44 protein-coding genes and 1 pseudogene (1 of these 45 cut by a window edge) are annotated in these 57,671 nt (G+C 42.0%); 28 read left to right on the forward strand and 17 right to left on the reverse strand.

Annotated elements, in window-relative coordinates:
* Together CXF95_RS02550 and CXF95_RS02555 are read right to left on the reverse strand one after the other, a co-directional pair.
* Positions 1-270, reverse strand: the 5' portion of a protein-coding gene (locus CXF95_RS02550; RefSeq protein WP_232787607.1) for an ATP-binding protein. 3,159 nt of this gene lie to the left of the window's left edge; 270 of the gene's 3,429 nt are visible here — the first part of the coding sequence; it begins with the start codon at positions 268-270; the stop codon falls past the left edge of the window.
* 215 nt (positions 271-485) lie between these two features.
* Positions 486-1,424 carry a diguanylate cyclase gene (locus CXF95_RS02555; RefSeq protein WP_101197250.1) on the reverse strand — a complete coding sequence of 313 codons (939 nt, stop codon included), beginning with the start codon at positions 1,422-1,424 and terminating at the stop codon, positions 486-488.
* A 1,296-nt stretch (positions 1,425-2,720) separates the two neighbouring features.
* Between CXF95_RS02555 and CXF95_RS02560 the strand changes: the two are divergent.
* Positions 2,721-3,117, forward strand: a pseudogene (locus CXF95_RS02560) (DUF3718 domain-containing protein).
* An 80-nt stretch (positions 3,118-3,197) separates the two neighbouring features.
* On the opposite strand, the gene CXF95_RS02565 reads toward CXF95_RS02560, so the two are convergent.
* The 5 genes from CXF95_RS02565 to CXF95_RS02585 form a co-directional block, all read right to left on the reverse strand.
* Complete coding sequence (locus CXF95_RS02565; protein ID WP_101197251.1) at positions 3,198-4,619, reverse strand: IS66 family transposase; 1,422 nt, start codon at positions 4,617-4,619, stop codon at positions 3,198-3,200.
* Between the two features lie 281 nt (positions 4,620-4,900).
* Entirely contained in the window at positions 4,901-5,827 is a 927-nt protein-coding gene (locus CXF95_RS02570; protein ID WP_101197252.1) for an alpha/beta fold hydrolase, read from the reverse strand.
* 112 nt (positions 5,828-5,939) lie between these two features.
* Positions 5,940-7,739 carry an acyl-CoA dehydrogenase C-terminal domain-containing protein gene (locus CXF95_RS02575; protein WP_101197253.1) on the reverse strand — a complete coding sequence of 600 codons (1,800 nt, stop codon included), beginning with the start codon at positions 7,737-7,739 and terminating at the stop codon, positions 5,940-5,942.
* Positions 7,740-7,805: 66 nt separating this feature from the next.
* The gene (locus CXF95_RS02580) at positions 7,806-8,987 is read right to left on the reverse strand and encodes an acetyl-CoA C-acyltransferase (protein ID WP_101197254.1); all 1,182 of its coding nucleotides are present in this window, start codon (positions 8,985-8,987) and stop codon (positions 7,806-7,808) included.
* Positions 8,988-9,041: 54 nt separating this feature from the next.
* On the reverse strand, positions 9,042-11,186 hold the full coding sequence (locus tag CXF95_RS02585; RefSeq protein WP_101197255.1) for a 3-hydroxyacyl-CoA dehydrogenase NAD-binding domain-containing protein: 2,145 nt from the start codon (positions 11,184-11,186) through the stop codon (positions 9,042-9,044).
* A gap of 238 nt (positions 11,187-11,424) precedes the next feature.
* Between CXF95_RS02585 and CXF95_RS02590 the strand changes: the two genes are divergently transcribed.
* From CXF95_RS02590 to CXF95_RS02715, 27 genes are all read left to right on the forward strand, one after another.
* On the forward strand, positions 11,425-12,336 hold the full coding sequence (locus tag CXF95_RS02590; protein WP_101197445.1) for a haloalkane dehalogenase: 912 nt from the start codon (positions 11,425-11,427) through the stop codon (positions 12,334-12,336).
* A 32-nt stretch (positions 12,337-12,368) separates the two neighbouring features.
* Positions 12,369-13,127, forward strand: coding sequence for an SDR family NAD(P)-dependent oxidoreductase (locus tag CXF95_RS02595; protein WP_101197256.1), 759 nt, complete (start codon positions 12,369-12,371; stop codon positions 13,125-13,127).
* A 182-nt stretch (positions 13,128-13,309) separates the two neighbouring features.
* Positions 13,310-14,959, forward strand: coding sequence for a long-chain-fatty-acid--CoA ligase (locus CXF95_RS02600; RefSeq protein ID WP_101197257.1), 1,650 nt, complete (start codon positions 13,310-13,312; stop codon positions 14,957-14,959).
* Positions 14,960-15,138: 179 nt separating this feature from the next.
* Positions 15,139-17,715, forward strand: a complete 2,577-nt coding sequence (locus CXF95_RS02605) for a M1 family metallopeptidase (RefSeq protein ID WP_101197258.1) — start codon at positions 15,139-15,141, stop codon at positions 17,713-17,715.
* A 210-nt stretch (positions 17,716-17,925) separates the two neighbouring features.
* A complete protein-coding gene (locus tag CXF95_RS02610) occupies positions 17,926-20,142 on the forward strand; it encodes a TonB-dependent receptor domain-containing protein (protein WP_101197259.1) in 2,217 nt (738 codons plus the stop codon).
* A gap of 46 nt (positions 20,143-20,188) precedes the next feature.
* Positions 20,189-20,407 (forward strand): hypothetical protein, encoded by a 219-nt coding sequence (locus CXF95_RS02615; protein WP_157828049.1) that lies wholly within the window; start codon positions 20,189-20,191, stop codon positions 20,405-20,407.
* Between the two features lie 128 nt (positions 20,408-20,535).
* Positions 20,536-20,703, forward strand: coding sequence for a hypothetical protein (locus CXF95_RS31325; RefSeq protein WP_369809270.1), 168 nt, complete (start codon positions 20,536-20,538; stop codon positions 20,701-20,703).
* 288 nt (positions 20,704-20,991) lie between these two features.
* Positions 20,992-21,999 (forward strand): sigma-54-dependent Fis family transcriptional regulator, encoded by a 1,008-nt coding sequence (locus tag CXF95_RS02620; RefSeq protein ID WP_101197261.1) that lies wholly within the window; start codon positions 20,992-20,994, stop codon positions 21,997-21,999.
* Positions 22,000-22,429: 430 nt separating this feature from the next.
* Positions 22,430-23,422, forward strand: a complete 993-nt coding sequence (locus CXF95_RS02625; RefSeq protein WP_101197262.1) for a hypothetical protein — start codon at positions 22,430-22,432, stop codon at positions 23,420-23,422.
* A gap of 46 nt (positions 23,423-23,468) precedes the next feature.
* Entirely contained in the window at positions 23,469-25,127 is a 1,659-nt protein-coding gene (locus tag CXF95_RS02630) for a phage tail sheath C-terminal domain-containing protein (RefSeq protein ID WP_101197263.1), read from the forward strand.
* Positions 25,128-25,182: 55 nt separating this feature from the next.
* Positions 25,183-25,725 carry a hypothetical protein gene (locus CXF95_RS02635; RefSeq protein ID WP_101197264.1) on the forward strand — a complete coding sequence of 181 codons (543 nt, stop codon included), beginning with the start codon at positions 25,183-25,185 and terminating at the stop codon, positions 25,723-25,725.
* 9 nt (positions 25,726-25,734) lie between these two features.
* Entirely contained in the window at positions 25,735-26,196 is a 462-nt protein-coding gene (locus CXF95_RS02640) for a hypothetical protein (RefSeq protein ID WP_101197265.1), read from the forward strand.
* A gap of 86 nt (positions 26,197-26,282) precedes the next feature.
* The gene (locus tag CXF95_RS02645; RefSeq protein WP_157828050.1) at positions 26,283-27,437 is read left to right on the forward strand and encodes a hypothetical protein; all 1,155 of its coding nucleotides are present in this window, start codon (positions 26,283-26,285) and stop codon (positions 27,435-27,437) included.
* A gap of 48 nt (positions 27,438-27,485) precedes the next feature.
* On the forward strand, positions 27,486-28,040 hold the full coding sequence (locus tag CXF95_RS02650; protein WP_101197267.1) for a hypothetical protein: 555 nt from the start codon (positions 27,486-27,488) through the stop codon (positions 28,038-28,040).
* Between the two features lie 18 nt (positions 28,041-28,058).
* Entirely contained in the window at positions 28,059-28,478 is a 420-nt protein-coding gene (locus tag CXF95_RS02655; RefSeq protein WP_101197268.1) for a hypothetical protein, read from the forward strand.
* A 16-nt stretch (positions 28,479-28,494) separates the two neighbouring features.
* Positions 28,495-32,163: a peptidoglycan-binding protein gene (locus CXF95_RS02660; protein WP_101197269.1), complete on the forward strand. Its 3,669-nt coding sequence runs from the start codon at positions 28,495-28,497 to the stop codon at positions 32,161-32,163.
* Between the two features lie 4 nt (positions 32,164-32,167).
* Positions 32,168-32,647 carry a HEAT repeat domain-containing protein gene (locus CXF95_RS02665; protein WP_157828051.1) on the forward strand — a complete coding sequence of 160 codons (480 nt, stop codon included), beginning with the start codon at positions 32,168-32,170 and terminating at the stop codon, positions 32,645-32,647.
* Positions 32,644-33,684: a hypothetical protein gene (locus CXF95_RS02670; RefSeq protein ID WP_101197271.1), complete on the forward strand. Its 1,041-nt coding sequence runs from the start codon at positions 32,644-32,646 to the stop codon at positions 33,682-33,684. The genes CXF95_RS02665 and CXF95_RS02670 overlap by 4 nt, the downstream gene beginning before the upstream one ends.
* Position 33,685: 1 nt before the next feature.
* A complete protein-coding gene (locus tag CXF95_RS02675; protein ID WP_101197272.1) occupies positions 33,686-34,492 on the forward strand; it encodes a phage baseplate assembly protein V in 807 nt (268 codons plus the stop codon).
* 61 nt (positions 34,493-34,553) lie between these two features.
* Positions 34,554-34,886, forward strand: a complete 333-nt coding sequence (locus CXF95_RS02680) for a hypothetical protein (protein WP_198556477.1) — start codon at positions 34,554-34,556, stop codon at positions 34,884-34,886.
* A 55-nt stretch (positions 34,887-34,941) separates the two neighbouring features.
* Positions 34,942-35,412, forward strand: coding sequence for a GPW/gp25 family protein (locus CXF95_RS02685; protein ID WP_198556478.1), 471 nt, complete (start codon positions 34,942-34,944; stop codon positions 35,410-35,412).
* Positions 35,409-37,022, forward strand: coding sequence for a hypothetical protein (locus CXF95_RS02690; RefSeq protein ID WP_101197274.1), 1,614 nt, complete (start codon positions 35,409-35,411; stop codon positions 37,020-37,022). The genes CXF95_RS02685 and CXF95_RS02690 overlap by 4 nt, the downstream gene beginning before the upstream one ends.
* Positions 37,023-37,024: 2 nt before the next feature.
* Positions 37,025-41,950, forward strand: a complete 4,926-nt coding sequence (locus tag CXF95_RS02695; protein ID WP_101197275.1) for a hypothetical protein — start codon at positions 37,025-37,027, stop codon at positions 41,948-41,950.
* A 32-nt stretch (positions 41,951-41,982) separates the two neighbouring features.
* Positions 41,983-42,894 (forward strand): hypothetical protein, encoded by a 912-nt coding sequence (locus tag CXF95_RS02700; protein ID WP_101197276.1) that lies wholly within the window; start codon positions 41,983-41,985, stop codon positions 42,892-42,894.
* A 54-nt stretch (positions 42,895-42,948) separates the two neighbouring features.
* A complete protein-coding gene (locus tag CXF95_RS02705) occupies positions 42,949-46,059 on the forward strand; it encodes a hypothetical protein (protein ID WP_101197277.1) in 3,111 nt (1,036 codons plus the stop codon).
* A gap of 157 nt (positions 46,060-46,216) precedes the next feature.
* Positions 46,217-46,909: an aspartate/glutamate racemase family protein gene (locus tag CXF95_RS02710; RefSeq protein WP_101197278.1), complete on the forward strand. Its 693-nt coding sequence runs from the start codon at positions 46,217-46,219 to the stop codon at positions 46,907-46,909.
* 264 nt (positions 46,910-47,173) lie between these two features.
* Entirely contained in the window at positions 47,174-47,635 is a 462-nt protein-coding gene (locus CXF95_RS02715; RefSeq protein WP_101197279.1) for an Hsp20 family protein, read from the forward strand.
* Positions 47,636-47,729: 94 nt separating this feature from the next.
* Here CXF95_RS02715 and CXF95_RS02720 read toward each other — a convergent pair whose 3' ends face one another.
* From CXF95_RS02720 to CXF95_RS02760, 10 genes are all read right to left on the reverse strand, one after another.
* Complete coding sequence (locus tag CXF95_RS02720) at positions 47,730-48,119, reverse strand: MAPEG family protein (RefSeq protein WP_101197280.1); 390 nt, start codon at positions 48,117-48,119, stop codon at positions 47,730-47,732.
* A gap of 81 nt (positions 48,120-48,200) precedes the next feature.
* A complete protein-coding gene (adk, locus tag CXF95_RS02725; protein WP_101197281.1) occupies positions 48,201-48,845 on the reverse strand; it encodes an adenylate kinase in 645 nt (214 codons plus the stop codon).
* Positions 48,846-49,034: 189 nt separating this feature from the next.
* Positions 49,035-50,957, reverse strand: a complete 1,923-nt coding sequence (gene htpG, locus CXF95_RS02730) for a molecular chaperone HtpG (protein WP_101197282.1) — start codon at positions 50,955-50,957, stop codon at positions 49,035-49,037.
* A gap of 528 nt (positions 50,958-51,485) precedes the next feature.
* A complete protein-coding gene (gene recR / locus CXF95_RS02735; RefSeq protein ID WP_101197283.1) occupies positions 51,486-52,085 on the reverse strand; it encodes a recombination mediator RecR in 600 nt (199 codons plus the stop codon).
* A gap of 52 nt (positions 52,086-52,137) precedes the next feature.
* The gene (locus CXF95_RS02740; RefSeq protein ID WP_101197284.1) at positions 52,138-52,464 is read right to left on the reverse strand and encodes a YbaB/EbfC family nucleoid-associated protein; all 327 of its coding nucleotides are present in this window, start codon (positions 52,462-52,464) and stop codon (positions 52,138-52,140) included.
* Between the two features lie 44 nt (positions 52,465-52,508).
* Positions 52,509-55,028 carry a DNA polymerase III subunit gamma/tau gene (gene dnaX, locus CXF95_RS02745; RefSeq protein WP_101197285.1) on the reverse strand — a complete coding sequence of 840 codons (2,520 nt, stop codon included), beginning with the start codon at positions 55,026-55,028 and terminating at the stop codon, positions 52,509-52,511.
* 9 nt (positions 55,029-55,037) lie between these two features.
* The gene (gene apt / locus CXF95_RS02750) at positions 55,038-55,574 is read right to left on the reverse strand and encodes an adenine phosphoribosyltransferase (RefSeq protein WP_101197286.1); all 537 of its coding nucleotides are present in this window, start codon (positions 55,572-55,574) and stop codon (positions 55,038-55,040) included.
* A 48-nt stretch (positions 55,575-55,622) separates the two neighbouring features.
* Positions 55,623-55,745, reverse strand: a complete 123-nt coding sequence (locus tag CXF95_RS31070) for a hypothetical protein (protein WP_255418878.1) — start codon at positions 55,743-55,745, stop codon at positions 55,623-55,625.
* A gap of 254 nt (positions 55,746-55,999) precedes the next feature.
* The gene (locus CXF95_RS02755) at positions 56,000-56,746 is read right to left on the reverse strand and encodes a DUF2063 domain-containing protein (RefSeq protein WP_101197287.1); all 747 of its coding nucleotides are present in this window, start codon (positions 56,744-56,746) and stop codon (positions 56,000-56,002) included.
* Positions 56,746-57,594, reverse strand: coding sequence for a DUF692 domain-containing protein (locus tag CXF95_RS02760; RefSeq protein ID WP_101197288.1), 849 nt, complete (start codon positions 57,592-57,594; stop codon positions 56,746-56,748). The genes CXF95_RS02755 and CXF95_RS02760 overlap by 1 nt, the downstream gene beginning before the upstream one ends.
* Between the last annotated feature and the right edge of the window lie 77 nt (positions 57,595-57,671).

Consider the following 57,671-nt stretch of genomic DNA (forward strand, 5'->3'; position numbering starts at 1 on the left):
TTCTGTTGTCTCAATGATACGTAATTGCTGATACTCAATATTGTTCTGCAAAAAAGCCACAAAAATGATTTCTAAGCGTTTCTTCCATTGGGAATAAGAAGTCTGGTCCATGGGATCAATACCTCCATGATTCAACGAACGAGGAAGGCCTGACACGGGTGGAGTGGCATGTAAAAAACGTAAATCATTGCGATATTTAGTTAACCTTTCCTGAATTTGGCTTTCAATTTGTTCTCCCGAATCCTCTAAAGTCGTTTTTACATCAGTCATAATAGACTCAGATAGGCGAGACTCAAACACGAGAATCGAAACTGTCAACAGGGCAAAAACCAATAGCAGAGTCAAGGGTAACAAGTGGCGATGTGCTTTAATTTTGTATCGAAGAAAAATTAAATCTAATTCAGACATCTAGAGGTGATCCTATTAGAAAATAAACAACACATCTGCACTTAACCGCACATAACGACAAAAAATATCTACGTAATCTATACCTTGGGAACATAAGTTGAAAATCGATTCCTACCTAGTTGTTTAGCTGCATATAGCGCTTCATCTGCCTTGGCTAAAATATCATCAAAAGAGGTGTTTTTGGTACTAGATATTGTGTGGATACCAATACTGATCGTTACCATTTTAAATTCTGATAGCTTGTGTTTAATGGCCAAATTTTGCACCGATTTAAGCATAATATTTGCAATGTATTCAACACCTTGCTGGTCCGTGTCGGGTAATAAACATAAAAACTCTTCACCGCCATAACGTATCGCCAGATCTATAGGCCGTTGTAAACTTTCCTTTATCACACCTGCAAGACTTTTAAGACATTCATCACCTGCTATATGGCCATAGGTGTCGTTATAACCTTTGAACCAGTCTACATCTAGCATCATTATACTCAGGGTCTGTTTAGACCGATTGACATCAGAGATAAGCTTAGCCATTACATCTTCGAGTAGATGTCGATTATACAATCCAGTCAAGCCGTCAACAAATGACATTCTGCGTAACAAGTCAGTTTGTAACTTAAGAGTTAAGTGAGCTTTAATTCGATTACGAAGCGTTACACCGTTGACTGGTTTAGCCACAAAATCGACACACCCAGCTTCCCAACAGCGATTTTGGTCATCCTGATCATGCATGGAGGTGATAAAAATAATGGGTATATGTTGTGTTTGGCTGTTATTTTTTAAGGTTTTACAGGTTTCCAAACCAGAAATCCCATCCATCATAACATCAAGCAAAATAAGGTCGGGCGGCTGGGCATCACATGAAATCAAGGCGTCTTCACCAGAGTGCACGATTTTAGTTTGATATAAACCGGACAACAGATCCTCAATCACTACCGCATTAATAGGATCATCTTCAACAATCAATATGACTGATTCAGTTAATGATATTTTTTGCTCGGTAATGTATTGGTTCAAAGTGTTCTCCCGTTATTCTGACAGTTAAACTGGCTACATTGTAAATATACTCTTTTATCACCACACGTAGGATAAAACTTACAATAACTCTAAACGCTGCACGGTAAGGAAATTTAATAAGACACATATGTTAGTCATATCAATCTATTTTGTTACGACCCATATCAATAAACATTGCCAATACAACAATAATGCATGGCCACAATGAGGTATTAATAAAATCATGTAAGCTGTTGGACCAACGAAAATATCCTAGCGAATTATAGTCATCATATAAATCCATTATCTTCATCCCCAGTGCTGCAATGAAAACCGGAAGCAGGCACTTAACAGTCATTTTTCCTTTTCCCGAAACTAAGACTGCGAAAATAAATATACTCATACCAATATGTATATGTATCGCATCTTTTGATAAACCGACAAGATCTACAATTTGAAGTTTTAAATTTTGAAAGGCTGATGTTTCAATTCCTAAACCTATACACTAAACATATGGGGATGTTTAGTGCCTTTTTGAATCGAGGACAGCGAGTTTACGTCAGGATCCGCAGTGGCTTAAATTATTAGGCGCAAACATCAATATCTAATGTACACATTTTGCAGACAGTATCGAAATTTTCGATTTATGAGCCCAAATACCCCCAGCAACACCCAGTAATATTAAAGTAGTGTTTAATCTATGGGATTTAGCATAACTCACTGTCAACCCAATCATTGAGTCATTACCCAAAAATCTAAACTTTCTACTTCCATTCTTAATTTTCAAGCTATTTCCACACTATTTACGTCCATTATGCTCTCCTTTGCACTTAAAGTGTATAAGCCTAAAGTAGAATTAAAGACAAACAGCCGCTTCATACTTACCTCGTGATCCCGGTAAGTTTTTTATTAACTTAGTCTTTTATAAAAGTAATGATATTTGAAATTTCATGATCAAACCAAGCCATGTATTTATCCAAACGTTTAAATTTGGATAAATTAATGGAATGCTAATGATGTTTTGGTGGGCGAAACCGATGATCTTGAGCTACTCTCGAATCATGTCTCGCCAAGTGAATGCCCCGCAAGATGGCGGTATACTTCAGTGCTTGCTTGTATTTAAAACCTGATCTATTGAGGGTTCTAAATCACTTACAAAATAAAGTTATAACTTCCCATACCTAAGTATCACCTCACAGATTTTTTAATCCATTTAAATGTTCTTTAATAAACCCACAAAACGCAGCAACGTTTCACCCAACACTTAAACTTAAACACTGAGTTTATCAACCGAGTTTATCAACCGAGGACTTAACCATGTTGAAAATAGTTAAAACGTCTATCGCTATCGCTACTATCTCTTTATTAACAGCGGGGGAATGCCCAAGCTGACGTCAGCGAAGCACTCCAAAATATTTATAATATCGTTAAAGCAGATGACAAAGGCGAACTACGTAAAAAAATGAAACGTGTTCAGTCCGATTTTAGACTTAAGCTTAAAGATTACTACACAGGTGTTTCTTGTGGTGGTAACAGCCTTATTCGCACGGCTATGCTCAACAACGCTGTTGAAACAAGTACCTTAATGGTTAAGAAAATGCCTAAAGGTGACTTAAGCTCACCTTAGTCAGACGGAAAAACAGTATTAGTTTGTGCTTCTGAAAATGGTTTAGATACTTCACCTATCGTTGCTGCAATTAACGACAGAATATAAATTTTATAGCTACGAGCTACGAGCTACGCAAGAATTGTTCTTGAACGAACTGAAAGTTCAACATGGAAGGTAAGTGGTAACTACTCAGCGGGTATAAAGATATTAGGCAGCATGCCATTTAATAATAACGTTAATGCCGTGGACCCACTGATCCCTTGTTTTTTGCAGCTCGACAGATAGCTACGTAATCCAAAAAACATTTTGGCTCCGTTAGCACTTCTAAAACATCCCGATATCTTTTGTTGAACCTTTGCCATCCTCAAATCATTTTCGCCCTGATTATTAGTGAATGGCACTGCCTCATCCGTCATGAATCTAAGTACATCGCTTTCATAGTTTTGTAATCGCTCAAGTAGGTTACGTGATTGAGTTCTTTTAGGCCGTCCTCGCTTACCTTTCACTGGTATCGGCGCAGGACTTTCTTTTTCTCCTGCCTTTAAAATCGCTTGATAGTGACGTCGCAAGGTGTCTTGTCTTTCAACACTGAGTAACCCGCCAGCCTTATCTACCTCTTGATTGAGCTTAACTAAAAACACCCGTATTTCCTCAGCCCAAGCTTGATTATCTTGCTCATACGCTCGAGTTAATTCTCGCAGGTGATGCGCATTGCATAATGAATGTAGGCACTCATAACGATAATAAGGTTTCCAATGGTCATGGCACATCACACCGTTGAACTGGGGTAATATGTCAATCTCATCCATGGCATCATGGCCTCGTTTTTCATGGGCTGATAAATACGTCCAATCCAGAGACGAAGCGTTATGTAGCCATTGTCTTTTTCCGTTGATATTGATGCCAGTTTCATCGGTATGTAATGTCTTTTCTTTTCTCAAGTTCGCTTTGATAATATCTAATGCTTGCGTCTCTTCCAGTTTGGTAAAAGCGGTATTGATAAAGTTGAAAAGACTGCCGCTGCTCAAAGGTATATTAAGCTGGTCAGTGAAATACTCACGAATGCGCTCATAAGGCAGTAATTGATATTGGGACAGGTAAACCGCATGAGCTTTTAACCCAATACCATATTGAATACGGCTATTAACGTCTTGGGGAAATGGGGCAACGAAGCGTTGACCTAACTCATTCTCAAGTATTTGTGCGCGATATTCAGTGACGACACGCTTAAACTCAATATCGACCACTTGCCGCACCTCTTCACCCATATCAGTATAGTTACCGGGCGGTAAAAGTGTGCTATCAACGATTAATTTATGTGTGATGTCAGGGTTGTCATCAAGTGGTAGCGTTGTGCCTTTATGCCCCTTTTGTCCACCTGATTTTTTAGTACTGTTGCCTTTTGAATTTTTCTTTCTATTTTGATCGGACGAGGGCGGTATACTGCTGTTATTACTGTTAAGCCCAAGCCGTTGACAGAGTAACGTGACAATAAGAAGCAATAAATCCATAGCAGTACGCATTGAAGGTGACAATGTATTGTCCGCTTCAATTTGTGCTTTAATGTTATTGATATTCGACTCAATATCAATGCCGCTTACTTTCATTTAGCCACGTAATTATCGAAATAAAACAGTATAATAACGCTTAGAAATGATCAAGCAAGTCGATCATTTTTTAATTTTTGATCGTTAAAAATAAACTAGATTATGTGCTGAGTAGTTACGGTAAGTGTAAGTAGCTTATCCTGCTTACCATTTTAAAATGGCCTCTTTTGAGGCCGTTTTTTTATGCGTGAAGCTAAAAGAAAATTAACTACAGAGAAAAAAGACTTACTTCTTAACAATCTATTCCTCTTTGCAGCGCAGCGCTCTGTACCTTCTGTGGTTTAAACGCTTTTAGTCGTTTTAAGGAATTCATCTATTTCCTGATTCACTTCATTTGGCAACTCATGTTGCAACCAATGGCTAGCATCAGGAAAACGTTTAATCCGTACGTCAGGCACATATTTCTCTACCCCATCAATATTCTCTTTAACAAAAGCTTGGTCTTGTTCGCCCCATAATATTAATGTGGGGCAAGTGATGCGGATGTTAGGGATTTTCATTTGTGTGGCTGCAACTATAGGTCCATTGCCAGCAGCTACTACTTTCTCAGAGGGCGCTAATTGAGGCATAGCTCGATAATATTGCAGCATGCCATTGACCGCACACGGCTGAGCCCAAGCGTCCTCATAAGCCTTGCGTTGTGTCTCATTCAATGTGCCTTCGCGCATTCCAATGAATATTTTGTCTTTTAGGTATTGATAATTGTTATCTGATAATTTTTCAACACCATTAGGAGCGATTAACTCATGGATATATTTACTTTTTTGCCGTTGCTGTGCATTGTGGATCATTTCCCGAGTAAATGTGCTGGGGTGAGCAGCATTGAGTATGACCAATCTATCGATAAGTTGCGGGAAAAACGCAGCAATCGGCCATGCGATAACACCGCCCCAGTCATGGGCCACTAAGATTATCTTTTCTTGTGGTGCCACATCTTGGATAAACTTAGCGATAAACTGAATAAGCTTGGGTACTTCATAAAAAGATTGTTCCTCAGGCTTGTCACTTAAATTATAACCGGGTAAGTCAGGAGCAATCACCCGATAGTCTTTAGCAAAATAATCAAGTTGTGCGTGCCATGTGCCCCAGTATTCTGGAAAACCATGTAAAAAAACAATGGTCTGGCGTGGTGAATTTGTATCACTAAATTCCCCAGCTTCAACATAATGTATATTTACGTTTTCAATGTCGATTGTGTGATGTTTCATGACTCGATTCACCTATCAAATTCAATTCGTTTAATTCAAAAAAAAGCGGACATTTTTATATGTCCGCCTTTTGTATTTCCCAGCCTAGCTTCTTATTATTTTTAACTAAAGCTTAAACTATGTTGAACTGCTCTTCTTCCATATTCATTAAGTTGTCAGCACCAGATTCCATTGCAGAAACTAAAGAACGGGTGCGAGTTAATAAACGGTCAAAATAAAACTTAGCAGTGTGTAACTTCGCTTGATAAAATTCTGGATCACTGGTGCCTTCATCAAGTTTTTGCTGGGCTACCACAGCCATTTGCAGCCAAAAATAGCCAACAACTACATATCCTGAATACATCAAATAATCAACAGACGCAGCGCCTAATTCAGCAGGATTCTTGGCCGCTCGATGCATAATATCTTCAGTAATTTGATGCCATTCATCGACATGTGTATCGATACTGTTCGACCAAGCATTAAACTGACTCTTATCACGAATGCTTTTACAGTATTCTTTCACTTCGTTAGTGAATACTGTAAGCAACTTTCCGTTTGAACCAACCACTTTTCTGGCTAATAAATCAATCGCCTGAATACCTGTTGTGCCTTCGTACATAGTACAAATACGGGTATCTCGGGCGAGTTGTTCCATGCCCCACTCTTTTATAAATCCGTGTCCACCAAAGACCTGCATACCATAACTAGTCGTTTCTTGGGCTGTTTCTGTTAAGAATGCCTTAACAATAGGCGTTAATAAGGCAAGCTTCGATTCTGCGAGTTGTTTAACACCCTCATCTTGGTTGGCCTGTGAAATATCCACTAATTTCATAGCATACACGGCTAATGCCCTATTACCTTCTGCGAAAGCTTTTTGAGTCAACAACATACGGCGTACATCAGGATGGTTAATAATCGGATCAGCTGGACCGTCAGGGTTTTTAACGCCTGTCATGGCTCTGAACTGCAAACGGTCTTTAGCATAGGCTAAAGCACCTTGGAACGCGGCTTCAGATGCGGACAAACCTTCTAAACCTGTACCGATTCGTGCAGTATTCATAAAAGTGAACATGCAATTAAGACCACGGTTTTCAGTACCTACTAGATAGCCCTTAGCATCATCAAAATTGATCACACAAGTGGCCGAGCCTTTGATCCCCATTTTGTGTTCAATAGAGCCACAAGTCACACCGTTTCTGTCTAACTTTTCGCCTTCAGGGCCAGCATCAAATTTAGGTACAACAAACAATGAAATACCTTTAGTGCCACTTGGTGCATCTGGCAAACGAGCAATCACGATATGTACGATATTGTCTGACATATCATGCTCACCTGCCGAGATGAAAATTTTGGTACCGGTTAAGCTGTAGCTACCATCATCATTCTTCACAGCTTTACATTTGAGCATCCCTAAATCAGAGCCACAATGAGATTCAGTCAAACACATGGTGCCGGTCCAATGACCATCAATAAGGTTATTCAAAAACATTTTTTGTTGTTCAGCAGTACCATGTTCTTTTAAGGTTTCAATACAGCCTTGGCTGAGCCCAGGGTACATGGCCCAAGAATGATTCGCCGAAGAAAACCATTCCGACATCACACTGCCTAAAGAATAAGGTAAGTTCTGCCCACCCAGCTCTTCTGGGTGAGTCATACCTGTCCAGCCGCCATCAACATATTGTTTGTAAGCTTCTTTAAAACCTGCAGGAGTAGTGACTTCACCGTCTTCCCATTTACAGCCTTCTTCATCACCGTTGGCGTTAATTGGCGCTAACACATTTTCGGCGAATTTTGCGGCTTCTGAAAAAATGGCTTCAACCATATCAGGCGTAGCATCTGTAAATCCCAAATCAGCATAATGTTTTTCAAAGCCTAATAATTCGTTCATCACGAATAAGGCTTCTTTTTGTGGGGCTTTAAAATATTGCATAACTTACCTCTTAAACTTTTACGTATCTTTTGTCTTTAGCTTCTTTGCGTACGAAGCCAATCTACATTAATAAACTTCAAATAAACCTGCAGCACCCATACCGCCACCAATACACATAGTACACACAACATATTTAGCACCACGACGTTTACCTTCAATCAAGGCGTGACCAACCATACGTGCGCCACTCATTCCGTAAGGGTGACCTACAGAAATAGCCCCACCATTGACGTTTAGAATGTTGTCATCAATGCCTAACTTGTCGCGGCAATATAATACTTGCACAGCGAAGGCTTCGTTCAATTCCCACAAACCAATATCGTTCATGGTTAGACCATGGCGTTTAAGCAATTTTGGAATAGCGAAAACGGGGCCAATACCCATTTCATCTGGTTCACAGCCTGCAACAGCAATACCACGATACGCACCTAATGGTGTTAAATTTTGTTGTTCGGCTAGTTTATCACTCATGATGACACACGCAGATGCACCGTCAGACAACTGGCTTGCATTACCTGCAGTGATAACTCCACCTTCGATAACAGGCTTTAAATTTTGTAAACCTTCTAATGTGGTTTCTGCGCGGTTACCTTCATCTTTAGTTAAAGTCACTTCTTGAAAGCTTTCGACTTTGGTTTCGCGATCAATGATCACTTTAGTCGCAGTTACTGGCACAATTTCATCATCAAACTTGCCAGCAGCTTGTGCAGCAGCAGTACGCATTTGGCTACGATAAGCATATTCATCTTGCGCATCACGATTAATACCGTAACGAGCAGCCACCACTTCAGCGGTTTGCAACATAGGCATATAAATATTTTTGTGCATTTTAGCCAAGGCTGGATCAACGATACGGTGAGTATTCATTGCTTTGTTTTGCACTAAACTAACGGAATCAAGACCACCAGCAACCATTATGGGTACATTGTCGGTAATAATATGTTTTGCTGCCGTAGCAATAGCATACATACCTGAGCTACATTGACGGTCAAGGGTCATGCCTGATACAGAAGTGGGTAAACCAGCCGCCAGCCCAGCCAAACGGGCAATGTTCATGCTGCCACTACCTTGGGTTAAGGCGCTGCCCATGATTACATCATCTATACTAGCTGGATCAACACCAGATTTTTTTACCGCTTCACGGATAGCATGGCCACCTAAACTTGGCATTTCAAGATTATTAAATGCGCCTTTATAAGCACGGCCGATAGGTGTTCTTGCGGTTGATACTATGACTGCTTCTTTCATAATGTTCTCTTTAAAATATGTTTAATTTGTTTGTAATAAGGTAAGCGCTGACGACTAAAGATCAGCGAATCGTTTACCTTGCTCAGCTAATTGTTTAAGTAAAGGTGCAGGTTCAAACCAGTTTTTACCATGTTCACCCAACTCATCGCGATATTTGCACATAGCGTCATACACAGTTTTTAAACCAATTTCATCGGCATACTGCATAGGTCCACCGCGATACACTGGGAAACCATAGCCATACACATAAATCACATCGATATCACTAGATTTGGCAGCAATGCCTTCTTCTAAAATCAACGCACCTTCGTTGATCATAGGGAAAATAATCCGTTCGATGATTTCTTGATCGCTGATATCACGTTGCGCTACGCCTAAATCTGCAGCTACTTGTTTCGCTAGCTCAAGTACACTTGGATCAGGAATGGGTTTACGGCTACCCTCTTCGTACAAGTACACACCTTTACCGACTTTTAATCCTACTCTGCCCTGCTCCACTAGCTTGTCGGCTAAGATGCAATAAGATGGATCATGCTTAATAAATTCCCGGCGCGATTCACGTACAAAAGCTCCAATATCTTGACCGGCCATGTCACCCATAGTGAAAGGACCCATAGGTAAACCAAAATCGTAAATGACTTTATCAACGTGTTCTGGCGTAGCCCCTTCAAGCATCATGCGATTCGCTTCGCGGCCATATCCTTCAATCATACGGTTGCCGACAAAGCCAAAACAAACCCCCACCAATACAGCGACCTTGTTGATCTTCTTGGCCATTTTCATGGTGGTTTTAATTACTTCTGGAGAGGTTTTGCTGGTTTTAACGACTTCTAGCAATTTCATAACGTTTGCAGGACTAAAGAAGTGCAAACCAATCACATCTTCAGGGCGTTTAGTGGCTTCACCAATTTCATCAATATCTAGAGTAGAGGTATTAGAGGCCAAAATAGCACCGGGTTTACACACTGCATCTAAGGCTTTAAAGACTTCTTGTTTGACAGACATTTTTTCAAATACTGCTTCAATCACTAAGTCAACATTACTTAAGGCTGCATATTCAGTTGAGCCAGTTAACAAGGCCATACGGTCTTCGACTTGCTCTGCAGTGAGCTTGCCTTTTTTCGCAGAGTTTTCGTAGTTTTTACGAATTAGTGCTAAACCTTTATCTAATGCTTCTTGTTTAAGCTCAAGCATAATCACAGGGATGCCTGCATTGGCAAAGTTCATGGCAATGCCGCCGCCCATAGTACCTGCGCCAATAATACCGACTTGTTTAATATCTCTTACTGGTGTTTCTTTATCAAAATCTTTGACATGGGATGCGGCACGTTCAGCGAAGAAAAAATGCTGTTGTGCTCGGGCTTCTTTAGAGCGCATACATTCCATAAACAACTCACCTTCACGGACTAAACCTTGAGCAAAAGGTAGTGCAACCGATGCTTCTACCGCTTGAATACAACGTTCAGGTGCAAAAAAACCTCGAGCCTTGGTCGCTAAACCTTGACGGTACTGGGCAAATAATTCTTTTGGTGCAGTACTAACATCAATTTGCACGTCACAGGTTTTACGTACTTTGCTACCATCGGCAATTACTTTTTCGCAAAACGCTAATGCACTGCTTAGCAGTGTTTCTGGACTATCGACGACAACATCAAATACACTAGGTAATGTTTTAGCCGCAACAGGGCGACCCGAAACAATCATGTCTAACGCTTGTTGAACCCCTGCTAATCGTGGCAAACGTTGGGTTCCTCCGCCTCCAGGTAAAATACCCAAATTAACTTCAGGTAATCCCACTTTATTGGATGCGAACGTCACTCTGTAGTGACAAGACAAGGCCACTTCCAGACCGCCACCAAATGCGGGGCCATTTAAAACAGCAACCACTGGTTTGGGTGAATTTTCAATGACATCTAATACTGCGGGCAAATTAGGCTCTAAATCACCACCTGAAAATTCGCTGATATCCGCTCCGCCAGAGAACAAGTTCTGTTTAGACGAGATGACTATCATTTCAACTGAATCATCAGCAATAGCCGCATTTAAGTGTTCAATAAGTCCGACACGTACGGATTTAGACAATGCATTAACGGGGGGATTTTGCATCCATAACGCCGCAATTTTATTTGCAGATAGCGTTCTAATTAGTTCGTAGCTTACCGCGTCACTATTGACTGTTTTTGATTCGACTTGACTCATGTAGACCTCTACCAGCTTAATATTTACAGCGGATACTAGGCCACCCTTCCCAATCATTCTAATTTATTGATTTTATACTGCAGAATAAGCAGGCTTTATAGGTGCAGGTAACCTATACACGGCTTCTATTCATTAAATAGATAATTCTGTATTAGTCTGAGCAAGTTGACTTTTCATGACACTTTTGGTGTTCTACAACACAAATAGTTTACAACTTCATTACATTGAGAGACGACCTTTGGAATTTTTGACAACCCCTGAACATTGTTTTGAACAAATAACAGACTTTCGTTTTGCGCCTCATTTTTTGCAAGTGAATGATGATGAAGGAGGTTCGTTAAAACTACATTATGTAGATGAAGGTCCAAGGGATGCCAATGTAGTGCTAATGCTGCATGGTGAACCTAGCTGGGCATACTTGTATCGCAAGATGATAGACCCACTTGTCGCAGCGGGTTATCGGGTGATTGCGCCAGATTTAATTGGCTTTGGAAAATCAGATAAACCCACTGAACGAAGCGATTATACTTATCAGCGACATCTTGATTGGGTTCGCCAAGTGATCATTCAATTAAAGCTGAAAGATATCACCTTGGTTTGCCAGGATTGGGGCGGATTATTGGGATTACGCTTAGTGGCTGAACATCCTGATTTGTTTGCTCGAGTTTTGGCAGCTAACACTATGCTGCCCACTGGCGACCATACACCCAGCAAAGCATTCTTGAATTGGCAAACTTTTTCCCAAGAAGTAGAGGTGTTTCCGGTAGCTGGGATTATCAAAGGTGCCACAGTAACGCCTCTTAGTCCTGAGGTACTGGCCGCTTATGACGCACCTTTCCCTGATGAAACATATAAAGCTGGTGTCAGGCAGTTTCCGCTGCTTGTGCCAACAACACCTGATGATCCAGCAAGCGAAGCCAACAGGCTAGCTTGGCAAACTCTGCAGCAATTTGACAAACCTTTTATCACCGCCTTCAGTGATTCAGATCCCGTAACCGTAGGTGGTGACAAAATCATGCAAAAACTTATTCCCGGTTGCCAAGGTCAGATGCACACGACTATTGAACAAGGTGGGCATTTTTTGCAAGAAGATCAAGGCGAGCAATTAGCTGAAGTATTACTAACCTTTATGAATGCCAACCCACTTTAAATTTTTAGTTAAAAAAGAACAGGAACAATTTGATGGATGAGTTATTAGATTTTACCGGAAAAGTCGCTTTGATTACCGGAGCAGGAGGCGGTTTTGGTCGATTGTTAGCTCAAGGGCTGGCTAAACGTGGATGTAAATTGGTGATAAGTGATATCAACCAACAAAACTTAGATGAAACGCTTGCTTCATTACCCGATCAGGGCAACGCGATGTCGATGTTGTGTGATGTTTCCAAAGAGCAAGATTGTAAAAATATGGTCGACAAAGCTTTAGAAAAGTTTGGTCGAGTGGATATTGGCGTCAACAATGCGGGTATTGCCCACGATCTAACGCCTTTACATAAATTGACTGAAGACACTATGCACAGCCAATTTAATGTCAACGTCAATGGTGTATTGTTTGGCATGAAATACCAAATAGAGGCAATGCTGAAACAAGGCGAGGGCCATGTATTAAATATCAGTTCTCTAGCGGGTTTAGGCGGAGCGCCAAAAGGTGGAGCTTATGCAGCAGCCAAACATGCAGTAGTAGGTTTAACCAAAACTGCCGCTGTGGAATATGCCAGAAAAGGCGTGCGCTGCAATGCGATTTGCCCGTTCTACAGCCCAACGGCTATTTTAGGTGAGTTTGCTTCAGAAGAAGGCCAAGCACAATTAGCCAGAGGCACACCCATGAAACGTTTATCCAAACCACAAGAAGTGGTCAATGCCATGTTATTGATTTTGTCTCCGGGTAATTCTTATATGACGGGACAATCTATCGCCATCGATGGCGGCGTGACGGCTTGGTAGGAAAACGTTACGAGCTTCAAGCTCAGAGATACAAAATATAAAAAGATTTTTACCACAGGGACACCAAGAGCACAGATGAAAAGAAGACTTAGTTCTTAACTTTTTCCCTCTGCGCAGTGAAGCCTCTGTGGTTCCAACGCTTTATACTTTTATAGAAACTAGTTAATTTACAGGAAAAAAATATGCAAGCCTTGATGATGAATTCACAGTTAATGATCTCCTCCATACTTAGACATGCGGATAAGAACTTCCCGGATTCGGAGATTGTTTCTGTCACTGCAGATAACCCAAGACACCGACATACTTTTAAAGACTTTGCTAATCGTAGTCGGCAGTTGGCTAATGCTTTAGCAGGGCTAGGTGCTAAATTTGGTGATCGTATTGGCACTTTAGCTTGGAACGATTATCGCCATCTCGAACTTTACTATGGTGTTTCTGGCAGTGGCATGGTGTGCCATACCATCAACCCTAAATTGTTCCCTGAGCAAGTTAACTACATTATCAATCACGCAGAAGACAGATTTATCTTTGTTGATTTGTTAGTCGTCCCTTTACTCGAAGCACTAAAAGAACATCTTCCCAAAGTTGAGGGTTACATCATTTTAACCGATGAAGCTCATATGCCCGAAACCACTTTACCTAACGTCATGTGTTACGAAACACTTTTAAGTAAGCAGTCTACCTCCTTTGATTGGCCTGAATTTGATGAGAATACTGCCAGCGCTATGTGTTACACCTCAGGCACAACGGGCAATCCCAAAGGAGTGGTGTATAGCCACCGTTCGACTCTTCTACATGCATTGGGTGGCAGTATGCCAGACGTGGTTGCGGCTTCTTATAAAGAAACGACTCTGCCCATAGTGCCTATGTTTCATGTCAATGCATGGGGCGCACCTTATGCCGCATTAATGGCAGGCTCTAAAATGGTGATGCCTGGGCCTAAAATGGCAGATGGTGAATCACTACAAAACCTGATTGAAACCGAAAAAGTCACCTTTAGTTCTGGCGTACCTACCATATGGTTAGCTTTATTGGACTACCTAGAAAAAACCGGTAAAACCATCCCTAGTCTCAAACGCGCCAGCGTGGGTGGTGCAGCTTGCCCTAGAATCATTATCGAAAGGTTTAAACATCAACATGAAGTAGAAGTCATCCAAGGCTGGGGCATGACCGAGACCAGCCCACTTGGCACCATTTTCTGCAAAAAAGCAGGCATGGAAAATATGTCTGAAGAAGAAGAAATCGATTTACAATGTCTACAAGGCCGAGGTGTGTTTGGTATTGAGATGCGTATTGTTGACGATAATAATAATGAACTACCATGGGATGGTGTGGCCTTTGGGGCCCTTAAAGTACGAGGTCCTTGGGTATGCAGTGGTTATTATGGGTTATCTCAAGTGCCTGGCTCAGAAGGTTGTCCTGTGGATGAACTTGGCTGGTTTGATACAGGTGACGTGGCCACTATTAACCCACAAGGTTATTTGCAAATTACCGACCGTACCAAAGATGTCATCAAAACTGGCGGTGAATGGGTAAGTTCAATAGAAATTGAAAATGCAGCAGTGAATCATCCAGACGTCGCCGAAGCAGCAGCGATTGGACGTTACCACCCAAAATGGACAGAACGCCCTCTACTAGTAGTGGTTCGTCAAGCAGGAGCAAGCGTAACAACAGAACAATTGTTAGCGTTTTTGCGAAACAAACTACATAAAATATCCATGCCAGACGATGTGGTATTTGTTGAGGAATTACCCCATACAGCCACTGGCAAACTCAATAAGTTGGCTTTGAGAAAAAGTTTAGCGGATTATCAGTTTCCTATCACAGCCTAACTACACCTTAGTTCAGATAAAGGCGCATTCGCGCCTTTTTTTGTAAGCTTTTTTTGGCACTCAATTTATGACTAATACACATTTATTAACCATTTCAAGATTGCTTTTTTAAATATTTTATCTAGGGTGCTCAGGCTAGAGTCATTTGGGCTCACTATAAAACACTTTCAGGAAACTATATGAAGCTTAAACATTTATGTTTATGGCTGATGCTAAGTATGACTGTTTCAGTCAACGGCTATGCCAAAGAAACCGCCTTTCGATTATCCACTTTTATTCAACCCAGCTTTCAGCAGATTACATTAAAGGTTGACCCTGATAGCCCTACATTTAGTGGTGAAACCACCATTACAATTGATGTGACAAAGGCTACAGATACAATTGGTTTTTACCAAAAAGATCTCAACATTCAACAAGCGTACTTAACTAGCGGTGACACCCGCATACCGCTTACCGTTACGTCCCATGACTACGAGATCCAGCACGGTAAAGCTAGCCAAAACATTGCAGCCAACCGTTACACCTTACATATTGTATTTGATGGAAATTTCAATACCACATCAGATGGCATGTATTTGTCAAAGTTTGAAGGGCTGAACTATGTATTTACACAATTTGAAGATATGTACGCTCGACGGGCTTTTCCTAGTTTTGATGAACCAGGATTTAAAATTCCCTATCAAGTAACAGTGATATCCCCTGAGAAACACACTGTGTTATCCAATACCTTAGTGAATAAACGCACAGTTAAAGACGGTTGGCAGACCGTAGAATTTAATAAGACCAAACCCATGCCTTCCTATTTAGTCGCCTTAGCTGTGGGAGAGTTGGACTCTTACGATATTCCAAATTTAAGTGTTCCAGGCAAAATATACACTCCCAAGGGGCAAGCACAACGCACTAAGTTTGCGGCCAAACACACCGCTGGCATATTACAAAAACTAGAAAGTTATTTTGGTTCTTCGTATCCCTACGAAAAACTAGATTTTATCGCTGTGCCTAATTTCACTTTTGGTGCGATGGAAAACGTTGGCCTAGTCACCTTTCGCAGTAGTTTGTTATTGCTTAATGACGAACCTCGCTTAGCAGAACAAAGCAGCACACTAAACGTTATTGCCCATGAATTAGCACATATGTGGTACGGAAATCTTGTGACCATGGCATGGTGGGATGACTTATGGCTAAACGAAGCTTTCGCGTCATGGATGGCCAGTAAGGTGATGATGGACTTGTATCCCGAACAAAATTTCAAAGGCAGGTTGGTGCAAGAAGGTGCTTTTGGTGCTGACGCCAGCCCAACGGTAAAGCCAGTTAAAAAAGTGGTGAAAAGCCAAACTGATGTCATGGATGGACTAGGCTTAAATTACAGTAAAGGTGAGTCTATTTTGCAACTAATTGAATCCATGGTGGGCGAAGAAGCCTTCCAAAAAGGCATACAGACCTACATGAAAAATAACGCGTTTAGCAATGCTCAGGCAGATGACCTGTGGAAAGTGTTATCCACTGTAGCCGATTTCGATGTGCCAGCCATGATGAAGACTTATTTAGAGCAACCAAGCTATCCATTAGTCGAATTTGCGGCAAATGGAGTGATTAGCCAATCTCGTTATCACCTTAAGGGAGCAGAAGTAAAAGAACAAACTTGGATTGTGCCTCTTGCGATTAGTTATAAGAAAAACGGTAAAATATCTCGCACTAATTTGTTCCTAAATACAGCCAAAACCACAGTCAGTGAACTTGCTGAGGCAGATTGGATTTTCCCTAACGAAAACGCTATGGGTTATATGCGCTGGAAAGTATCTGCGGACCAGCTCTCAGCCTTACTAGACGACATGTCAGTATTAAATACACGAGAGAAAAAGTCCTTGCTCTACAATACAGAAGCACTGTTCTCAGCGGGTGAAATTGAGTTAGGCGAAATGATGGCGGTAATGGATGCCTTAGTCGACGACAAGGATCCTATGATTGGTAGAGCTGTCGTTAGTACTATGAGTGAATTTCTGTATCTAGTAGACAAAGATAACGAAGTCTTGTTTGGGCAATTTGTGGCTAAAAAACTCACGCCTTGGTTTGAACGCTTAGGTGTCGAAGATCAACCTTCCGACTCAACTGATACCACCCGTTTACGTGGTGCTGTTTACGGTATTTTAAGTCGCTATGCCAACACCCCAAAAGTTGAAAAAACAAGCGCTGAGCTCGCTAATAAATATTTGGAAGATCCTACTAGTGTGCCCAGAAGTATCGCCACTAGAGCATTGAGGAATATGTCGCGTTTTAGTGATCAAGATTGGTTTGCCAAACTAAGAGACTTTTATGTCGCCAATACAGATGCGAATATTCGCGGTACAGTCAGCCGAGCGATGATTTTCACCGATGAGCAAAAAATAGCAAAAACCTTAGACTTTGCTTTATCGGATCATGTGAGTCCTGCTAACGCGATTACCAATGTGTATGTCGCGTCAAGTGGCTTAGATGATCAAACTATGTTCTACGCTTGGTTAGATAAAAACTTTGATGCGCTATCTAAAAAAATGCCGGCTTATCATATAGCGAGTATGCCAGAGTACTTTTCAAACTCGTGTAATGCAGACAATATTAAACTTGCCGAAAAATTTTATGCAAATAAAAAGGCAAACTTTGAGGGCATGGCACGCAGTTATGACATAGCCATCGACTCATCTAAACAGTGTTTATCGTTAAAAGAGGCTAACCAAGCTAATTTTAACCGTTACTTGAAGCAAGCAACTGAGAGCTAAATTGTTTAAAGGTCTATGACTTCAAAAATGAAAACCGGCATCTTGTCGGTTTTTTATATCCATTACTTTATTCCACAATTCACAACAAACCCACCAATGACTCTTATTAAGAATCATTTGCATTTAGATTTATATTTACTTACTATCCATCCCGTACAAAATAATTCCATTAAACGTTTTATCCTTAACGTATCTACAGGTAGTTAATTAATGAAAAAGAGCATTCTTGCATCCACCATTGCCCTTACATTATTGGCAAATAGTGCCCTTGCAAACTCCCCCAAAGCCGCAATCGAAACCGTGACTATTTACGGTAGCGCAACCAATGCACAAGCAGCCACAGGCGCTGCACAATATATTGGTGAAGAAGACTTAGCTAAGTTTGTTTACAGCGATATTCAAAGAGTTATTCGCCAAATTCCAGGCGTATCTGTGCAAGTCGAAGACGGCTATGGCTTACGTCCAAACATCAGTATTCGAGGTGTGGCAACAGAACGCAGTGGCAGAATCACCTTACTTGAAGACAATATCTTGATTGCCCCAGCGCCCTACTCTGCGCCATCAGCCTATTATTTTCCTACTATCGGGCGTATGAGTGCAATTGAAGTGGTGAAAGGCCCAGCGGCCATTACTCAAGGCCCCTACACTATAGGTGGCGCATTAAATATGGTGTCTACACCAGTTCCAGAAACACAAGGCGGACAAGTTACACTAGAAGCGGCTCAAGATGCGACCTACCGCCTTCACGCCAATTATGGTGAGACACTCGATAACGGTTTTGGTTATCTGGTTGAGGCGCACCAATGGCAATCTGATGGGTTTCAAGATATTGACCGAAGTGACACCGATACAGGTTTGGACGTAACAGATTTCACTGCAAAGTTAGCCTATGCGCCTACCAACTCTGCCCACAGTATTGAGCTAAAATTACAAATGACCAATCAAGACTCTAATCAAAGTTATTTGGGGTTAACTGATGCCGATTTTAGCCTAAACAGTACTAGACGTTATGGCGTGTCTGAACTAGATAATATATCCACCGAACATAGCCAAGTCATTCTTCGTTATGGTTATGAGATCAACACAAATCTAAACATCACAGCCACAGCCTATAACAATCAACATGAGCGTAATTGGTTTAAAACCGAGGGCATAGATTTGGATGGTAGCGACAATACCCAAGATTTTTCTGGTACTAGTTGGTCAAACGTTATCTCTGCACTGAATAATAATGAAAGCCTGAATGGTTTTAGCGCCAACCAGCTACAAGGTATATTAGATGGCAATATTGATACTACTCAGGGCAGTATACAATTACGCTCAAATGCCCGTGAATACTTCTCTCGCGGAGTTCAATTTGGTTTAAATTGGAACAAAAAAATTGGTGAAGTTAACCATCGATTAGAAGTAGGTTTAAGACTACACGAAGACGAAGAAGACCGTTTGCAACGCAATAACACTTATCAGCAAATTAGCGGGCAACTGCAACTCAATGACGTTGGTGAATTAGGCAATGCTGGAAACAGAATCCAAGAAGCTCAAGCATTGGCCTTACATATCTATGATCGTATTGAATTTGGCGATTGGGTGTTAACACCGGGCGTACGTTTCGAAGACATTCAACAAAAACGCACTCGTTTTAATGATGGTGAAACCCGTACTTTTCGGGATGACCGTGAAAACGATACACAAGTTGTTTTACCAGGTTTAGGTGCATTGTACAAAATGGATGACAACTGGACATTAGTAGCAGGGGCCCATAAAGGATTTACTGCCCCGAGCAATTCACCAGGGGCGCGAGAAGAAGAAGCAATTAACTACGAGTTTGGTTTTCGATTTGCCAATAATACTCTTAATGCTGAAGCCATTTATTTCCTGAGTGATTACGACAACCTTATAGGTGAGTGCACCGCTTCATCAGGCAGTAACTGTGAAATTGGTGACGCCTTTAATGGTGATGCGGCAACGGTACAAGGTATTGAATTTATCTTTAAAACAGAACTCACTGAAATCAATGGCATAAGAGTCCCACTCAATATTACTTATACCTATATTGACAGCAAATTTGATACAGATATTGCCGATACGGCCTTTTTTGGTGACGTTAGTGCAGGTGATGCCATTCCATATATTCCAGAAAATCAAGGTCAAATATCCCTTGGTTTAGAAGCGAATAATTGGTCAGCTTACGTCAACGTCTTATATGTGGATGAAGTTTGTGTTCGAGCATCCTGTGCTGAGTTTGAACAAACCGACAACAGCTTTACTGTGGATATCAGCGGCAACTATCAAGTGTCTAATGACTTAAAATTATTTGCTCGTATAGAAAATTTAACGGATGAACAAGATATTGTCAGCAGACAACCTTACGGCGCGCGCCCCAATAAAACGCGAACCTTTTCTGTTGGTGCGCAGTATAGTTTTTAACCGATCATCGCGCGATAAGAGCTGCGAGCGAAAAGATAAAAGCTAAATGAATTTGAACCACAGAGGAAAATGTGGGCACAGGGTGCCGCGCGCAGAGGTGAAGAAAAGAGATGCAGTATTACACTTTAATCATCAAGGCTGGAGCGAGGCTGACGACTTTTTTCAACACTGCAATTGCAAATGGGGATTTTTTCTGGCGGTCAGTTTAAAAAGTTATCTAGAAAAAGGTGTAGGCCAACCTCACCCGCAAGATCCAAATATTTAGTTGGGTCGTTTAATAAATGTCATATGTAATAAAGGAAACGGATTTCCTTGCTGACTGACAAGATGTAACAAGGGAAACTCTATGTACCTGCTCGAGGCAAAGTTATCAATAATATTGATAACTTATTTGTGCCTTTTTACACTACAAAGAAAGAAGGAAGCGGCATTGGTCTAGTACTTTGTAGACAAATAATGATGGATCACTGTGGCGATCTCACCATTAGAAATCGATGTATGGATAACGGAGCAGGAGTAGAAGCAACATTATATTTACCTTCTAATAAAATAGACAACTAATCTATTTCCTCAATCTCAGTATAGTGCGTCAACTCTCCAATTTGGGTGTTTCCTTTCACTTTCAACAGGTTAATCATGCTAATAAGCTACAAGCCTAAAAATTTAATTTAATATGCACTTTCGAGCTTTCATAATTAGCATTGTATTCCTATAATTTTTAGCCTGAAGCCAGTATTTATATTGTCTGCAGAAAGATACAGTGTTTTTTAAGGTTGATTTTTTGACCGTTTCAAGAAGATACAGATGCTTTCTAATAGACACTAAATAATTCTGCATGGAATGCTATCAATGAAAAATAAATCAAAATATTTAGCAGATCTTTTTATCGGACAATCAACGGTTTTTATCGATGTTATTCAGCGAATTGATAAAATAGCCGAGTTCTCGGTGCCCGTTTTTGTATACGGCGAAACCGGGACAGGCAAAGAACTTTGTGCTCAGGCTATTCATAATTTAAGCCGTCGCAGTAATAAACCTTTTGTAGCAATAAACTGTGGTTCAATTCCCGATACCTTAATTGAAAACGAACTCTTTGGTCATGTTAAAGGAGCATATACCGATGCGCAGTCAAACAGCGGTGGCGTTATTGCTCATGCCGACGGTGGTACGCTATTTTTAGATGAAGTGGATACACTTTCTCAAAAAGGCCAAGTCAGCTTACTAAGGTTTATTCAAGAAAAAGAATACAAACCTCTGGGCACTAACCAACCTTTTCATTCAGATGTAAGAATAATCTGTGCGACTAATGCTGATATCCTCTCAAAAATAAACACCGGTGAATTTCGACAAGATTTGTTTTTTCGCCTCAATATAATGGACGTGCATCTGCCACCACTTAGGGATAGAGGTCAAGACATCGAATTGCTCGCAGAGTATTTTATTAACAAACACTGTGATGTATATAATATTCCTGGGAAAACCATCCATCCTGATGCATTGAAAAACCTTCAACGTTACTCATGGCCCGGCAACGTTAGAGAGCTTGAGCATGCTTTATTGAAAGAAATTTTATTGGCTGATACTCCTACTCTGTACCTCAACAATCTTGAATCCCAATACACCAAACAGCAACAGGATTTAGCACAAATGAAACCGCTTTTTGATTTAGATTTTAGAGAAGCAAAAGAAAAAACAGTCATGAGCTTTGAGAAAAATTATCTTGATAATATGATGAAAAAAACTGCTGGTAATGTCACAAAAGCAGCAGAACTAGCGGGTACTGAACGAAGAGCCTTTGGCAAGCTGTTGAAAAAGCATGGTCTCATTCGAAGTTATTATGCAAGTTTTGCTTGTTAGTCTTTCTATACCCACACCACTTCGAAGTGCATTCTTAATTACTTTTTTAAGACATATCGTTCTTTGCTCTATCTCACTATTTTCTGCTACTAAATTAATCCTAAAATTTTCAAGTTAGTGCCCTATTGCAAAATAGCAAGTCATGCAGCATGGGTAAAATCCAACCCTCAATAGTGGGTTGGATTTCACCCACATAGTATTTTTTTACCATTAAAAACAGATAGATAAGATATGGAACAACCTATGCTTAGTGCTGAATATAAATTGATTACTAATTGCATATTAATTTTTAAATTATTCATAAAACTAACAATAGGAGCGTTCAGGGAAGTGCTTAAGGATATTGGTAGAGCAACATATAGTTCATCGTCTGTATTGGAATGCCGTCAATCTGCACAGCATTATGTGCCTGTCTGTTTAAGGTGGGATCATGCCTGAACCAGCTTTAAATGATGTAATGGATAACGTGATTAGTACCTTAAGTGGTTACCTAACGGCTTCTGGAGGTTCCCTGCCCTCGTCCACAGTATCGTTTTTATCCGTAGCGAAAAAGAATCCCGCTATTGGTAATCGTATTGCCACAGATACTCGAGCTGGATACCCAATAGCTGCAATTAAGGCTGGGCATTTAGATGCCAATTTACAATTGCAAATTTGGCATACAAACCCAGACACCATTGAAGTTGAAATGAACGATTTACAGGGTCGAATTTTGGCTGATAAAACTTTATTACACGAGCAAGGTTTTATTAAGCTGAAAAGCGATGGCGGTAATATGTCTGAGCATATTTCAAACTTAAATGCCTGGCGTAAAACATCTCAGTTGAATGTCTTGTACGAATATAGATATCAAGATAACGATGACGCATTGAGCATTATCCATCGCATTCCCATCACTAATGATCTCGAACAGAACAATTCTTCCTCTCAGGAATTAAGTACAGTCACAGATGTAATACAACGCTGGGATGACGAAGAAGCATGGTCATTGAATATTTCCGCAAATAGCACTCAAACTAACAAGATTTACGGACTGTCAGTACTCGCATACCTACCTGGTGGCTGGAATGGCAATCAGGTTATTTTGCAAAAAACTAATTTAGATAATCCTAACCCTCCTAATCTATACGCTAATCTAGCGGATTTTATCGAAGCCGTTACCGACCAAAACAGCCCAGATCAAAATGCGCGAATTTTGTTTGCTTCTGTCACTGATTTTGTTGGTGCTTTAGAGCTCCAGGGTAGCAACTTTGAGCTAGGAGATTGGGATGAAGATAACATCCCTGATCAATATCAGGCTTACCAAACTATTTTTGAGAATCCCATACAACTTAACCGAATGAACGATGAATTCAGGGTCAGCTACCAAGCTGCCCCTTTTGATTCAAAAGCGGTGGTGTATTTACGAGCAAAACTAACTTAACAATACAACTTGACCACAGGTGTGTGGTTCACGGAGGTAATGATAAATGGCAGAGCAAATACTACCCGGCGTATCCATTGAGGTACGACCAGAAGGTTTGATCATCCCTGGCCGAATAAGCATTGGCACAATTGGCATAATTGGCACAGCAAGTCGCGGTATAATAGACACGCCTATAAGTGTAGGTAATCTCGCAGACGCTTTTGCCGTTTTCGGTGAATATGACAACTTCACCGATAATCAACCCAACGAACTCACCCTGACTCGGGCACTTGAGCAAGCTTTTACTAATGCTGCACAAAATGTGATTGCAATCCGCATTGCTTCTGGAACAGTGGCTAGCGCAGACTCGCTATTAAGTTCCGCTAGCGGTGATTGTGTTACCTTAAGTGCGGACTCAGCTGGCACTTGGGGCAACGACATTTCAGTTAATGTCAGCGCCGCAGATGATAATAGTTTTATTAGTAACGAAGTGCATATTGGCCCAGCTCCTATCACCCTAGCCCATCCAGTGGTTGTAGAAAGCGCTAGGAATCGAATTAGTGTATTTCGTGATGCTACTCAACAAACCAATCTATTGGTTGTTATTTACGATGGTGGCCCCCCGCCAGTCGCAGGCCAAGTAGAAGTTAACAGAGCAAGTGGAGTGCTCACATTTGTAGCAGGAGAAGAACCAGCAGCTGCAGATGTGGTAACCGCATCTTTCGTGGTTAGCGCCGCTAGCAGTGTAAAAGTCACGCTAAAACGTGATGGAGCAGAAGAATCCTACAATGTAGCCAGTGGTAACGATTTAGTTGCTGATGTGAATGCAAATTCAAGCTTTGTTGTGGCCACCGCAGAAACTAATAGTGCTGAGTTGCCCAGCGAATTTGCTAGCGCAGACGAATTCCAAGTATTGACTGGAGGTGACAACGGCTCGATTGGCGCTAATTATATCGCTGGCCTAGATTTACTCAACAATAAGCCAGCTCATGTAATTATTGCTGCGGGACAAACCATTTCAACTATTGGTAGCGCCCTCACAGGCCATTGCAACGCGGCTTCTTCAGACCTAAACAAGCGGGAAAGAATTGGTGTTGTTGGCAGCGATGCAGGTGCATCTGTGGATGACGTAGCCGGACATCAGCTAAATAGTGACCGTATCATTTATGTGGCACCAGGCATACAAGCCACAGATCGCACTAACAGTGGTCCGGTAACCCTTTCTGGTGGCTATGCTGCTGCTGCAGTAGCAGGTTTGATATCCAGTTTTTCTTCTCACATAAGCCTTACCAACAAACAACTCACAGTCAACGGATTAGAGCAAAACTATACCAGTTCTCAACTTATTCAACTGATACAAAATCGAGTTTTGGCGTTGGAAAACAAATTTGGTTTCCGAGTAGTCAAAGGGATCACCTCATCAACCAATACCGCATGGCACCAAATCACTACCCGGCGCACCGTCGATTTTGCCAAATTTGGGGTGCGTTCTGCTGCTAACTCTTACATAGGGCTTTTGAACAATGACAGAGTCCGTAGCGCCATGCGCTCAACCATTAACAGTTTCTTAACTGAGATGGTTGACGCCGAGCAGTTGATCAGTTACGAGCTTGAAGTCTCTGCTACCCGTGACGAAGAGATTAAAGGCATTGCACGGGTCACTTTGGTACTTAGGCCCACCTTTAGCATCGACTTTATCAAAGTCACAATGTTCCTTGAATAAAGGTTTCTTGAATAAGGTTCCTCGAATAAGGTTCCTCGAATAGGAGTTTCAAAAAATGCCAATTTCTAATGTATTAACTGGCGCCCATGGCAGCTTAACCATTGCGCCTTTGGACACACTGCCGGGACAAGATGCCGAGCGTATTGCGGCAACGTACGAAATTCAACAAGCAGTGGGTCGAGTAACAGGCATTTGCCTGCGGATCAACACCGATTTGGAGGAGTTCCACGAGATAGGTTTTCGTCATGTTACTTCCTTGCACGAAGGTAATATCCATATAAGCGGCACGATTGACCGGGCCTACATTAACGGTGCCTTGCTTGCTTTATTAATGGGTCGAAAAGCGTTTAATGAAGAGGCAAAAAGTCAGCGCATATTTCAACCGGAATTTAACTTAACTATACAAATGGTAGATACCTCAGTCGCCGGACAGGCGGAGCTGGTGGTAAACGGCGTCAAACTAGAAAACTGGAGCTACAGCATGCCAGAAGACGACTTCATCATGGAGCAGGTTAGCTTTAAAGCGAAAAGTATTGATATCCGTGACTCTGAAAGTTCAGTTCCTGCTGTACCTGAGTTTGTAGCCATAGACGCTTAAGGAGATGTCATGCATTTAACCAGTGACGACTTACTGGCTGGCAGCAGTTTACAGCACGATATTGTGATCCCAGCTGATTTGATCAACACCTCAGATGAAGAAGCAAAAGTAACGCTTCAACCTCTAACGGTGCGGGATTTACAGTTGATTGCTAAAGCGGCTAATCAAGACGAAAACTTGTCAGCTTCGTTAATGATCCAGCGTGCACTACTTACGCCAAAAATGGAGCTAGAGCAAATAAGCAAACTACCTGCAGGTCTTGCAAAGTTTTTAATCGAGCAGATCAATCGGGTAAGTGGTATCAGTGCTTCACGCAATGCCTTAGAGGAAATGGTGCAAGCACCTTTGGCCAAAGCGTGTTTTATTTTGGCCAAAGAATTTGGCTGGACACCTGAAGAAGTCAGCGCCATGACCATAGGCCAAATTCTGATGTTTTTGCAGATGAGCAATCAAGCTGAGCAATTGGCATGATCTCATCTGTCGAATTGCTCCATTCACAAAAACAAATGTCGCAGGTAATGTTTTGTGCTACCTCCCCCCAATGCTGGCAAAGAGCAATGTCACAAACATTAAAATCCAGCTATTCAGTGCTGTACGGCTATCAATGGCTCAAAGATATCAAGGTTGAGTCACAATTAAATCATGAGCCCTTATTGGGAAAATATTTAAGCGAGATATTGGATGTCAGTGTAGATGATCTAATACAAGAGGCAGGCAAAGCAAACTTGCAAAGAAAACCCGCACCATCGGCAACTGAGACCGTCCAGACAAAAATAAACCCTCATCAAACTTGGGCAAATGCCTCGAAAAAACATGCAAGTGATACCACCACTAAAAGTGCAACAAAGTCTGCTAAGTTCAGTGAAATATCCCAGTCAAAAGCAGATCGTCAACTGCATCAGGTGATGTTGCAACAAAAAGCGGCAAAAGTGACATCCTTGCGTGATTGGATGCAAAAAAGTGCCGCCTCAGAGAAAGTTATTAGCCCAGCATTGGTAAACAAATCCCCCCATAAAAATCAGAAAAAGCTTAGGCAAGTTGTTAAGGGAAAAACATCAAACTCATCTAAGAACTTAACTGCCCTAGCCTGCAATTCATCAAAATGGCAGCAACAAATAAATAGTAATATTCAAAGAATCATCAACCAAGTACTAACCAACAATGTGTCTTTGTCCAGTAGACAAAAACAACAACTGAAACAAAATGTGGCCATTCAAAACGAGACCAACACTTTACCCTTGTGGCAACAAAAAATAGCCACAGGCAATCATAAGGTGCAAGCGTCTCTCGAAACCTTGCAATACCCATTGCTCAAAAATGAACAACTGGTGAAACACAGCGATAAAAGTAATAAAACGGCAACAGCTTTTGTCGAGCAACTAGCTAAATCAAATAGACAAAGAAGCGCCAGATCTCAAGACAACCCGGCTCCTCAATTAAAACAAACAGTGAAGCCAGCTTTATCTTTAAAAACCAGTGATGCCAAGCCGACGACACTTGTCCGTCCTGAGGTAGAAATGGCTAAACCTGAGTTTCCTCCGGTCAGCAAAATGATCAACCAACAACTGCAAGTTTCAGGTAAGCGCACAGCCCTAATGCGTGAAAGCCAATTGCTCACACAGCATGAACATGACTTGGATGACGAAAAACTTGCCGAAGCATTAAAACGTATTATCGATCAACAGGCCAGGAGGCATGGGATCAATGTTTGATATAGCGTTTGATATAGCGTTTGATAAAAAACAGGAAAAGGCGAGCCTATGAAACCCATGTTAGATGACTTAGCCCTGCCTCAAGTGCAAGTGGTGCGGAGCTATGACAAGCGGATGTTAGCCGAACATCGAGCGACTAACATGGATGGAAGTTTTTTACAGAACATGGGCAGAAAACCATCTTGTTTAATGTTGGCAGGCATTGCCTCAGGTGATGATGCACTTGGCTTTATTGAACAACTCGATGACAAATTTAATGCTGGTGAGCCAGTCACCTTTATCACTGACATTATTGCTGATGCCGATATTGAACAGATGTTAATAGACGATTTTAAGCTAGAAGAACTAGCTGGTAAACCCAATCGTTTTGCCTATGTACTGACACTACGTGAGCACATTGAACCATTAGAACCAGAAGACGTTTCAGCACTTAACAGCGACATTTTAGACGATGCAAACAGCCTACTTGAAGACTTAGTAGCCGGCTTAGATTTGGGCCTGTCATTTCCAACTGGCTTAGAGCAGTTTCTTGAGCCTCTTGGCAGCCTTCTCGGCCGACTACGTGCATTCAACCAAAGTGTTAATCAATCAAACATCCCATAGTTTAAGAGGAATGAAACCATGGCAGATACAAACTTATTCGAGGAATTAAAAGACGTATTACAGGATTTCAAAGACTTTTTGGATGAAAACATTAGTGTTATCCAACCTGCAATGGTGGCATTAAAAGCAATCATTCCGGATCAAATTAATGACCTGTTGAGCAAGTTAATTGATTTAATTAACAAATTAAAGGCAGAAATTGAAAACCTCGATGTCAGCACTATTCCAGGGTTAGCCGAAGCGTCAGAATTTACCGAAAAAATTAAGGCGTTTCTAGAAGCAGCAAAAAATTTACTGCCTGAGAGCAGTGACGAAATCAATGATGTACTGTCGGTAGCTGACGTAGTAACAAGCTTGCCCTCACTTGATGAAATCAAGACTGAAATCATCGCATTGTTAGACGCCATAATTGGGCATTTGAATACGCTTAATTCTTAGTAAGGACACGAGCATCATGGAGCGTATCAAACCCATGCTTGGCGATATTGAGTTACAGCAAGTACAGCAACTCAACATAGATGCCGATCAGATGTTAACTGAGCATGAAATACCGGCTTTGGAAGGTAACTTCTATCAACCAGAAGGACGTCGCGGCACCTTAATCAAAGTGTCAGGGGTGTTGTCGGGCGTGAGTGTTGAAGAAGATAATGTGGAAAATCCTGCAACCGGTTTAAAAGCGCTACGTGAAAAATTTAAAGCGGCTGAACCCTTATCTTTTGTCTCGGATATTATAAGTGCTACCGACATCGATGAAGTCCTAATCGAAGATATGGAAGTCACCGAAATTGCCGGTAAACCTAACCGTTTTGAATACTCATTTACTTTACGTGAATTCACTGCTGCCCCCTCCAATCCGACTGAACCTCCAGAGATTATCCCTCCAGTAATCACAGAAACCGCAACCTTAATTGTTGAAGTAATAGTAATTGGCAACAGTGCTTTTGATTTTAGCCGTGTGTCGGTCACAATAAGAGGCTCGCAAAGTGACGGTACAGATTTATTTCGTACCTTAACCAACCGCAATAACAATATTTGGACTGAAGAGGATTTCCCACCAGGTCAATATACTTGTGATGCAGTGGTACTTGATACGCCACAAATGACAGGTAACGTGCCAGCCGAAGTACGTGCCGGAGAAACCACTAGCGTTAGCATAGAGTTACGTAGTGACGTCAAAATCGCACAAACCTTTATGATCCATTACCGCTTTGACAGCGCTTTTGTTGAACCTTGTATGCTCGATGTACTTCAACAAGTCAGCGATTTTTCTCGGGCTAATTCTGATCTTAAATTGGTGATTTTAGGGCACACCGATCTGGCAGGTTCAACCAGTTACAATCAAGCGCTGTCAGAGCGCCGAGCACGCAGTGCATTTTCAGTACTTAGATTTGCCGACGACAACCAAGCAGCCATAGACGAGTGGGATCAAATCCGCCGCACTAGAGTGTCTGGCGCCAGCTTGGGAGATAGTTGGGGCGCACGTGAATATCAACAAATGTTGCAAGAGTTAGGATTTTACACCGGCACTATCAATGGTAACCATGACTCGGCAACTGATAGTGCGGTAAGAGAATTTCAGCGTCAACACGGCTTAAATGACGATGGGGATGTAGGTGACTCAACTTGGCCTATGTTAATTCAAGAATATTTACATTTAAAAAACCTGTCTATAGCGGATAGTCAATTTTTACCTAACTGTTCTGGTGAATTACTAAAATGGCTAGGCTGCAGTGAACTCGATCCCGTAAAAGACATAACTTTCGCTTGGCGTCCTAACCGGCGTACTGAATTTCTTTTTATTAACGATGATTCGTTACCTAGCGACGTTGTGCAACCAGATACATTTAATAAACCCTCTGCTGGCGCCGTGAATAGTGCTTGGTGTTTAAATGATAGCGGCGTTTCTAGCCGTTGCTGCTTTGTTAAGCCTCATGTGGGTGCTGGCAAAGAGTCATGTGCTGCGACTCGCGACCCTTGGCCTCGAGAAGCCGCTGAGCCTGCGCCTGTTTTTGTGGTGCGCGGTTCAATTAAGTTTGAAGACGGCACACCTTTTGTTGGTCAATACACACTTATCGCCCCAGATGGAGAGTTTATGGATGGCGAAGTGCCTAAAACATCAGGCAGCTTACGCGCCGGCACTGGGATCAAGGCCACGACTAAAGCTGATGGCAGTTTTGAATACCCCGATGCAGATAAACACAAACGGCCAGGTATTTTCACATTAGAAGTCACAGGCGAAGTAGTTGTCCGGGGCACTGATCAACCTATTGAAGAGGCAAAAGGTCCCTTTGCCTGTAAAAGACTGGCCTCAGACCAAGATAGTTTTAATGTGGTTATTGTACCTGCGCTACTTGCCAATATTACACCGAGCATTACAGCTCCGCCAACCATAGTAGTTAAACGCCCGCACACCAGTCCGCAACGCCAACCCCTAGTGCTGAGTGTTAATCAAACATTTACTGGGACAGGGATATTTACTCGTTCACCTGATGACAAAGTATTGTTTTTTACCGCAGCAACGGGCGGCACAGCCTTGCAATTTGATGGTAACGACAACCTATTTACTGATGCCCAGTTACTAGCAGGAGTAACACTTTTTAGCGAAGGTGGCCCAAATCCCAGTGCTATATTAAGCGACATCACTTTGAGCCTACAAATAGTCGTATCTGGCCAAAATGGTCGTTCCACATCTGAGCAAATGACCTCAGTGTTGCTCACTTTGGACATAAGCAGCAGTCAGACAAATGCGGCTGATGAGGTATTAATATTAAGTGACACCGACAAAATAGCGCCGGGTAGAATGTTACAAGTTCAAAATTCCTCAGCACAGGCGACTCGTGCCATGCTTATCTTGCGCAGAGCATTGCCCGAAACCTTCACAGGCTCTTTATCTGTGCAAGCCATCAGTAACAAAGTGCAATTATTTAGTGCCGCAGAAGAAGTCGCCACTGCCACACAAACACCTTTGAATTTGCCGCAATTAGTGGCTAATCAAGCTATATCTCAAGTAGTAGGTACACCCGCCACCCCCAATCATGTGGGCACTATTTTTTGGGCAGAGGCCCGTGCGCCTAGTGATAACAGCCTAGATACAGGCTTTCAATTGGGTATAGATGGGCTGGAACAAGACGGCGATCGTGTGATGATCACCGCAGCTGAGGTAATGATCAGCAATAATGTTGCACCATTTAACACCTCACAAACCAGAGTACAAATAGAAGGCGTATTAAATCGCCTTCGCAGCAGCTTCGACATTAGTGATTTATTTGGCACTCAAAACAATTCATTATTTAGAGCAAGAGTGACCATTGCTGGCATTACAGCAAACAGTATACAAGTGACACTCAATAGCGAGACGCAAGCAGGTGATACTCTTGAAAGCCTGTCAATAACACTAAATCGCACCTCGGGGAATGTATTTGTTTCGGCAACACCTATTATGGCGATCCCAGATGCGATCCCTCGGGCTGACATTACTTTTGCAGCCCCTAAGTCAATAGAAATAATAAGGTGCCGGGCACAGGGCAAACTAAAACTTTCGGTCGATGGGCCACACTCAGATGCAGGTGCAGTTGCAGTCAAAGTGCGCGGCAGAGTATTTCGATTTTGTACCATCACCATTCAAGGCGCAGCTCCCACCATAGCTGCAGATATGACAACAGCCAACAGAGTGGTGGCCCAGTGCGGCATTGAATTCAGAATTGTTTCCTCAACCATTGTTGATGATCCAGCACTGCTGGATATTGCGCAAACCGACTGCCCGTTGACCATAGGTGGCAATGTTAGCCGAGATCCTGAAGAAATTGCTTTGTTTGCGTTAGGACGGGACACCTGCCCCCACAATTTCCTTGTTTATTTTGTTCGTTCTAACAGCATGGGGTTGTTTGGTTGTTCCGCTTTTCCTGTGGGTCAGCCTGGCGTTTCAGTGGCTGACTCTGCCAGTCAATACACTTTTGGCCACGAAATTTGTCATGTTTTACACCTGCCCCACGATGCCAGAACAAACAATTTAATGACAGGTGCAGGCACCACAACATTACCTTCGACTCCAAACACTGTGCGCCTTGAGCCCGACCAATGTCAGACCATGGATGACGGCGGTTTTCTGGAAATTTTGGAATGATGTTATGAGTATCAAAGAAATAAAAAGGCTGATTAGACTCATGTCCGATGATGAATTTCTCGGTTTGCCTAAAATAATAGACATGCAAAACAAGGCTGTGCCGTTATTACAAAAAATACTCATGGACTCACAACAAGCTCACTTTATTCATCAACGTGCACTTATTTGTTTAGGCGAAATTGGCGCTGATGCAGGATTCGACACGGCTTCAAGTTATCTTAGCAGTCCAGATCCGGTATTTCGCATAGCAGCGGCTAGAGCCATAGTCAAAATCCATCCAGATAAAGCCGCGGATCTATTAATAGATAATCTAGATGATGAAGATATCTCTGCATGCAATGTTAAAATTCAATGTTTGGCGGCCTCCGGTCAAACAAAAGCTAAACCCGTACTAAATAAACTTAAAAGGAATAGTGAGGATCCCTTTATACGCAAATCAGTATCCCTTGCATTAAAGCATTTAAGTCAAGAGGGGCAAACATGAGTTTGACGCCCGCTTATAAATTCACTGTTGGTGGACAATTAGTCGACACCACCGATGAGCCGCAAGCCAGCACTTTGGTAGACTTATTAGTGAGGTTGGATATGCATGTTGCCAGCAATGAATTTAAGTTAATTCTTGGCAATATAGGGCACTTCACGCCTGAGCGGGAAGATGAAGGACTCATCGAATTAGGTTACGCCGACCAGGAAGGAGAATTAATACAAGTTGCAAAGGGCAAAGTAGATGTTGTAGAACAAGGGTCTACTCTGGATCACATTCATGGTTACTCTGACGCCGCCATTTTGTTGCGCGCCTTCACTGACCAAACATTTGAAAGTAAAACTGCCGGAGATATTGTCAAGGATCTAGCCTCCCAAGCAGGCGTAGATACAGCCAATTTTGAATCAGGCATAGATTTCCCAGCTTACGTAATAGATGGACAAAAGAGTTTCTATCAGCATATGCAAGATCTCGCAGTACTGTGCGGATTCGATTTGTATTTTAATAGTGACAATCAACTTGTATTCCAACAATTTTCTGGTGGAAATCAAGTGCATGTATTCAACCACGCCAGTCACATCATTGAGCTAAAAGTGGACTTTTCAGCACCGCTAAGTGCCAAAGTAGAAGCTTGGGGTGAAAGTGGTAGCAACAATGGCAATGAGTCATGGGCGTGGCTAACCAAGGATTTTTCTGGTCTAAGGGGTAATGCAGGCGGAATTGCTAACAACGGAGTTCCTAATAACAGCTCTTCTCTACGGCTCGAGAGATCCGCTTTGCGCACTGGTGAGGCGGCGCAAAAAGCAGCTGATGCAGCCTTGACTGAATTAGGTCGACAAACTATGCGCGGTCATTTGCTGAGTGTCGGCCGTCCACAAGTTAAACTAGGCGATACGATTAGGTTAAGCGGGTTACCCGAAGACCCATTAAATCAAATTTATCAGGTGCGAGGGGTAACTCACCGTATTACCAAACTGACTGGTTTTACTACCCAAGTGATGTTTCGTTCCATCGACAGCAATTTGGCGGGGTTTTGATATGACCAACATAATCAATACCATTCAAGCCATAGTGCGCGACGAAATCCGTGGCATGCGGGCCACAGAACTAGGCCTAGTAAAAAAAGTCTACCCTCACAGTTCAGACTCAGACACGGATAATTATGCTTGTGATGTGGAAATTAAAAACAGCCAATTATTATTAAAACGTGTGCCTATCTCCACTGACCGTATCGGTACAGTGGCGATTCCCAATGTGAATGATTTAGTGCTGGTTGCCTTTGTCAAAAACGACGTTAATCAACCTATAGTCATTGGTCGTTTATACAACGACCAAGATCGCCCACCACTAAATAATAATGATGAGGTAATTTTCAGATTGCCGCTGGATGATGCAGACGACAAAACCCTCAAAGCCGCAATACGGAATTTACAGCAACAAACCTCTGAGCCAAGAGAAATAATCATCGAGATGGATCCCAAAATTACGGTACGCATCACAGACGGCACAATTAAAGCCACAGCAGGCAAATCAGAAATGACCATTGACCAATCCAACACCAGCGGCGGTACAGTGACAATCCTCACTGGCAGCACCAAAATGACCATGAATCAAGACGGTGACATTCAAGTTGAAGCCGCAGGTTCAATTGCTTTAAAAGCCAACAGAGACTTTAGTGTTGACGCGATGAATATATCAATGAAGAGCCAGCTAGATACCACTATTGAAGCGGGCACCCAACTAAATGCAAAAGGCGGTGTAACTGCAAAACTCGAAGCTGGCGCAAATACCACAGTACAAGGCGGTGTAGTGTCGGTAAAAGGCACAACACTGTTTTCACCTTAAGCATTTAATCAAGATAACTGGAGATTTGTATGCAGGACAACCAATTAACAATGAGAACAAAGTGCCCGGCCCTCCCGTTTCAATAGGCGCTATGGTGTTGCTTAGTCCAGGTGCAGCAGGAGCCCCTGACAGCGGCACCATAATAGCGGTGTTGCCGCCTTTTATTACAGCTAATGGCATGCCATTAGCTACATCGGGCTCGATGTGTTTGATGATTAATTCGGTGACTGGCGTGCCTTACACTATCCCTATTGGCCCATTTGCCAGCACGGGAGTGTCTGTAGGGGGTAAACCCTTAGTACGCTTGGGAGATAACATCCCGTCACCACCAGGTATTTTGACTATTTTGGGGCCACCAGCAGCACCCTTTATTCTCGACCAGTGGCCTCCATAGTTGGCCTCCATAGCTGGCCTACTTAACTGGCCTACCTAATTAGAAGGAGCAAATTTTGGCATTAGTGGAACAAAGATTTGGTACTGATTTGCAGCTATTAGGCAATTTAGAGAACCAACATGACCGCGATATAGGCCGTGACTTACGCACAGGCCCGCGACAAGAAACCGGACAAATTGATCTGCAAACCCTAACGGGCGTCGCTTCTTTTCAACAAGCATTGCTGCTGAGGTTTCTTACCCGTGCTGGCGAATTAAGTCAGCTAGGTCACCCTCACTACGGTTCTCGTTTACATGAACTTATTGGCGAGCTTAATTCCGCCAGCAATCGTAATCGCGCAAAACTTTTTGTGCTGCAGTCCTTAGCAGATGAACCAAGAATTGAAAAAGTCATTGGCATATCTGTCAGCAAAAATGTGAGTGATCCTACTCGAGTAGATATCGATTTAACGTTAAAAGCACTGACCTTAGATACCCCTTTTAATTTGGTCTTTCCCTTTTTCCTTGAACCGGGAGTAACCCAATGAATCCGGACACGCTTAACTTGATAGAGCGGCCATACCAAGAAGTGGTGGATGATATTCTGACTGCTATGGTTGGCGGGGTCGTGAATGAACCGATATTTTTTGACAAAAAATCTGAGCGTTATCCTCTATCACAACCAGCAAGTGATGTGCGCGGTATCACTGGCAAGATAGAGCAAGAAGTGGATGGCGAACTAAAAATTTTTTCCCATAGTTTCCAAAAAAACATCGATTTTATTTACGAACCCGATGAAAACGTCATCGTCTGGCAAGAAGGTGCTAAGGCTCCTGTCGATGAGTCGGTTTTCTTTGCGGATTATTTTATTCCAGATGCTAACTCACCTCTGACTGACATCAACGTAGGCAGTGTTACTCGTACATTGTCTGAGGCAATTGGCAGAGAAATCGCCACGGTTTACCAACAAATTAATCTAGCTTACTTAAATGGTTTTATTGATACCGCCACCGGAGTGTCACTGGATCAAGTCGTTGCCATTCTAAATGTGAAGCGTAAAACCGCCGATTTCGCAGTGGGTTTAGTGACCTTTTTTCGCGATCCTCAAAGCAGCGGCAATATCACAATCAGTTCAGGCACCTTATTGTCCACCACCAAAGGTGATACCACCTTTGAAACCACACAACTGAGAACATTACAAACAGGACAAGCGCGTATAGATGTGCCTGTTAGAGCCACTAACGACTTTCGTAAGGAAGCGGGTCAAGTTGATTCGGCCAGCATTACGCAAGTGGCACAAACCATTGAAGGTATCGCGCGCATCACCAACTTTGAAGCCACTTTTCTAGCCGCCCAAGATGAAACCGACGCAGAATTAAGGTTGCGAGCTAAGGCCGCTTTACGAGCATTGGGTAAGGCAACCCATGCTGCACTAGCACAAGTTATTTTTGCGGGGCGCGGCAATTTATTAGAAATATGGGATCCCAATGGACCTGAGTTAAAACGCTCTGAACCGGGCACAACCGTGTTGTTAATAGAAGCTGAACCTGAACGGTTTCCCAGCTTACAAACAGAAGTGCATAACACCCGGGCTGCAGGCATAGATGTCAGTTTAGTGGCTCGTTATGTGTTCTTTACACCCAAAATAGTCGCACAAATATCAGCAGGCATTACCAATCAAGGTAAAGAAAAGATAAAGCAGCAAATCATTGCCAACTTGCAACTTTATGTTGACGAGTTGTCTAGCGGCGATCCTGCTAAAGGCGCCGCTCTATTGGATGCGATAAAAGCCACTGATGATGTCAAAAGCGCCAATATAGTAGATGTCATATCCTGGGTAAGTAATGTCACTCAACCAGGCACTTCAAAGTTAGTCGACCGGATAGTGGATTTGGTTGCCATCACTCCCTCTTCGGATGTTCAGGCTTTAAAGCAGGGTATTGAGAGTATTGTGAGTGAAGACGGGCCGATTGTTCCAGGCACTCAACGCATACCAGATCGCAGTCGCTTGCAATCAACCCTTGAACCACGCAACGCAACAGACGGCGAAATACTAGGCGGAGAATTTGAAATTGTTGCCGTCATAGATGGTGAAAATTGGTGGGTCAGCTTGGACATAGATGCTGCGGATATTCTGTTACAGGAAAACGGTAGTTAAACATGCCCACAAAAACCGAACGTATCCTTAGCTACCTACCTAGCACTTTTAAAGTATCGGGCACACGCTCGGCGCTAAAAACTGTGGTAGATACTTTTGGTAGAGAATTACTTCACGGGGAGAACAGTCTAGCCGCATTAATGCGAGCCCATTGGGTTGACCATGCTGATAGTGGAGCCGATAAAATTGACGATTTGGCTAGAATTGCTGCGTTATTCGGTCTGGCGCCTCGGCCTCAACAAACAGTTGAAGAATTTAGAACCCACTTAAAACAATATATAAAAACCGCCTTAGAAGGCACAGTGACAGTACAAGGTATTTTGCGCACTACTGCAAATAATCTGGGTCTGACAATTGCTGACAGCTATGACGATATAGACACTTGGTGGACACGGCAATCAGACAGCTTAGTCACCGAGCTGCACTGTGGGAATGATGCAGCTTATGGATTGTTTGGTGAAGAGTCCCTTGTTGCCCATGGACATGCTGCAACCGCAGCGCGTATTGTCGGTCTGGTTAATCTTGATAATCCATTAGATTTAAGCAGTTCAGGTACCTTTGCCAGCAGAACTTTAAACATTAAAGTAAATGCGAAAGCCAAAGTCAGTGTTGATTTGTTAGCAACTGCAGCCAACCCTAGCGCTGTAACCAATGCAGAAATAGTAGACGCCATCAATCAGGCATTTAATGCACCATTGGCTGCTATCCAAAACCACAAACTAGTGCTAACTGCCCTAACTAGCGGAGCCACAAGTAGCATATTGTTAGAAGAGCAGGTCAATGATGCGGCGCCTATTGTGCTTGGTTTTGCTGCCCATAGCGCTAAAGGTAAGGCTGCAACTGCCGCAATTTACACTGGCAGTGTCGACTTATCGGGCAACCATGATCTGAGCCAGACGCGCTTCCTCAGAGTTAAACTGAATACAGACAAACTCGCAGAAATTGACTGTGCTGGGCCTACTCCTGAAACCACTACAATCGAGCAAATTAGTGATGCCATCAATAGCGCCTTAGGGAGTTCAATTGCCAGTCATGATGATAAATTTCTGACTCTAAAATCGTCATTAATAGGTGCTGGCAGTAGCATCACTTTTTTATCTGCCGCTGCACAAGATGCAAAAAATGCTCTCTTAGGCTCGCCGCCCAGCGCAGTAATGGGTCATGATAAATTAGCGGCTACCTTGATAGGCAAAAGTGATCTTAGTAAAGGAGTAGATCTAACCGAATACTATATTCTGCGGATACGGGTTAATAATAGCAACGCGGTGAACGTGGATTGTCGCGGGCTTGCTCCTGAATCCTCTCAGTTACCTGAAATTACCAATGTGATTAACGACACTCTTGGTAAAAAAGTGGCCAGTCATAATGGACGAAACTTAATTTTATCGTCTACCACATCAGGTATTGCCAGCAAACTGACTATCGAAGACCCGGCTCCTAATAACGGTGGGCCTAATAACGCAGCACAAGTGTTATTAGGGATAGTCTCAAGGAGCGCAAAAGGCAGCGACGCAACGGCAGCCAAAATAACCAGTCTGACTGATCTGTCTGGTGGGATAAATTTATATGCTAGTCATCAACTTAGAATAACGCTGGACCAATCGCAGCCAGTCGACATCGATCTTAAACGTACAATTAAGGACCTAAAAAGCGTCTCAATCAATGATATCACTAACAGCATAAATCATGTTTTAGGAGCCAATATTGCTAGTCACAATGGTTCGTTATTGACCTTACTAAGCCCTAAAAAAGGCAGCAACAGTCAACTTATTATCAGTCCGATCACAAATACTCACACCACTCGATTTGTTAGTCAGGCACCAATTAAAGGTGAAGCGAGTGAACGCATTTTTGGTTTTAACTCGGCCTTAGTACAAGGGCAAGACGCAATACCTGCCCGAGTCATTGGCACCACTAACTTAAGCCGTGGCGTTGATTTGCGAACTGCGCAATATCTGACCCTTAAAATGAATGACAACCTAGCAGTCACCATCAACTGCGCAGGGCCTAGACCAAGGGCCACCTTGTTATCTGAAGTCATTGAAAACATCAATAATCAATTAGGCAGCACTATCGCCAGACAAGAAGATGGAAAATTAATGCTGATTGCCGCCACTACTGACAGTGGAGCTATTGAGGCGAGTCGCATCGAATTTATTCCTCCAGAGGTGACCGATGCAAGCAGCCTAATACTGGATGTTGAAACAGGCCTGATACGTGGCCTAGATGCCCTTAGTGTCAACTTAGAAGGCACTAAAGACCTTGCAAACGGGGTTGATCTTAGTAGCAAATCCCATCTCAAGTTAATTATTGATGACACCGGTCCCTTAGACATTTCTTGTGTAGGGCCCATTCCTGCAAGTACCACTTTGGCACAAATTACTATTGCGATAAATGTGGCTTTTGGCAAAAATGTTGCCAATCACGACGGTAAACATCTTATTTTAAGTTCCCAAAAAGCTGGGGCTGATAGCCGGATCGAAATTCTGCCTGCAGATGCCACTGAAATAATACTTGGCATTCACTCTCCCAGACTTTATGTAGGTAGGGAGGCAAGTCCGGCTACTATCACAGGTAGAGTTGATTTCACGGGTATTTCACTTGATTTATCCGAGCAGCATTTCCTTGAAATAGCGCTGGACGGCAATGCCCCCTTAATCATTGACTGTGCCAAAAATGCGATAGATGTTACCCAAGTATCTTTAGCTGAAATAGTAGACGAGATTAATAGCAGCGCAGGTCAAGGTATTGCGTCTGAAAAAGCAGGGGTATTAGTAGTCACCTCACCTACCCTTGGTTTGAGCAGCCGTATTAATCTCATTGCCCATACTGGCTCTGACGGGAAAAGTTTATTGTTTGGGGATATTGCCAGTGTATTTGAGGGTAGCAGCGCAACCTCTGCTGTATTAGAAAGCAACATCCCCTTAGCTGCTGGGGTAAATTTGAGTGAACGGAATCACATTAAACTGCGCATCGATCAACAACCAATAACCACTATAGACATAAAAGGTGGCAAGCAAGATCAAGTTTTTGTCGAAGAAGTCATTGCGGCAATTAATGCTCAGGTTCCTGGATTAGCGGAACTAAAAGCAAATAACCAATTACGTCTTATATCGCCATCAACGGGCAACAACAGTAGCATTGAATTATTTGCTATACGTTTTCTAAAGCTGCAAGAATATTTGCCTACAAAAAGCCCTATGAATAACGAGTTTGATGTTGAGCATGGCAGTCAATTTCCCTTAACTAACAGTGGTGCCGCAGAAGTACCAAGCAATATCCTTATTCAGGCTAAACACGGAGTACTGGGTGCTGGACTAGTTAACGACCAATTAAATTGGTATATCAGGCTGTTTTCACTGGTTCACCCAGAAGAACAGATCACCTTCTACACTCATGCTCAACATGGCGTTGCGGCACTTATCACCGGCAAGAATGGTCAAACACGCAAGATTACCGGGAGTCAGCTAGAAGTGGGCCCGCTGTTACCCCATATGACAGTGCCTGCCAAAAACATATGGCGATTAAGCAAAGGGTTGGAAAAAACACCGGCAATTACCTTGAACAATGCTCTTAGCCCGAATATTTTAATTGTTAAATCTCAGGTAACTACAACAACCAGCTCATTCATAGATATTCAGGTCAAAACTACAGATTTGAACAGCGCTGGCATAATTTCCAAATATCAAATTAGCGATACACAAAGTCAGTTTATGGGAAAACTGTATTATCAGAGCGATCAGTACCAATTGTTTGACAAAGATCAACAGTTATTGACCACACTTTTAATCAACACAGAGATAGATATTAACGCTTATCTAAACAAAGTGGTGATCGTGACAGGCACTTTGCTGTCTACACCAGGCATGTTAGTCGCAGAGCTTGTTACATCAACAATTGCATCTTTGTTTAGTGTACAAATCACCTCTCACTCATCAGAACAGCCTGATATCGAAGAGCTCTATCCAGTGGTCACCATAGGTGAAAAAGACACCTCTGAGTATTGCCTAGAACAACAGCTTATCTTCAGTGATCCTCCATCGTCGCTGGTACGTGCTGTTTCCAGAGAAAAACAACAAATACTGATGCTACCCAAAGGACAATCAAACTGGCGATATGTTGAGTGCCATAACAGCCGCTTTGATCAAACCCATTTTGATTCTCCATCTACATATGCAGGACGGTTTGCCGGAGGCTTCAATCTAGAGTTAGGTCTGATGGGAATAAGCCAGGCTCATAACCAACCACCAGCACAAGTGTCTGCTTTGTATAGTCAGCCCCAGCCCAAACAGATACATACAACCAAAGTGACCTTTGACTATACGGTTCATCAAGCGGGTACCATGAGAGTAATATTACCCGTTGACTTGCCTGCGCGATTTGGTGGTCGATTTAATCAAGCTTTGTTTAGTGTGCCCGAGAATAAACCTGAAACGCATTCTAATGTTGTCACCGAGCCTGAAACTGATAACCAATACTTAGTGACTATTGTGAATGCCAACTCCAATTTGATAAGGGCGAAGTTGGTTAATCAAGTACCTCTTGGTTTCTCAGCACAATCAATTCCTTTTTCAAACGCTATTGCATTTATCGGCGGCTCTTCTAGTGAGCCTGCCAAGATTTTTCTTTCAGAGCCCGAGGTCTCAGGTTTTGTCGAGATATCGGCAAAAGCGCCCGGGATTTGGGGTAATCAAGTTTCAGTAGTGGTGTGTGAAACCCAGCCAGCCATTTTTGACTTATTAGTAAACTTTGCTGGTTCAAGATTTGAAAGTGCCCGTAATGCTGTCCTTGGTGATGAAATCACTGGGGTCGTTAATGAATCACTTAGACCTGGAGCCATGGGTGTTAGGCAAGCCAAAGCTGCAGGCGTCAAGGTCGAAGTTGTTCGTGAAAACTGTGAAACCACTGTTGACCGCGGTGGGCAATAGTATGTGTAAACTCAACAACAGGAGTCACTCTAATGGCCAATGACTGTAAACCCTATGTAGAATTTGCCCCCGGTGATTTAATTACCGCTGAAGGCATGAACGAAATGCAAGTATTAGTTTGTGAAGATATATGTAAACAGGTTGAAGACGGAGTGGCTGGCGTCACTGAAGTCGAGACTGCTAGAAATGCATTAAAACTAGGAGGGAAAACCACCGAAGAAATATGCAAAGAATGGTTAGAAAAAGCGCTGCAAGCTATTCCTAAAAGATCAGGATACTTAAAAGTATTTAAGCGTCTTAAAGAAAATGAGATCAATCTTATCGAGCACAATCTAAAAGCCTGCCCACTAGTAGATGTGTATCAGCTGCTACCTTTTCAAGTGGTCTGCGCTATAGATGAGGACAAGGAAGCCACTGAAGCGTACTTTTACCTCTATCACACCAGCGAGAAAAAAATTAAGGCTCCTGATGGCACTTCAGTTGAGATAGAACATGGCGATTTGCCTATACAATTTAAGATGCCCCTATTCGAAATATTGGAATTATTTGAAGTCCCTTATACAGACGATTCTAGCTTAGGTGACTTAGAAACCGAACTGTGGAAAGCAATGTTCTCATCACCTAATGATGATTTTGATATGGACGACTATTGTCACTCTCCATGGTTTGAACGCTGTTGTAGAGAGGAACGCACTGTGGGCAGTATACGTAAAAAGGGCGATGCTGATGATTTATTTATGAAATATATACCTAAAAAAACCATCAATATGTCACCTAGTTTGAGAGACGGGGATGGTAACAATAGTCAAAACAATTCTTGCCCAAAAGATTTGACTGTGGCGCACTTTAATATGAACACCACTGGCTTGATGTGGGAGCCGTCCGATTCAAATACCGAACGAGAGACTCAAGAGCAAAAAGTCATGGTGTTGTTAAAGGTGTAAAGATTTTGACTCAAGTGGAATGGCAAACGGCAGCGAACGAAAAGGAGCTACCCTATGAAAATTAACGAGCGCTTTGTTGGTAACAAAGCGCTGTTCCAAGGTGATCGTTCGTTGCTGCTGCGTCGAATTCCCCTTAATGCCAAAATAACTAAAGCACAGGCAAGCATTATACCCATTGATCGCTCAGGAAGAATTGGCCCGTCTGAAGACTATGTGGTTTTTGAAGCATCCTCAGCAACAGGTACAAATGGCGAAACGATCATCAGAGTAATGGGTTCATCCGTCATCCCTATCACGCCTAGCTGGATAGAAATTGATTTCCATCGAAAAGTGACACTTTTGCGGATGATAGGAACAGACTTGGGTGGCGCAACCTTACAAGTGGATATTGGCGGAGGCACCTTTATAGAAGTCAACGCTAATGGAGCATTTAAGACGCCGGGGGATGACAGTTTTACATTGCCTGTCGGTTCAGTGTCATTTCTACCTAGCCTCACTGTGCAAAAAATCAGAGTGACAAAAGCAAACGGAACAGCAATAGATGTCACTCAAGTATTGGTAAGAAATACTGCCACTAATGTGACTTTGAGAATTGCCGAATCTGCGCCCTTTTTTGTGCAACCGGGCGACTTAGTTAATGAACAATCCAGTATTGATTTCAGCAAAATGTTAGAGGCTAGTTTAGCCACGGCTAAGCAAGAAAGTGGTTTTTACTTAGTATCCCTAAACCTAAGTACTAGCACGCTTGCTCGCGTAGAGCTGAATCTCGAAATTGACACGGTTAACCAGCAAAGTGCACTACCTGACAAACTTGCTTCGGTAAAACTACCCTATACCTTTAATGCGGTAAGTGAGTCTGCGAACAAGAGTTTAGATCTAGCTATTCCAGTTGGAGCGCGTTTAGTCAGCGCTGATACCCGCGCTAAAATAGAAGGCCGCTTTACCAACTCAACGGTTGTTCAGGGTAGCTTGGATCAAATAAATGAGAGTGCTATACCCATAGTTATTAACACGGCGCTAACGCAAGCTCAGGCATTTAGCCTGATGGATAATACCGATACCCCCGACATTGCAATCGATGCCTTTGATTTATTGCTAACCAGTGTTAGCCCAGTCGCAAAGTTGCACCTCGACTTAAGAGCCGATTTAGACGGCAAACCTGACTCTGTTTCATTACTCTCAAAAGCGATAGAACTTAGTATTAATACCGATACGTCCCCCTCGCCCACTTGGGCTAATGTGGTACTTTCACAACCGATTAAACTGGCTAAAGTACGCGCTGAAAGCGCCAAACCAGCTCGCTATTGGTTAATGCTGCAAAGTATTGAAGGTGAAGCACAGTGGAGTCTCGCAGATTCAGCAGAAGATCCCTTAGCATTATTACAACAATCTACTGATGGCGGCCTGTCGTGGCGAGAGAATGTACAAACCGAAATCTCCAATCAAGCTTACGCAGAGTTTCGCCTGAGGCAAAAAACAGCAACCTTCAAGATCCCGCTAGAAGTAAAAGTAGGTAAAGGCGAACAAGCCACTAGGTTAAAATTGAACAAATTTGAACCCTTAGGCCGAGTTGACTTTGAATTGGACAGCCAAGAGTTGACTGAAACAGTTAATCATTTTCTTAATGCCGTTGAGCAACAAAGATGCCCTGAAGGTGAACAACTGCTTAATTATGATTTCCAACTTGAATTGAATATGCCAACATTTACCTTGCTCGGGTGGCAGCAGATTGGTCCAGGGTTGGCACCCTCTGGCTCTCCTCTTGACGCTATTATCATCAGTAGTGACATAGAGACTGGCGGTATTTCACAAACCGCAGCGGCAGTAGCCGGATGTCATTACGAGCTCAGTGCCGAGGTTAATGTTGATGGCGAAGACGCTAGAATTGACATTATCTGGCGTGGCGACAGCTGCAACCTTGTCAAAACAGAGGAATTAACCTTACCCAATGGCATTTATCAGTCAGATGATAGAAAAACACCAGTTTACCGGCTACGCACACAAGCACCTGAAGGGGTTGAGCAAGTTGAAATTAGGTTAGTGGTGCCTAATTCCAGTAGTGTTTTAGTGGATAGAATCTCGTTAATTGCCACACCTCAATCATTGCTAAATGCAGATTTATTGGAAAGGCATGACGATGAGCTAATTGGTTGGCATCTTACCCCTGCAGATGCACAACCTGGAAAGATGTTTGTTGCCAATATTAGTAATGGACAGCGATTTTTGAGCAACATAAGTGATTTTTTACAGCCGGTATTTTTAGCTCAAAAGGCTGAAGTACAAGCAGGGAAAAATTTCGACTTTGAGTTCATCGGAAGTGCCACACTTGATGATGCCAGTGCAACAATGCCGCCAGAAATACATCTAAGTTTTTTAAGGGATACTGGTGAAACTATCTTTAAGCATAACCCGCTCATCATTAACCCTGACAGTGCTGAAACCCATGTGTTAAGAGGTACCATTCCGGACACCGCAAGCCACGCAGAAATACAATTTTTGTTACCCCAAAGCACAACATTAACAGTCAAAAACACTTCACTAGTCACCCAAACACTGCAAGATATTCCCATTACTTTTTTGTCCCAAGCACCAGGAGATTTGACTGTCACCGACTTAACAATAGGATTTGAAGAACAACCTGCTGCGCCACCCGCTTTACCGACGCTAGGTTTTTGTGATGCGACACCCGCTTCCCAATTGCCCAGTGACGAATGTTGTGACAAAAACAGCAGCTGTTTTTGCAATAAATGCCAACAAGAAACCACCTTAGATCAAACCACAGCGGTATTGTTACCAGACGATCGCCCTGCAACAATAGGACTTTGCCATAAATGCCGGCTACCATTATTAACCAATACAGGGCGACTTGTATATGAGGCAACATCTATCCCCATAAGAAGAATCAACCGCTCTAATATTGCTCAGACCGACACCAATATCGCACTCACAGATATTGCTTATATTGGCGAAGTAAGAGCTCTGAGATTGCAAGAAAATGGCCTAACCCGCATCAACCAATTAGCCACTGCCAGAATAGAATACTTAGTGGAAATTCTTGATGTAAATGAAGATTTAGCTGAAAGTTTTGTTATTCAAGCTAAAAAACTTTTGATTGAGACACAATTAAAAACCGCAAGCGTTTTAGTACATACACGCACAACTTAAACCATTGTCATTTACTGATTAAAAATCATACGCAAATACCTTTATTCACAGCCAATCTGTGACATGCCAGTTAATTTAGCCTGCTAATGTTACCGGCTTTTAATTACCTTCTAAATATTATAACGTCATACACTTGTTCTCTTTAAAGAAAAGTATGATGAAAACGATTGGCTTAATTGGTGGCATGAGTTGGGAGTCTACGGCTAGTTATTATCAATTAATTAACCAGGGCATTAAACAACAGTTAGGCGGTTTACATTCTGCAAAACTTGTAATGGTCAGCGTAGACTTCGCAGAAATAGAAGCGTTGCAACATCAAGGTGATTGGCAAAAAACGGCAGACATTTTAAGTGACGCCGCGACATCCCTTGAAGCGGCAGGAGCTGATTTCTTTCTGATTTGTACAAACACTATGCATTTGGTGGCATCCCAAGTCGCCGATGCTGTCAATATCCCCTTATTACACATTGCCGATGCTACAGGTGCACAACTTGTAACAGACAAAAGGACCACAATCGGCCTGATCGGCACCAAATTCACTATGCAACACAGCTTTTACAAAAATAGATTAATCGATAAATTTTCCATTGATGTGTTGCTTCCCACAGACATCGAACAAGACATTATTCATCGCGTTATCTACGAAGAATTATGCTTGGGGATAGTGGACCAAAAATCCCAGGCTCAATATTTGCAAATCATTCAAAACTTAACCCACAGAGGCGCTCAAGGGATCATTCTAGGCTGCACTGAGATAGGTTTATTACTGAATAAAAACGACACTGCAACCAAGCTTTATGACACCACGATCATCCACGCACAGTCCGCAGTCGAAGAATCATTAAAATAATTTTATATATATTTCAGTTAGTTAAATATTTTTAAAAAATAAATATTCATATTAACATTGAAAAAAGCATTGCCAACTACATATATATCTTGTCGACGCCGAAAGGGTTGATACAGAAACACAGGATATGTTTCTGACGTGTTAACTACATATAGATAGCATAACCCATACTGGGTTTGGTGACAGGGAATCCATACCAAAAACGCCGCCGATTTATCGGGGCAACTTAAATTTTATATTGCTTACTTTTAAAGGATATACACAATGCGTAACATCGATCTATCTCCACTTTACCGTTCATTTATTGGTTTTGACCACTTAGCATCAATGATTGACACGGCTTCAAAAAATGAAAAACAAACTACCTACCCTCCATATAATATTGAATTGTTAGCTGAGGATAAATACCGTATTACCATGGCCGTTGCCGGATTTGCTAAAGATGAAGTTAGCATAGAAGTGCAAGAAAACACCTTACAGGTAATAGGTATTAAAGCAGCAAAAGAAGGTAATGATTCTTCCTCAAAAGAAGAACGTAAGTTCCTACACAAAGGCATATCAGAGCGAAGCTTTGAACGTAAATTCCAATTAGGAGACCACGTTAAAGTATTATCTGCTGACTTAGAAAATGGTTTATTACATGTTGATTTAGAGCGTGTAGTACCTGAGTCGAAAAAGCCAAGAAAAATAGAGATTGGCAGTAAGCTTATTGAAAATAACGAATAAGCGTTAAACACACCTCCCTGTTTTATGTGTAAAAATAACGGCGCCTAGTGAGCGCCGTTTTTTATATTTAATAGTATCGCCCATAAAATATTACTTAGCGGTATAAAATCAATATATTCATCACTGACAACGTTATCAATGATGCAAAAGTCAGCAACATTCCCGATACTCTCTGCCAACTTGGACCCGAGTGACGGCGTAATCCAAAAGCGTGTATGAAACGCCCAGATAACAACGCAGTGCCCGCCAGATGTAAAATGATAGGGTTACTTATATTTACCTCGGCAACAAAAAGCAAGATAAGCACGATAGGCGTATATTCGCTAAAGTTACCATGGGCACGTATCACCTGTTGAAAATGATGATCGCCCCCGTCCCCCAGTAATATTTTTTTATTAAGTCGGCCTTTAACAACCAAAACTGAAAAATAAAAAAACAAAATTCCCAACAAGCCCGCATAAAAAGCAGTAATTGGAGTATGCATAAAACCTTTCCCTAAAAATGATAAAAGCCCACAAAAAAGCCCACTAAAAGCGGGCTTCAATCAAACTAAAATCAAGTATCACTAACTTAATAGTTTCTCTAATTGACTACCAACGATTTGAACAGCTTGAGTACCGTCAATCTTATGATACGCACAATCACCTGATGCTGCTAATTGAGTGTAATAACTAACTAGCGGCTTAGTTTGCTCGTGATAAATTCCAAGACGTTTACGCACTGTCTGTTCTTGATCATCTGGACGGATAGTCAATTCTTCTCCCGTCTCATCATCCTTTCCTTCAACCTTAGGCGGGTTGTAGCGTAAGTGATAAACACGACCAGAACCAGGGTGTACTCTACGACCGCTCATTCGCTCAACTATGATTTCGTCACCCACATCAAACTCAATAACATGATCGATTTTGATACCTGCATCTTGCATTGCGTCAGCTTGAGGAATAGTGCGAGGAAAGCCATCAAGTAAAAAACCTTTGGCACAATCAGCTTGGCTAATACGTTCTTTCACCAAACCAATAATCAATTCGTCAGAAACCAGTTTGCCCTCATCCATTACGCGTTTTGCAGTCAAACCAAGCTCAGTGCCGGCTTTAATGGCTGCACGTAACATGTCTCCGGTAGATATTTGAGGTATACCGAACTTGCCCATTAAAAATTGGGCTTGTGTACCCTTACCTGCCCCAGGAGCGCCAAGAAGAATAATGCGCATACTGTGTCCTCTGAATAAAAGTTTAGTTAAAAAGTAAAGCCGCAACTTTACACACTCAACTTTGATGTTACAAGAATATTAAGGCTTTAAATATAAGACATAGGTCGTATTAAGCAAACTTTTAAGCTGTTTAAACAAAAACGGGCCCGTAAGCCCGTTTTTGTTATATTAACTTAAGCCTTAATGGGACTATTTGGCTAAGCTTACTAGTAGCTTGTTTAAGTTTTGCACAAAGCTAGCAGGGTCTTTCAAACTTCCCTGTTCTGACAATGCAGCCTGATCAAAAAGAACATCTGTCCATTGAGAAAACTGCTCTTCATCTTGCACTTCAGCTAATAACTTAACTAATTGATGTTCAGGATTCATTTCAAAATGATACTGTGCTTCAGGTACAGGTTGTCCTGCAGACTGCATCAATTTAATCATTTGGGTTGTCATACCTTGTTCATCTGCAACGATACAAGCAGGGGAGTCTGTTAAGCGGTGCGTGAATTTAACATCTTTCACTTTATCACCTAATGCCGCTTTAACTCGTTCAGCTAAACCCTCGACCTGCTTTTCTGCTTCTTCTAAGGCCTTTTTACTGTCTTCGTCTTCTAAATCACCTAAATCTAACGCACCATGGGTGACAGATTGGAAGGATTTTTCATCGAATTCAGTTAAATGCGACATTAACCACTCGTCTACGCGATCAGCCATTAACAACACTTCGATACCTTTCTTACGGAAGATTTCTAAGTGCGGGCTAGATTTAGCCGCTTTATAGTTGTCTGCAGTGATGTAGTAAATTTTATCTTGTTTTTCTTGCATGCGACCAATGTAGTCAGCAAGAGAAACCGTTTGTGCTTCAGAATCTGTATCCGTTGAAGCAAAACGCATTAACCCAGCAATTTTATCTTTATTAGCAAAATCTTCAGCAGGGCCTTCTTTTAAGGCATTACCAAATTCAGCCCAAAATGCCTGATACTTTTCGGCATCATTTTTGGCAATTTTTTCAAGCATCTGCAATACACGTTTAGTGCAACCTTGACGCATCGCCTGAGTGACTTTGTTGTCTTGTAATATTTCACGAGATACGTTTAATGGTAAATCGTTAGAATCCAGCAAACCTTTCACAAAACGAAGATATGCTGGCAACATTTGCTCAGCGTCATCCATGATGAATACGCGTTGTACATAAAGCTTAAGTCCGTGTTTGTGATCACGGTTCCACATGTCAAAAGGCGCTTTGCTTGGAATATATAACAAGCTGGTGTATTCAGTTTTACCTTCAACCTTATTATGTGACCAAGTCAATGGATCACTAAAGTCATGGGATATGTGTTTATAGAATTCTTTGTATTCGTCTTCACTCACATCAGACTTATCACGGGTCCAAAGTGCTGTCGCTTTGTTCACTGCTTCCCAAAATCCCGGAACTGCTGGGATCTTAGTATCATCAGGACCATCACGCTCAGGCTCTTCTTCCTTAAACATTTTCACTGGAATACTAATATGATCAGAATATTTACTCACGATTGAGCGTAAACGCCAATCATCTAAAAATTCTTTTTCTTCTTCTTTTAGATGAAGAGTGATCTCTGTACCGCGTTCCGCTTTTTCAATATCGGTGATAGTAAACTCACCTTCACCGGCTGATTCCCATTGCACACCTTGTGCCTTGTCGTCGCCCGCAGCACGCGTGCGCACTGTGACGTTATCAGCAACGATAAATGAGGAATAGAAACCGACACCGAATTGACCAATAAGCTGTGAATCTTTGGCATCGTCCCCAGACAATTTACCAAAAAACTCTTTGGTACCAGACTTAGCGATCGTACCTAAATGTTCAATCACATCGACTTTATTCATACCAATGCCGTTATCGACAATGGTAATGGTACCGGCGTCTTTATCGATGCTGAGCTTAACGTGTAAATCACCATCACCCTCGTAAAGACTGTCGTTAGACAAGGCTTTAAAGCGTAATTTATCTGCAGCATCAGCTGCGTTGGAAACTAGTTCACGTAAAAATATTTCTTTGTTTGAGTAAAGCGAATGGATCATCAATTGAAGTAATTGTTTTACTTCGGTTTGAAATCCATGAGTTTCTTGATGGGCTGATTCAGCCATGGACAAGTATCTCCTAAGTTGTGGTTACTAAAATGATGATTTGTAAATGAGGTCGGTTAGTTAGTTTTCAAGGATAACTTCACAATTTGTTTTTATTTGGCCGCGAAACAGGCATCGCTGATGTTGCTTGAATAAACAAGTTCAGCCATTGCGCTCACAGAAAATGTATTGTTGAGGGTTTGTTGCAGCAGATTCACCTGCCAAGCAAGGGTTAAATGAATATGGATGATTTAGACAGCGGTATTCGTCTTTGGCATATTGGCATAGCATACCCACCTCTGTCTTAAACGTTGATAGAGTATTTTAAAAAAATCGGAAAATAATGCTGTCACCTGAAAGTGTAGGCAAACACTAGTGAATTCAGTGAATATGAAAAGTTTGATTGAGGGTATTGAGACACAGAATCTGTTAAAGGCTCAGTCAGACATCCTTGTTGCAAAGTCATTGAGCAACTTACAATAGGGGAAAGGTCATGGCAGGCCAAAACCACTAGATGATGACTTACCTAAGTCCTTTACTCGCAGACACCTAAATGTCTCTGCGCCCAGCGAAAGCATGAGTCAAAGTATTTCCATCGATATATTCTAACTCACCGCCAACAGGCACTCCATGAGCAATACGGCTAGCTTTGATATCTTGGGACTTACACATCTGTGCGATGTAATGTGCAGTAGCTTCGCCTTCTACAGTAGGATTGGTTGCCAAAATCACTTCTTTAATATCGTCGTTTTCAAATATCTTGGATAGCTGCTCTAAACCAATGTCCGCTGGACCAATACCATCTATTGGCGATAAGTGCCCCATCAATACAAAGTAGCGGCCTTTATACTCCAGAGTTTGCTCGACAGCCAGCATATCTTGAGGAGATTCCACAATACATAATGTTTGGTTTTCTTGACGTTTAGGGTTTGCACAAATTTCACAGAACTTATTTTCACAGAAGGTTCGGCATTGCTCACAATGTTTGACGTGTTCCATGGCATTGTGCAACACATGACTTAACTGCAGCGCCCCTTGACGATTTCGCTCTAAAAGATGAAACGCCATACGTTGAGCACTCTTGGGACCTACACCAGGTAGTATCTTAAAGGCATCAATCAATTCTTTAATTAAAGGGCTAAACTGCATCCATCACCTACGGTTTTTGTTTTGCTTATCGAAACATCATGCAGCTACTGGCTTAAAAAGGCATCTTAAAACCTGGAGGCAAAGGCATTCCGCCGGTCACATCAGCCATTTTTTCTTTAGTCGTTTCTTGTACACGTCTCACACCATCATTAAAAGCTGCCGCGACCAAATCTTCGATCATTTCTTTATCATCTTCCATCAGGCTTGAGTCGATATCCACGCGACGTACTGCATGACTGCATGTCATAGTGACTTTAACCATACCCGCACCAGACTCACCGGTGACTTCTGTTTTGGCTAACTCTTCTTGATTTTTTTGCATGCGCTCTTGCATTTGTTGCGCCTGCTTCATCATGTTCCCCATTCCACCTTTCATCATAACCTGTCTCTCTTTCTCTATAATCAATATTTAATTTTGGCCGTCTATCTAGCTTGGATACTTTGTTCATCTACCTTGGCAGCAAACTGTTGTTGTAACAATTGAATGCCGGGATCACCTTTCACCACTTCCCGAGCATATTCATTACGCACTTGATTCACTTTTAGTTGCAAGGCATAAGGAGTGTTAATGGGTTTCCCTAGCTCAATTTCAAGATCAATAGGCCCATTAAGTGCGAAACAAAGCGCGTCTTTAAGCTGTTGCTGCGCGGTATCTGAAATAAGATGTGCTTTAGTCTCTAAAAGTGTCAATTTAACAGTGTTACCCTGTTGATTAAAAGCAGAGTGTAAAGCCAATTGTTTCGTCAATGCAGTCACTTGCATATCTTCAATTAACTTACTCCATGCATCAATTTGTAACGCTTTTAGGACTTTTTGTTTGTTAGGCAAAAAAGCAGTTACCTCTAAGGTAACGTCCCCAACATTTTCTTCATCTAAATGCGCATAAGAGTCAAAATACTCAGCTTCCTGTAATGTTTTTTCTGCTGAGAAGGGGCTGACCGCGGTTGTTAGCAAAGTAGTAACCACGGGGGTTTCGGTTGGTGAAGCGGGAGACTCGTTTTCAACCGGCCATGGCGGTATATTATCGATGACATGATCTGCGCTAGAAGACGTGAGTTGTGGTTCAGAAATGGGATCTGATGGTGGCTGTATATCCTGACTTGGCTTTTTATCATTAGCCACATCAGATTTATTTTCAGCTTCTTGGTTTTGCTTACGGATCGCAGCTAAATTGAATGGCGCTGAACTTTCAGACTTTTTTACCTGTTCAGCCCCTTCCCCCTCTTCACGTTGGCTTTGTTTTAGCTTATTACGAAGTGCTATTAATTCAGCGGTAGAGGTATTTGGTTTTGTATCCGTTTGCTGATGAGATGACTCCTGAGTAGGCTGTGTATGCATTGCATGATCTTCATAACCCGATGGCTTATGCTCACTATCAAACCCAGGATACTGCTGTTCTTCCAACGAAACAGGTTGGTATTGATCATAATCTATTGGCTGATGACCAAAATTTTCTGCCTGCGCCATAATATCTTGTTGCTGAGCAAATAATTCAACGTCTGAGAGTGTTGCTTGATCATTCTGAGGTTGTCTACTTTGATCTTGTTTTGGTTCAGGTGAAAGTTCGGGTGAATGCTCTTGTGAATGTTCAGATGAAGGCTCAGCACTGAACTCTTGATGAAGCACAGGACTATTTTCAGCTATCACTTCAACCGGACCGTTTTGGAGAGCCAAACCCTCAACAATAGGTTCTTGTAAAGGTTCGCTTTGATTTATCAGATCATTAGCGTTATGTGTTATGGGATCGGTAGATAAGGATCCTAATGTGACATTGTCTGTTGCTTGACTAGTGGGTTGTTGTAAAACCACTTCAACATCTGGCGTTAAAGCGACAATATCTAGTGCATCTAGTTTTACATTATTCGGACAAAAAGCCAGCATACGCAACAATGTCATTTCTAGACCGGTTCTGGCATCAGCTGCATGGGGTAAGTCTTTTTTACCTGTCAGGGCAATTTGATAGAGCAATTGAATTTGTTCAGCAGGTACAGATTGGGCCAGTTGAAAAATAGCTCTGGCAGAAATAGTTTCTAACTTACAAGCGTCGGGCACAAACTGTGTTAAGGCAATTTGATGGAACAGACTCATGATTTCAGCCAATACCAATCCATAGTCGGGTGCTTGATTAGCCATAAATTCGACTTGCTGCATAACTTTTTCGCTATCTTTTTGAACCACAGAATGAACCAGTTTTAGTACTTGGTTTTTATCCATTAGTCCCAGCATATCGGTGACTATTTGTATCCCTACTACGCCATTACCTTGAGCGATGGCTTGATCTGTCAAACTTAACGCATCACGCATACTACCTTGGGCAGCTCTAGCTAATTGGTTGAGCGCTTCTTTATCAAACTCAATGCCTTCTTCGCCAAGTACAAAATCTAATTGCTGGCTTATTTGTGAACGAGACAAGGCTTTAAGATTAAATTGCAAACAACGGGATAAAATCGTAACAGGTAGTTTTTGCGGATCAGTGGTAGCCAATAAAAACTTGACATGAGGTGGTGGCTCTTCAAGGGTTTTCAACAAAGCATTAAAGCTATGCTTTGATAACATGTGCACTTCATCAATCAAATAGACTTTGTAGCGACCACGGCTGGGTTTGTACTGGACGTTGTCAAGCAACTCGCGGGTATCTTCTACCTTGGTCCGCGATGCAGCATCGATTTCAAGTAAATCAATAAAGTTGCCATTCTCGATTTCTTTACAGGTACTGCATTGACCACAAGGTTTGGCACTTAACCCTTGTTCACAATTTAAACTTTTTGAAAAAATTCGAGCAATAGTGGTTTTACCCACACCTCGGGTGCCGGTGAACAAATAAGCATGGTGCAGCCTATTGTTATCAAGAGCATTGGAAATAGCGGTGACAACATGTTCTTGCCCTACTAATTCGCCAAAACGATTAGGTCGCCATTTTCTTGCTAAAACTTGATAACTCATCTTACTTAGTTACTCGCCATCGAATTCACAAATAGAAAAACTAGTGACACCACAATCGGTGAGTTTTTGAACGCCACCGAGTTCCGGTAAAGAAATAACAAAACCTGCGTGTTCAACTACACCACCTAAGCGTCTGAGCAAATTAGCCGTGGCGATCATGGTGCCGCCAGTTGCTAACAAATCATCCAACATCAATATTTTTTCGCCGGGCTTCACTGCATCTCTATGGATCTCTAAACAGTCAGTACCGTATTCAAGTTCATAACTTTCGCTAATCACTTCCCGAGGCAGTTTATTTGGCTTACGCACAGGAATAAATCCTATACCTAACTCTATGGCTAAAGGTGCGCCAAACAGAAATCCACGGGCTTCGGTACCCGCTACTTTATCAAAACCCATTGGCGCATAATGCTTCAATAATATTTCGATAGTGGCTGAATAGGCTTTGTGATCTTCTAAAACTGAGGTCACATCACGAAACATGATCCCAGGTTTGGGGTAATTAGGAACGGTTTTAATAACCGATTTTATATATTCGGCGGGCACGAATTTCCCCGTAATTTAGTAATAAGATAAGTAGAGTAGTTACGGATATTAAAGGTAAAAAACGAACCAACCCACTATGACATGCATTAATGGCAAAGCTAGCAGTACAACTAAGGCGGCAATCAAATAGCCCCAATTAAATGGGTCGTGGGGACTGTTATCATCTTGCATTACTGCACTCCAAACTTTAAGGGTATGCACCCTTATTTATCAACTACAATTAAGGCGCAGATGTTAATCCAAAGTTTCATAAATTGATAGTCCTAAAAAGCTAGACCAGTGATGTCTAGACTCAAGATCATGGCGCTACATGGCGACGGTGAGTGCATAAGACACCATGATATTAGTGCGCTAAGTACGAAGTGTGTTAACGATTAGGGCGAATAAGTGAAGCCGACAAACACTTAGGTTCAAAGGTTATAGAGCTATTTGTCTGCAGGAACTAATATTTGTTGTTGCAACAACAGCTGAAGTACTTGTTGAAGTGATTCAGTGATTTGTTGAACCTCAAGTTGCGGCATGGCTTCAATCATAGTTTTAGTGAGCGAATCAGTGGTTGCCACGCCTTGTTGCGTAATGATATTTAACAAGTGTGCAGATACCGCATTAACTAGAGTGAAATTCACCTCGTCTGTGGTATCTCGATAAATCACTAGATACACCACCTCATTAGCCTGTGTGGGTTGAAAATCAGCACTTATTTGATGAACCGGATATTGGTAACTCACCAAGCTAGCTAAGTCTGACATTTGAACTTGGGTTATCTGTGAATGTCCATCCCATGCTTTAGCTATTTGACTCGATTGACGCACACTAACATCTAACTCTAGCCATTCGTAATGGGCTAATTCGCCCATAAAGACTGGATCGAACTCGTCTAATTCGTATTCACTGCTTAAATATTCTACAAATTCTTTGCTGATATCAATGAAGTAAGGAGAACGACATTCATGTTCAATAAAAAATTTTCGTGCTAGGGCTTGCCATTGTTGTTCAGAATACAAACTTTCCAAGACGGGGAATCCTGAGCTAAGAAAACCCAAAATATTGTTAAAAAATAACTCTTGATAGATTTTTAAACGTCTGTCTTCGATATCACCAGCAAACGGATTAGCTTGAGGGTTTTTTATATGCTGAATAAAATCATGCTGGATAACTTGGAAAGACTTCATTAGGCTCTAAATTGTTTAGGTTGTTGGGAAGACACTTGCTGCTGAATTGTTCTAATTTTTTCCATTTCCACTAACAATTCATTAATGGGCGGAATATTAAAATCTCTTTCTAACAAAGTCGGAAACACACCATGAATTTCATAGGCCTTTTTAAGTAATTGCCAAACAGGTTCAATCACATCTGCACCGTGAGTATCAATTTTTAAATCATCCGCTTCGTCATAGTGCCCTGCGATATGTCCATAAACAATTTTACCGCTGGGCATAGCGGCCAAAAAAGCCTCGGGATCGTAACCATGATTAATGGAATTAACGTAAATATTATTCACATCCAGCAACATCAAACAACCTGACTCATTAAGCACCGACAATGTAAATTCTTGTTCGCTCATATCTTGTCCAGGTGCGGCATAATAAGACACGTTTTCTAACAACAATGGCCGCTCGATAATATCTTGTACTTGTTTAACCCGCTCGACTACATGTTTGACTGCTTCTTCGGTAAATGGAATAGGCATCAAATCATACATGTGGCCTTGACCCGAACAGTAACTTAAATGTTCACTGTAATACAAAATTTGATGTCTATCTAAAAACGTTTTAACGCTTTTTACAAATTTGATATCAAGGGGTTCAGGGCTGCCGATAGACAAAGACAAACCGTGACTAACAAAGTTACCGACAGAGGTAAATTGGTTGAGGTTTTTCTGATACTTTCCCCCAAGAGGGATCCAGTTTTCGGGCGCAACTTCCCAAAAATCCACAGAAGTAGGAATATCAGGTAATAGCTCATCGAGCATTTCTCGCCGTAAACCTAAGCCTACCCCTGAAAGATGTTTATTCGTCATTAGATTGGTCACCCTGAACTTTTTCTAAGAAAAAGGCCGACATGAGCCGGCCTTTATCATTTAGCTAAATCTTAATC

This window comes from Paraglaciecola sp. MB-3u-78 (genome assembly GCF_002835935.1).
Lineage (GTDB): Bacteria > Pseudomonadota > Gammaproteobacteria > Enterobacterales > Alteromonadaceae > Paraglaciecola.

Bases quoted from the DNA above. Each gene is read 5' to 3' on its own strand.
- CXF95_RS02610 (WP_101197259.1), top strand. From the start codon at position 17,926: ATGAAAAAGAGCATTCTTGCATCCACCATTGCCCTTACATTATTGGCA.
- CXF95_RS02650 (WP_101197267.1), top strand. From the start codon at position 27,486: ATGAAACCCATGTTAGATGACTTAGCCCTGCCTCAAGTGCAAGTGGTG.
- CXF95_RS02660 (WP_101197269.1), top strand. From the start codon at position 28,495: ATGGAGCGTATCAAACCCATGCTTGGCGATATTGAGTTACAGCAAGTA.
- recR (WP_101197283.1), bottom strand. From the start codon at position 52,085: ATGCAGTTTAGCCCTTTAATTAAAGAATTGATTGATGCCTTTAAGATA.
- CXF95_RS02565 (WP_101197251.1), bottom strand. From the start codon at position 4,619: ATGAAAGTAAGCGGCATTGATATTGAGTCGAATATCAATAACATTAAA.
- CXF95_RS02760 (WP_101197288.1), bottom strand. From the start codon at position 57,594: ATGACGAATAAACATCTTTCAGGGGTAGGCTTAGGTTTACGGCGAGAA.
- CXF95_RS02620 (WP_101197261.1), top strand. From the start codon at position 20,992: ATGAAAAATAAATCAAAATATTTAGCAGATCTTTTTATCGGACAATCA.
- CXF95_RS02580 (WP_101197254.1), bottom strand. From the start codon at position 8,987: ATGAAAGAAGCAGTCATAGTATCAACCGCAAGAACACCTATCGGCCGT.
- CXF95_RS02755 (WP_101197287.1), bottom strand. From the start codon at position 56,746: ATGAAGTCTTTCCAAGTTATCCAGCATGATTTTATTCAGCATATAAAA.
- CXF95_RS31070 (WP_255418878.1), bottom strand. From the start codon at position 55,745: ATGCAAGATGATAACAGTCCCCACGACCCATTTAATTGGGGCTATTTG.
- CXF95_RS02740 (WP_101197284.1), bottom strand. From the start codon at position 52,464: ATGATGAAAGGTGGAATGGGGAACATGATGAAGCAGGCGCAACAAATG.
- CXF95_RS02645 (WP_157828050.1), top strand. From the start codon at position 26,283: ATGTCACAAACATTAAAATCCAGCTATTCAGTGCTGTACGGCTATCAA.
- CXF95_RS02595 (WP_101197256.1), top strand. From the start codon at position 12,369: ATGGATGAGTTATTAGATTTTACCGGAAAAGTCGCTTTGATTACCGGA.
- CXF95_RS02700 (WP_101197276.1), top strand. From the start codon at position 41,983: ATGGCCAATGACTGTAAACCCTATGTAGAATTTGCCCCCGGTGATTTA.
- CXF95_RS02720 (WP_101197280.1), bottom strand. From the start codon at position 48,119: ATGCATACTCCAATTACTGCTTTTTATGCGGGCTTGTTGGGAATTTTG.
- CXF95_RS02670 (WP_101197271.1), top strand. From the start codon at position 32,644: ATGAGTTTGACGCCCGCTTATAAATTCACTGTTGGTGGACAATTAGTC.
- CXF95_RS02615 (WP_157828049.1), top strand. From the start codon at position 20,189: ATGAATTTGAACCACAGAGGAAAATGTGGGCACAGGGTGCCGCGCGCA.
- CXF95_RS02605 (WP_101197258.1), top strand. From the start codon at position 15,139: ATGAAGCTTAAACATTTATGTTTATGGCTGATGCTAAGTATGACTGTT.
- CXF95_RS02630 (WP_101197263.1), top strand. From the start codon at position 23,469: ATGGCAGAGCAAATACTACCCGGCGTATCCATTGAGGTACGACCAGAA.
- htpG (WP_101197282.1), bottom strand. From the start codon at position 50,957: ATGGCTGAATCAGCCCATCAAGAAACTCATGGATTTCAAACCGAAGTA.
- CXF95_RS02690 (WP_101197274.1), top strand. From the start codon at position 35,409: ATGAATCCGGACACGCTTAACTTGATAGAGCGGCCATACCAAGAAGTG.
- CXF95_RS02695 (WP_101197275.1), top strand. From the start codon at position 37,025: ATGCCCACAAAAACCGAACGTATCCTTAGCTACCTACCTAGCACTTTT.
- CXF95_RS02570 (WP_101197252.1), bottom strand. From the start codon at position 5,827: ATGAAACATCACACAATCGACATTGAAAACGTAAATATACATTATGTT.
- CXF95_RS02715 (WP_101197279.1), top strand. From the start codon at position 47,174: ATGCGTAACATCGATCTATCTCCACTTTACCGTTCATTTATTGGTTTT.
- CXF95_RS02640 (WP_101197265.1), top strand. From the start codon at position 25,735: ATGCATTTAACCAGTGACGACTTACTGGCTGGCAGCAGTTTACAGCAC.
- CXF95_RS02665 (WP_157828051.1), top strand. From the start codon at position 32,168: ATGAGTATCAAAGAAATAAAAAGGCTGATTAGACTCATGTCCGATGAT.
- dnaX (WP_101197285.1), bottom strand. From the start codon at position 55,028: ATGAGTTATCAAGTTTTAGCAAGAAAATGGCGACCTAATCGTTTTGGC.
- adk (WP_101197281.1), bottom strand. From the start codon at position 48,845: ATGCGCATTATTCTTCTTGGCGCTCCTGGGGCAGGTAAGGGTACACAA.
- CXF95_RS02575 (WP_101197253.1), bottom strand. From the start codon at position 7,739: ATGCAATATTTTAAAGCCCCACAAAAAGAAGCCTTATTCGTGATGAAC.
- CXF95_RS02600 (WP_101197257.1), top strand. From the start codon at position 13,310: ATGCAAGCCTTGATGATGAATTCACAGTTAATGATCTCCTCCATACTT.
- CXF95_RS02655 (WP_101197268.1), top strand. From the start codon at position 28,059: ATGGCAGATACAAACTTATTCGAGGAATTAAAAGACGTATTACAGGAT.
- CXF95_RS02625 (WP_101197262.1), top strand. From the start codon at position 22,430: ATGCCTGAACCAGCTTTAAATGATGTAATGGATAACGTGATTAGTACC.
- CXF95_RS02585 (WP_101197255.1), bottom strand. From the start codon at position 11,186: ATGAGTCAAGTCGAATCAAAAACAGTCAATAGTGACGCGGTAAGCTAC.
- CXF95_RS02675 (WP_101197272.1), top strand. From the start codon at position 33,686: ATGACCAACATAATCAATACCATTCAAGCCATAGTGCGCGACGAAATC.
- CXF95_RS02705 (WP_101197277.1), top strand. From the start codon at position 42,949: ATGAAAATTAACGAGCGCTTTGTTGGTAACAAAGCGCTGTTCCAAGGT.
- CXF95_RS02710 (WP_101197278.1), top strand. From the start codon at position 46,217: ATGAAAACGATTGGCTTAATTGGTGGCATGAGTTGGGAGTCTACGGCT.
- CXF95_RS02635 (WP_101197264.1), top strand. From the start codon at position 25,183: ATGCCAATTTCTAATGTATTAACTGGCGCCCATGGCAGCTTAACCATT.